The organism is Providencia sp. PROV032 (genome assembly GCF_028484875.1).
GTDB lineage: Bacteria > Pseudomonadota > Gammaproteobacteria > Enterobacterales > Enterobacteriaceae > Providencia > Providencia rettgeri_E.
Genome location: NZ_JAMPSX010000017.1, coordinates 57,672 through 115,342, shown reverse-complemented (window position 1 = coordinate 115,342; position 57,671 = coordinate 57,672). Strand labels below are relative to the sequence as shown.

58 protein-coding genes (2 of these 58 cut by a window edge) are annotated in these 57,671 nt (G+C 38.9%); 29 read left to right on the top strand and 29 right to left on the bottom strand.

Annotated elements, in window-relative coordinates; translation table 11 throughout:
- The 11 genes from PSF42_RS13095 to trmL all read left to right on the top strand — a co-directional run.
- Positions 1–991: the 3' portion of an NAD-dependent epimerase/dehydratase family protein gene (locus PSF42_RS13095; RefSeq protein ID WP_272680166.1), read on the top strand. Its footprint begins 26 nt before the window's first position; the window shows 991 of its 1,017 coding nt (coding positions 27–1,017); its start codon lies beyond the left edge, outside the window; its stop codon occupies positions 989–991.
- 5 nt (positions 992–996) lie between these two features.
- Positions 997–2,280, top strand: a complete 1,284-nt coding sequence (locus PSF42_RS13090) for an oligosaccharide flippase family protein (RefSeq protein ID WP_272680165.1) — start codon at positions 997–999, stop codon at positions 2,278–2,280.
- Positions 2,273–3,550: an O-antigen polymerase gene (locus tag PSF42_RS13085; RefSeq protein WP_272680164.1), complete on the top strand. Its 1,278-nt coding sequence runs from the start codon at positions 2,273–2,275 to the stop codon at positions 3,548–3,550. Before PSF42_RS13090 ends, PSF42_RS13085 begins: the two co-directional genes overlap by 8 nt.
- A 26-nt stretch (positions 3,551–3,576) precedes the next feature.
- Positions 3,577–4,704: a glycosyltransferase gene (locus tag PSF42_RS13080; RefSeq protein WP_272680163.1), complete on the top strand. Its 1,128-nt coding sequence runs from the start codon at positions 3,577–3,579 to the stop codon at positions 4,702–4,704.
- Positions 4,701–5,834, top strand: a complete 1,134-nt coding sequence (locus tag PSF42_RS13075) for a glycosyltransferase family 4 protein (protein ID WP_272680162.1) — start codon at positions 4,701–4,703, stop codon at positions 5,832–5,834. The genes PSF42_RS13080 and PSF42_RS13075 overlap by 4 nt, the downstream gene beginning before the upstream one ends.
- Positions 5,835–5,841: 7 nt before the next feature.
- Positions 5,842–6,924 (top strand): glycosyltransferase, encoded by a 1,083-nt coding sequence (locus PSF42_RS13070; RefSeq protein ID WP_272680161.1) that lies wholly within the window; start codon positions 5,842–5,844, stop codon positions 6,922–6,924.
- A 54-nt stretch (positions 6,925–6,978) separates the two neighbouring features.
- Complete coding sequence (locus PSF42_RS13065) at positions 6,979–8,133, top strand: polysaccharide export protein (protein ID WP_442959227.1); 1,155 nt, start codon at positions 6,979–6,981, stop codon at positions 8,131–8,133.
- A 5-nt stretch (positions 8,134–8,138) separates the two neighbouring features.
- Positions 8,139–8,567, top strand: coding sequence for an arsenate reductase/protein-tyrosine-phosphatase family protein (locus tag PSF42_RS13060; RefSeq protein WP_125895005.1), 429 nt, complete (start codon positions 8,139–8,141; stop codon positions 8,565–8,567).
- A 35-nt stretch (positions 8,568–8,602) separates the two neighbouring features.
- Positions 8,603–10,681 carry a polysaccharide biosynthesis tyrosine autokinase gene (locus PSF42_RS13055; protein ID WP_272680159.1) on the top strand — a complete coding sequence of 693 codons (2,079 nt, stop codon included), beginning with the start codon at positions 8,603–8,605 and terminating at the stop codon, positions 10,679–10,681.
- Between the two features lie 17 nt (positions 10,682–10,698).
- Positions 10,699–11,724, top strand: coding sequence for a UDP-glucose 4-epimerase GalE (gene galE / locus PSF42_RS13050; RefSeq protein ID WP_272680158.1), 1,026 nt, complete (start codon positions 10,699–10,701; stop codon positions 11,722–11,724).
- 159 nt (positions 11,725–11,883) lie between these two features.
- On the top strand, positions 11,884–12,387 hold the full coding sequence (trmL, locus tag PSF42_RS13045) for a tRNA (uridine(34)/cytosine(34)/5-carboxymethylaminomethyluridine(34)-2'-O)-methyltransferase TrmL (RefSeq protein WP_272672659.1): 504 nt from the start codon (positions 11,884–11,886) through the stop codon (positions 12,385–12,387).
- Positions 12,388–12,416: 29 nt separating this feature from the next.
- Here the strand turns inward: trmL and PSF42_RS13040 are convergent, their stop codons facing one another.
- From PSF42_RS13040 to PSF42_RS13015, 6 genes are all read right to left on the bottom strand, one after another.
- Entirely contained in the window at positions 12,417–12,779 is a 363-nt protein-coding gene (locus PSF42_RS13040; RefSeq protein WP_125895020.1) for a type II toxin-antitoxin system PemK/MazF family toxin, read from the bottom strand.
- Entirely contained in the window at positions 12,776–13,075 is a 300-nt protein-coding gene (locus PSF42_RS13035) for an AbrB/MazE/SpoVT family DNA-binding domain-containing protein (protein WP_047756787.1), read from the bottom strand. Before PSF42_RS13035 ends, PSF42_RS13040 begins: the two co-directional genes overlap by 4 nt.
- Before the next feature lie 97 nt (positions 13,076–13,172).
- On the bottom strand, positions 13,173–13,994 hold the full coding sequence (cysE, locus tag PSF42_RS13030) for a serine O-acetyltransferase (RefSeq protein ID WP_096863622.1): 822 nt from the start codon (positions 13,992–13,994) through the stop codon (positions 13,173–13,175).
- A 23-nt stretch (positions 13,995–14,017) separates the two neighbouring features.
- The gene (gene gpsA / locus PSF42_RS13025) at positions 14,018–15,046 is read right to left on the bottom strand and encodes an NAD(P)H-dependent glycerol-3-phosphate dehydrogenase (protein ID WP_004265161.1); all 1,029 of its coding nucleotides are present in this window, start codon (positions 15,044–15,046) and stop codon (positions 14,018–14,020) included.
- The gene (gene secB, locus PSF42_RS13020; protein ID WP_004906947.1) at positions 15,046–15,522 is read right to left on the bottom strand and encodes a protein-export chaperone SecB; all 477 of its coding nucleotides are present in this window, start codon (positions 15,520–15,522) and stop codon (positions 15,046–15,048) included. The genes gpsA and secB overlap by 1 nt, the downstream gene beginning before the upstream one ends.
- 251 nt (positions 15,523–15,773) lie before the next feature.
- On the bottom strand, positions 15,774–16,211 hold the full coding sequence (locus PSF42_RS13015; RefSeq protein ID WP_004265159.1) for a rhodanese-like domain-containing protein: 438 nt from the start codon (positions 16,209–16,211) through the stop codon (positions 15,774–15,776).
- A gap of 433 nt (positions 16,212–16,644) precedes the next feature.
- Here PSF42_RS13015 and envC point away from each other — a divergent pair, with 433 nt between their 5' ends.
- Together envC and PSF42_RS13005 are read left to right on the top strand one after the other, a co-directional pair.
- A complete protein-coding gene (envC, locus tag PSF42_RS13010) occupies positions 16,645–17,934 on the top strand; it encodes a murein hydrolase activator EnvC (protein ID WP_125895022.1) in 1,290 nt (429 codons plus the stop codon).
- A gap of 30 nt (positions 17,935–17,964) precedes the next feature.
- Entirely contained in the window at positions 17,965–19,029 is a 1,065-nt protein-coding gene (locus PSF42_RS13005) for a divergent polysaccharide deacetylase family protein (RefSeq protein ID WP_272680157.1), read from the top strand.
- A 59-nt stretch (positions 19,030–19,088) separates the two neighbouring features.
- Here PSF42_RS13005 and tdh read toward each other — a convergent pair whose 3' ends face one another.
- A complete protein-coding gene (gene tdh, locus PSF42_RS13000) occupies positions 19,089–20,114 on the bottom strand; it encodes an L-threonine 3-dehydrogenase (protein WP_272680156.1) in 1,026 nt (341 codons plus the stop codon).
- 10 nt (positions 20,115–20,124) lie between these two features.
- Positions 20,125–21,321 carry a glycine C-acetyltransferase gene (gene kbl, locus PSF42_RS12995; protein WP_272680155.1) on the bottom strand — a complete coding sequence of 399 codons (1,197 nt, stop codon included), beginning with the start codon at positions 21,319–21,321 and terminating at the stop codon, positions 20,125–20,127.
- Positions 21,322–21,550: 229 nt separating this feature from the next.
- Between kbl and rfaD the strand changes: the two genes are divergently transcribed.
- Genes rfaD through rfaC form a run of 3 tightly spaced genes read left to right on the top strand, consistent with a single transcriptional unit; the run spans position 21,551 to position 24,524 of the window.
- A complete protein-coding gene (rfaD, locus tag PSF42_RS12990; RefSeq protein ID WP_272680154.1) occupies positions 21,551–22,489 on the top strand; it encodes an ADP-glyceromanno-heptose 6-epimerase in 939 nt (312 codons plus the stop codon).
- 23 nt (positions 22,490–22,512) lie between these two features.
- A complete protein-coding gene (gene rfaF / locus PSF42_RS12985) occupies positions 22,513–23,559 on the top strand; it encodes an ADP-heptose--LPS heptosyltransferase RfaF (protein WP_272680153.1) in 1,047 nt (348 codons plus the stop codon).
- Positions 23,559–24,524, top strand: coding sequence for a lipopolysaccharide heptosyltransferase RfaC (rfaC, locus tag PSF42_RS12980; protein ID WP_272680174.1), 966 nt, complete (start codon positions 23,559–23,561; stop codon positions 24,522–24,524). Before rfaF ends, rfaC begins: the two co-directional genes overlap by 1 nt.
- 35 nt (positions 24,525–24,559) lie before the next feature.
- On the opposite strand, the gene PSF42_RS12975 is transcribed toward rfaC, so the two are convergent.
- Both PSF42_RS12975 and waaA read right to left on the bottom strand, forming a co-directional pair.
- Positions 24,560–26,023 carry a glycosyltransferase family 39 protein gene (locus tag PSF42_RS12975; protein ID WP_272680152.1) on the bottom strand — a complete coding sequence of 488 codons (1,464 nt, stop codon included), beginning with the start codon at positions 26,021–26,023 and terminating at the stop codon, positions 24,560–24,562.
- 199 nt (positions 26,024–26,222) lie between these two features.
- A complete protein-coding gene (waaA, locus tag PSF42_RS12970; RefSeq protein WP_125895038.1) occupies positions 26,223–27,503 on the bottom strand; it encodes a lipid IV(A) 3-deoxy-D-manno-octulosonic acid transferase in 1,281 nt (426 codons plus the stop codon).
- Positions 27,504–27,694: 191 nt separating this feature from the next.
- Here waaA and coaD point away from each other — a divergent pair, with 191 nt between their 5' ends.
- Entirely contained in the window at positions 27,695–28,180 is a 486-nt protein-coding gene (coaD, locus tag PSF42_RS12965; RefSeq protein WP_125895040.1) for a pantetheine-phosphate adenylyltransferase, read from the top strand.
- A gap of 10 nt (positions 28,181–28,190) precedes the next feature.
- On the opposite strand, the gene mutM is transcribed toward coaD, so the two are convergent.
- A complete protein-coding gene (gene mutM / locus PSF42_RS12960) occupies positions 28,191–29,000 on the bottom strand; it encodes a bifunctional DNA-formamidopyrimidine glycosylase/DNA-(apurinic or apyrimidinic site) lyase (protein ID WP_272680151.1) in 810 nt (269 codons plus the stop codon).
- A 107-nt stretch (positions 29,001–29,107) separates the two neighbouring features.
- On the opposite strand from mutM, the gene PSF42_RS12955 reads away from it, so the two are divergent.
- The gene (locus PSF42_RS12955) at positions 29,108–30,394 is read left to right on the top strand and encodes an O-antigen ligase family protein (RefSeq protein WP_252728642.1); all 1,287 of its coding nucleotides are present in this window, start codon (positions 29,108–29,110) and stop codon (positions 30,392–30,394) included.
- Here the strand turns inward: PSF42_RS12955 and PSF42_RS12950 are convergent.
- On the bottom strand, positions 30,381–31,400 hold the full coding sequence (locus PSF42_RS12950; protein ID WP_215981704.1) for a glycosyltransferase family 2 protein: 1,020 nt from the start codon (positions 31,398–31,400) through the stop codon (positions 30,381–30,383). The two genes, PSF42_RS12955 and PSF42_RS12950, sit on opposite strands and share 14 nt — an antisense overlap.
- A 161-nt stretch (positions 31,401–31,561) precedes the next feature.
- On the opposite strand from PSF42_RS12950, the gene PSF42_RS12945 reads away from it, so the two are divergent.
- Positions 31,562–33,112 (top strand): phosphoethanolamine transferase, encoded by a 1,551-nt coding sequence (locus tag PSF42_RS12945; protein WP_272680150.1) that lies wholly within the window; start codon positions 31,562–31,564, stop codon positions 33,110–33,112.
- Between the two features lie 45 nt (positions 33,113–33,157).
- Here the strand turns inward: PSF42_RS12945 and PSF42_RS12940 are convergent, their stop codons facing one another.
- From PSF42_RS12940 to radC, 8 genes are all read right to left on the bottom strand, one after another.
- Complete coding sequence (locus tag PSF42_RS12940) at positions 33,158–34,135, bottom strand: glycosyltransferase family 8 protein (RefSeq protein WP_272680149.1); 978 nt, start codon at positions 34,133–34,135, stop codon at positions 33,158–33,160.
- A 14-nt stretch (positions 34,136–34,149) separates the two neighbouring features.
- Complete coding sequence (locus tag PSF42_RS12935; protein ID WP_272680148.1) at positions 34,150–35,154, bottom strand: glycosyltransferase; 1,005 nt, start codon at positions 35,152–35,154, stop codon at positions 34,150–34,152.
- 24 nt (positions 35,155–35,178) lie between these two features.
- Positions 35,179–35,976 carry a lipopolysaccharide core heptose(I) kinase RfaP gene (gene rfaP / locus PSF42_RS12930; RefSeq protein WP_272680147.1) on the bottom strand — a complete coding sequence of 266 codons (798 nt, stop codon included), beginning with the start codon at positions 35,974–35,976 and terminating at the stop codon, positions 35,179–35,181.
- Complete coding sequence (locus PSF42_RS12925; protein ID WP_125895049.1) at positions 35,973–37,094, bottom strand: glycosyltransferase family 4 protein; 1,122 nt, start codon at positions 37,092–37,094, stop codon at positions 35,973–35,975. Before PSF42_RS12925 ends, rfaP begins: the two co-directional genes overlap by 4 nt.
- Before the next feature lies 1 nt (position 37,095).
- Entirely contained in the window at positions 37,096–38,160 is a 1,065-nt protein-coding gene (gene rfaQ, locus PSF42_RS12920) for a lipopolysaccharide core heptosyltransferase RfaQ (protein ID WP_125895051.1), read from the bottom strand.
- Positions 38,161–38,358: 198 nt separating this feature from the next.
- Positions 38,359–38,526 (bottom strand): 50S ribosomal protein L33, encoded by a 168-nt coding sequence (rpmG, locus tag PSF42_RS12915; protein WP_004265124.1) that lies wholly within the window; start codon positions 38,524–38,526, stop codon positions 38,359–38,361.
- Between the two features lie 11 nt (positions 38,527–38,537).
- Positions 38,538–38,774 carry a 50S ribosomal protein L28 gene (gene rpmB / locus PSF42_RS12910; protein WP_004265123.1) on the bottom strand — a complete coding sequence of 79 codons (237 nt, stop codon included), beginning with the start codon at positions 38,772–38,774 and terminating at the stop codon, positions 38,538–38,540.
- A gap of 274 nt (positions 38,775–39,048) precedes the next feature.
- Complete coding sequence (radC, locus tag PSF42_RS12905; RefSeq protein WP_125895077.1) at positions 39,049–39,714, bottom strand: RadC family protein; 666 nt, start codon at positions 39,712–39,714, stop codon at positions 39,049–39,051.
- A gap of 183 nt (positions 39,715–39,897) precedes the next feature.
- Here radC and coaBC point away from each other — a divergent pair, with 183 nt between their 5' ends.
- The 3 genes from coaBC (at position 39,898) to slmA (ending at position 42,368) form a co-directional block, all read left to right on the top strand.
- A complete protein-coding gene (coaBC, locus tag PSF42_RS12900) occupies positions 39,898–41,109 on the top strand; it encodes a bifunctional phosphopantothenoylcysteine decarboxylase/phosphopantothenate--cysteine ligase CoaBC (protein WP_125895053.1) in 1,212 nt (403 codons plus the stop codon).
- Positions 41,096–41,551, top strand: a complete 456-nt coding sequence (dut, locus tag PSF42_RS12895; protein WP_272680146.1) for a dUTP diphosphatase — start codon at positions 41,096–41,098, stop codon at positions 41,549–41,551. The genes coaBC and dut overlap by 14 nt, the downstream gene beginning before the upstream one ends.
- A 217-nt stretch (positions 41,552–41,768) precedes the next feature.
- A complete protein-coding gene (gene slmA, locus PSF42_RS12890; RefSeq protein ID WP_004265112.1) occupies positions 41,769–42,368 on the top strand; it encodes a nucleoid occlusion factor SlmA in 600 nt (199 codons plus the stop codon).
- A gap of 49 nt (positions 42,369–42,417) precedes the next feature.
- Here the strand turns inward: slmA and pyrE are convergent, their stop codons facing one another.
- The gene (gene pyrE, locus PSF42_RS12885) at positions 42,418–43,062 is read right to left on the bottom strand and encodes an orotate phosphoribosyltransferase (RefSeq protein ID WP_125895057.1); all 645 of its coding nucleotides are present in this window, start codon (positions 43,060–43,062) and stop codon (positions 42,418–42,420) included.
- Positions 43,063–43,174: 112 nt separating this feature from the next.
- Positions 43,175–43,888, bottom strand: a complete 714-nt coding sequence (gene rph, locus PSF42_RS12880; protein ID WP_125895059.1) for a ribonuclease PH — start codon at positions 43,886–43,888, stop codon at positions 43,175–43,177.
- Between the two features lie 123 nt (positions 43,889–44,011).
- Between rph and PSF42_RS12875 the strand changes: the two genes are divergently transcribed.
- The 5 genes from PSF42_RS12875 to PSF42_RS12855 all read left to right on the top strand — a co-directional run bounded on the left by PSF42_RS12875 (position 44,012) and on the right by PSF42_RS12855 (position 48,867).
- Complete coding sequence (locus PSF42_RS12875) at positions 44,012–44,875, top strand: YicC/YloC family endoribonuclease (RefSeq protein ID WP_125895061.1); 864 nt, start codon at positions 44,012–44,014, stop codon at positions 44,873–44,875.
- A gap of 403 nt (positions 44,876–45,278) precedes the next feature.
- The gene (locus tag PSF42_RS12870) at positions 45,279–46,589 is read left to right on the top strand and encodes an MFS transporter (protein ID WP_272680145.1); all 1,311 of its coding nucleotides are present in this window, start codon (positions 45,279–45,281) and stop codon (positions 46,587–46,589) included.
- Between the two features lie 44 nt (positions 46,590–46,633).
- Positions 46,634–47,281, top strand: a complete 648-nt coding sequence (locus PSF42_RS12865) for an RraA family protein (protein ID WP_213913789.1) — start codon at positions 46,634–46,636, stop codon at positions 47,279–47,281.
- Between the two features lie 9 nt (positions 47,282–47,290).
- Positions 47,291–48,082 (top strand): carbon-nitrogen hydrolase family protein, encoded by a 792-nt coding sequence (locus tag PSF42_RS12860; protein ID WP_272680144.1) that lies wholly within the window; start codon positions 47,291–47,293, stop codon positions 48,080–48,082.
- Positions 48,083–48,243: 161 nt separating this feature from the next.
- The gene (locus PSF42_RS12855; RefSeq protein ID WP_272680143.1) at positions 48,244–48,867 is read left to right on the top strand and encodes a GntR family transcriptional regulator; all 624 of its coding nucleotides are present in this window, start codon (positions 48,244–48,246) and stop codon (positions 48,865–48,867) included.
- A 75-nt stretch (positions 48,868–48,942) separates the two neighbouring features.
- Here PSF42_RS12855 and PSF42_RS12850 read toward each other — a convergent pair whose 3' ends face one another.
- From PSF42_RS12850 to PSF42_RS12840, 3 genes are all read right to left on the bottom strand, one after another.
- Positions 48,943–50,199 carry a nucleoside permease gene (locus tag PSF42_RS12850; protein WP_125895063.1) on the bottom strand — a complete coding sequence of 419 codons (1,257 nt, stop codon included), beginning with the start codon at positions 50,197–50,199 and terminating at the stop codon, positions 48,943–48,945.
- On the bottom strand, positions 50,196–51,113 hold the full coding sequence (locus PSF42_RS12845; RefSeq protein WP_272680142.1) for a DMT family transporter: 918 nt from the start codon (positions 51,111–51,113) through the stop codon (positions 50,196–50,198). Before PSF42_RS12845 ends, PSF42_RS12850 begins: the two co-directional genes overlap by 4 nt.
- Positions 51,114–51,181: 68 nt before the next feature.
- Positions 51,182–52,000, bottom strand: coding sequence for a purine-nucleoside phosphorylase (locus PSF42_RS12840; RefSeq protein WP_125895067.1), 819 nt, complete (start codon positions 51,998–52,000; stop codon positions 51,182–51,184).
- Between the two features lie 297 nt (positions 52,001–52,297).
- On the opposite strand from PSF42_RS12840, the gene PSF42_RS12835 reads away from it, so the two are divergent.
- Together PSF42_RS12835 and thiM are read left to right on the top strand one after the other, a co-directional pair.
- Positions 52,298–53,392 carry an ROK family protein gene (locus PSF42_RS12835; protein ID WP_272680141.1) on the top strand — a complete coding sequence of 365 codons (1,095 nt, stop codon included), beginning with the start codon at positions 52,298–52,300 and terminating at the stop codon, positions 53,390–53,392.
- Positions 53,393–53,469: 77 nt separating this feature from the next.
- Positions 53,470–54,258, top strand: a complete 789-nt coding sequence (thiM, locus tag PSF42_RS12830; protein ID WP_272680140.1) for a hydroxyethylthiazole kinase — start codon at positions 53,470–53,472, stop codon at positions 54,256–54,258.
- A gap of 49 nt (positions 54,259–54,307) precedes the next feature.
- Here thiM and PSF42_RS12825 read toward each other — a convergent pair whose 3' ends face one another.
- The 4 genes from PSF42_RS12825 to PSF42_RS12810 all read right to left on the bottom strand — a co-directional run.
- Positions 54,308–55,012: a lipopolysaccharide core heptose(II) kinase RfaY gene (locus PSF42_RS12825; RefSeq protein WP_125895071.1), complete on the bottom strand. Its 705-nt coding sequence runs from the start codon at positions 55,010–55,012 to the stop codon at positions 54,308–54,310.
- A 188-nt stretch (positions 55,013–55,200) separates the two neighbouring features.
- On the bottom strand, positions 55,201–56,367 hold the full coding sequence (locus PSF42_RS12820; RefSeq protein WP_217748415.1) for a nucleotide sugar dehydrogenase: 1,167 nt from the start codon (positions 56,365–56,367) through the stop codon (positions 55,201–55,203).
- 44 nt (positions 56,368–56,411) lie between these two features.
- On the bottom strand, positions 56,412–57,413 hold the full coding sequence (locus PSF42_RS12815; RefSeq protein WP_272680138.1) for an NAD-dependent epimerase: 1,002 nt from the start codon (positions 57,411–57,413) through the stop codon (positions 56,412–56,414).
- Between the two features lie 232 nt (positions 57,414–57,645).
- Positions 57,646–57,671: the final stretch of an LTA synthase family protein gene (locus PSF42_RS12810; protein WP_125893740.1), read on the bottom strand. The gene runs 1,639 nt beyond the window's last position; the window shows 26 of its 1,665 coding nt (coding positions 1,640–1,665); its start codon lies beyond the right edge, outside the window — the gene reads right to left on this strand; its stop codon occupies positions 57,646–57,648.

Below are 57,671 nucleotides of genomic sequence, written 5' to 3'. Positions count from 1 at the left end.
TGAGCTAATTCTTGCCCCTAAAAAATGGTTAGTCACTGGTATAGCAGGCTTCATCGGATCAAATTTATTAGAGGAATTATTGAAATTAAACCAAATAGTTGTTGGTCTTGATAATTTTTCTACTGGATTTCAACATAATTTAGATGAAGTCCAATCTTCAGTTACAGAAGAACAATGGAATAATTTCTCTTTTATTGAAGGAGATATTTGTAACTTTGATACATGTGCCCGCGTAGTTAAAGGAATTGATTACGTCCTACATCAAGCAGCTCTTGGTTCAGTTCCTCGGTCAATAGAAAACCCATTAGCAACAAATGCTGCGAATATAACTGGATTTTTAAATATACTTCAAGCTGCAAAAAATGAAAATGTGAAAAGTTTTACTTATGCAGCAAGTAGTTCAACTTATGGGGATCATCCCGCCTTACCTAAAGTTGAAGAAAATATAGGAAACCCCCTGTCCCCATATGCCGTCACCAAATATGTAAATGAACTATATGCTGGCGTGTATGCTAAAGTGTATGATTTTAAAACTATAGGGTTACGCTATTTTAATGTATTTGGTCGTAGGCAGAATCCAAATGGTGCATATGCTGCCGTAATTCCCAAGTGGATTGGCGCGGTACTAAACTCTGAAGAAATTATCATAAATGGAGACGGTGAAACTAGCCGTGATTTTTGTTATATAGATAATGTTGTTCAAATGAATATCCTCGCCGCAACTGCTAAAGATGAACATAAAGATAATATCTATAATGTTGCTGTTGGTAATAGAACTACTTTAAATCAACTATACTCTTATATAACAAAATACTTGGAGGATACTGCAAATATTTCACCAGCCACTCCAATATATAAAAAATTCAGGCCTGGTGATGTAAGGCATTCTCAAGCTGATATTAACAAAGCAACTACATTGCTAGACTATAAACCTAAATACACTATTCAATCTGGTATAACGCTTACAATTGACTGGTATTTAAAACAATAATTGCCATGTCATTAAAGAAAAATTTAAAGTGGAGCTTGATTGGTACATTATTTAGATATATAGCTCAATCTTTGTCTATAATAATACTTGCAAGACTTTTAACTCCTTACGAATTTGGAGTAATAAGTAGTTCTTTATTACTAATAAATTTTCTATCTATCATTGCTCAATTAGGTGGTTGCCAGTTGGTAATCACCGCCTCTGAGAAAAAAATTGATATTATACTTTTTCAATCTATTTTCACCTGCTCGCTAATTTCTATATTTTTCGCATTGTTAATATATATATATTCAGGTGACGTATACACCTTTTTCACATCTGAAAATATTAGCTATTACATCTCAGCTTTAACAATAAGCTTATTATTTAAAGGAGTTGTAGTTTCATTTGAAGGTTATATTCTTCGTCATTCAATGTTTAAATCCATAGCTATTTACGACTCCATTTCATTTACTTTAGGATATTTTATACCTGCGGTTATACTTGCTATATTAAACTATGGCGCATGGTCTCTAGTTATTGCAACTATATTACAACCAATAGTTTATTTCGCTTTAGTTGTAAAAAAATGTTTTGAAATTAATATGAAGCTAAAGATATCTTTTGATAATTATAGTAATACATTAGCTAGAGCGTTTTCTATTTCATACATACAAATAGTAAGTAATATAAGTGGGCAAGTTGATAACTTTATGGTTTCTAAGTACTTAGGGATTGAAAAGTTAGGTTTTTATACAAGAGCATATCAGCTCATGATTGTTCCATGTAATTTAGTTGGGCAGATTATAAATAAGGCCTTCCTTAAAAATTTCAGCATAGAGCAGAATTATTCATCACAAAAAAATATAATCGAAAAAAGTATCTTAATTAACTTCATTGTTTCATTTTTCATTAATATAACATTAATTTTTTTTGGCCACGAAATTATTTCAATTGTTTTAGGAAATGAGTGGTCATCGCTAGTTACTGTATTAACAATTTTAAGCTTTTCTATCTATCCTAGAATGATATATAAAATTTCCGAACCGATATTGATCGCAAAAAATAAATCATTTTTAATGTCAAAAATGGTAACATTACAAATGATATTGATGTCTATAACCATATATTGTTGTTTGAGTTATGGTTTGATTGGCGTATCTCTTGCCGTCTTATTTAGCTCATATATCTATGGCCTATTATGTGCAATATCATTATTTGAAAGAGAAAAAAAATTAATTTTATACCTGACCTTACAAATTACTTTAAATTTTTTATTACTAACATGGTTTTTAATGAATTATGTCTAAAGTTTTATCTCAATTATTCATTTATACTTTATGTATTGCTATAGTCATATTATCCGTAATCTATAATGATTCAGATTTTATTTTATTATCCACCTTTATTTGTGTATTTTTCTGTATATTAATTTCCAAGTTATCACCAGCGAGCCCTTTTGCGTGGTATGTTTTCTTTATAAATATTTACCATCTAAGTATTATATATTTGCATTATGCTAACTTTAGGTTCGTCAATAATGTTAATGATATTATTTTAGCTAATTTTTTGGCTACAATAGGATTCCTTTTTTCTGGCTTCTTTTTTATAAATAAGAAAGAAAAATTCAACATTTCATTTGCGAATAAAATTAAAAAGAAAACGATTATTTTTTATTATACAATATCACTAATTTTAACTTTAATCATCCCCCTAAGTTTCATCAGTTCTAATGCTCAGACAAAAAGTGAATTTGACAATACCCTTGGTTCTTTTTATGGCTTTTTAAATTTAACTATACTGTTATGGTTAATATATAAAAAAAACACGGGGAGTAAATACCCCGTTATATTTATTTCTTTTAATTTCCTTTACTTTATCCTATCAACATTATTGCTTGGAGAACGAAATATAATCATATCCTTTATGGTTATTATTATAATATCAGGATATGCCATTTGGAATTTTTCAAGAAAAAGGATAATAATCCTTTTTATGTCTATTTTATTAGCTATTCCAATTCTTGGTGAATATAAAAATTTATTTACTCGCACATCTTTCGAGTCATCTTCATCTAATATTCCCGTTGTTATTAAGCTAGCTGATGGAGAATTCCGAAGTGCAGGCTATAATCTAGATAAGATTTTTGATAATCCTCCCCCTTTGCAATATGGAGCATCACTCTTAAATGATATTGGTAGAGCATTAATCCCTGGATTTATTTATAAATTTGATAATAGTATTTCATGGTATAATAATGAGTATAACCCTGAGATCGTCGCCCAGGGTCGAGGTTATGGATTTTCTTTTGCTGCTGAAGGCTATATAAACTTTTCTTGGGTTGGTATATTCCTTTGGTTTTTTATAATAGGCATATTTATTAATTATATATACTATTTATCAATGAAGAATATGAACTATCTAATAATCTATATATTAATGATACCTTTTTTAATATATGCACTCAGAGGTGACTTCTCTAGTATCCTCTCCCCTCTAATAAAGCAAGTATTGTTGCCTTTGCTTATTATTTATGTAACAAACAATTATTTTTTTAAAAAAGACACGGAAAAAAAATAGTAAATCGATAGAAATTAGAGGATATAATGAATTTAATAGTTATTGGCGAACCCCATATAACCACTAGTACAGGCTCAAGAAATAATGCTTTGAATAATATTTTAGAGCATTATTCTAATTTTAACTCCACTACAACATATGTATCAAGTACTACAGACGTAATTCCTAATTCATATATTATTAATAATGTACGATATGTACCTTTAACAAATTATACAAAGTCTAATAGACTCATTTTAAAAAATAAAAAGGAAATAATCTCAAAAATCAAAGAATTAATTAACGATAAAGACTACCACATCCAGTTTAGAATTCCTTCTATTTATGTTTTACAAGTGTATTTCTGTATTAAATCTATAATTTCCTCTGATAGATTCAGTTTTTACGTTGCTGGTGATTGGAAAGAAAGTTTAAAATACAACTATCCTTCGAAAAAACATTTAGCTTTCATATTGCCTAAATTAGAAAACTTAACAATCAGAAATAAAAAATGTGTATTTACTGGTGATACCCTACTGAATAAAAACATAAAATACATAAAAAAAGGGATAGCATTTTATTCAACCACTCATTCCTTTAACGATTTATCAAGAGAAATTAAAGACAAATCTGACTGTAATGGAATTTGCTTTATTGGCCGTATTGAAAAACTTAAAAACTATAATTTCATCATTGAACTGGCTAAAAGTCATTTAGGGAAAAAATACTTATTCCATATATTAGGCGATGGACCTGATATGCCAATCCTTAAGAAAACAATCAACGAACTAAAGTTAACTAATATTTTGATTTATGGCCATATTACAGATATGAATTCATTCAACCAGATCATAGATAAATGTAAATATTCTATTTTACCTAGTTACACAGAAGGAACATCAAAAACACTCCCAGAAATGATGTGTAGAAGCACTATACCTATCGCATTTAAAAATGTCGGTTCGAATAATTTTATTCTTGGTGAGAATAGAGGAATATTAACCGATATTAACGATATAAACCAAGTATTAGAGAATATTGATTACATAGATAATAATTATCAAAAATACTGTGAAATACAAAAAAATGAAAGAGAATATATAGTTAACTTTACTATAGAAAAGCAATTAGAAAAAATGTTTAAATTTCTCTACGATACACAAAAAACACTATGACATATAAAAAAACACTTTGTTTCTCTGCAAATACATCATGGTATCTATATAACTTTAGATATTCCGTATTAAAATCATTAAAAAATGATGGCTATAGAATAATATGTATTGCACCGTTTGATGTTTACTCACAAAAATTAATTGATGAGCTTAACGTTGAATGGGAAGATTTAAGTATAAATAGAAAATCATTAAACCCTATACGTGAAATTAAAACCATATTAAAACTTCATTCTATTTACAAAAAAAATTCACCTGATATATGTATTAATTTCACAATAAAAAATAATATATATGGTACCATAGCTGCAAAAATAAACAATTGTTCAGTGATAAACAATATAACTGGGCTAGGTACAGCATTTTACAAACGTAATATTTTGTACTATATAGCATCTTTACTCTACAAAAAAATCCTAAATCATTCTAGTTTTATTTTTTGTCAAAATAAACATGACCAGCTATTTATAAAACAAAAATTTAATATATGCAGTGAAAAAATTATTTTGACTCCTGGTTCTGGCGTTAATTTGAAAAAATTCAAAAAAAATCATAATAAAGAACGCAGTGATTCTTTTAATTTTTTATTCGTAGGTCGACTAATAAGAGATAAAGGTATCAACGAACTCATTAGTGCGTTCGAGTTGATTGATAAAAAAAAATATAACTGTCATTTGTATATTGCTGGTAATATTGATAAAGAAAATAGAACTGCGATTTCAATAGAACAATTAGATAACTGGAAAAAAAAATCTAATATAACTTGGCTTGGTGCAATAAATGACATGCCAGCGCTTTATAATATGTGCGACTGTATTGTTCTCCCCTCATATAGTGAAGGTTTACCCAGAACACTAATTGAAGCTGGTGCTATGGGGTTACCAGCGATAGCTTCTGATATCCCTGGCTGTAAAGATATCATATCCAATGGCATGAATGGTTATTTATGTGATGCTAGAAATACACATGATTTATATTCGAAAATGTTGATAATACTTAATTCTACTACTGAACACTTAAACATTCTATCTCAAAATGCTTTATTAAACGTAATAAATAATTTCAATGAAGATATCGTTGTAGAAAAAACCAAATTCGCCATAAATAAAATTATCACATTTAGAGATTAGACAAAGCATGAAAATATTACTAGTTATCACCGGATTAGGTATGGGTGGGGCAGAGAAAATAGTATCTAGCCTTGCTGATGATTATAAAAAAAAACACAATTCTGTTACTATAGTTTCACTGACATCTCCTATATTAGTGGTTCCGAAATCCCAAGAAATTGATATCATAAATCTAAATATCCGTGGAGTCGTTAGCTTTATAAAAGCTATATTTACTTTGAAAAAAATTATAAAAAAAATCAGGCCTGATGTAGTCCATTCTCATATGTTTCATGCAATAATTATATCACGCATATGCCGATTACTAGTAAAAATCCCTAAGCTAATTTCATCCGCTCATAATACCGTTGATGGTTCATTGATTCGTTCTATGTTGTATAGGGTAACTGATTTTTTATCTGAAGTTACGACAAACGTCAGCCAGGATGCCGTTAATTCTTTTATTAAATCTCATGCGGCTAATAAAAACAAGATTATCTGCATTGATAATGGGATTGATATTACGAAGTTTAAAAAACTAGATAAAAGTGTTTTTCCCAGCGAGTTTTATAACGCTAATAATAAATTAATTATTTTATCTATTGGCAGTCTGACAAAACAAAAGGATTATCCAAATCTTTTTAATGCCCTAGCTTTATTTAAACAAGAGTATGGTTCCAACTTTATACAACTAATTGTCGGAAGTGGGCCTCTAGAACAATCCTTAATTCAACTGTCAACTCAATTAGGCCTTCAAGAAAACATCATTTTTCTTGGCCTTAGACATGATATCCCTGAGCTACTATCTTTATGTGATCTATTTATTCTCCCTTCAGCATGGGAAGGATTTGGTTTAGTGATCGCAGAAGCTATGGCCTGTGAAGCTATCGTAATTGGCACTGATTGTGGAGGTGTTAAAGATGTAGTAGGGCAATATGGTTTTATTGTTCCGCCGCATGATCCTAACTTATTAAAATCTGCAATATTTAGTTCACTTAACTTGAGCCCAGAGGAAAAAAATTCTATGCAAAAAAATGCACGATTACATATCATTCATAAATATTCACTTACTAGAATGGCTAATGAATATTTAGAATTATACCAAAAATGATATTTCTTCTTGTTTCTATAACTACATTAATATCAATAAGATTTCATGGAAATAATGATAATGATTAAGCGTTTATCCATTACCTCCTTCATCCTAGTTACACTTACAGGCTGCACCGTCACCCCCGGTGCCTATATGTCAACCTCTGGCAAAAATGTGGTTGATACGGGTGACCGAGATATTACCAAATTGGTTGATATCTACCCAATCTCCCCAAAATTATTGGATGATATGTATACCGCACCAACCATTGCCAAACCAAACTCTCAGTTAGAAAAGCAACTGACTAACTATGAGTACCGTGTAGGTGCTGGTGATGTATTAACCATCACAGTATGGGACCACCCTGAACTGACCATCCCTGCGGGTTCATACCGTAGTGCGCAAGATTCTGGTAACTGGGTGCATTCAGATGGCACCATCTACTACCCGTATATTGGCAAAGTCAAAGTTATCGGTAAAACGGTCACTGAAATCCGTACATTAATCAGTAACCGCTTAGCCACTTATATTGAATCCCCGCAAGTGGATGTCAGTATTGCAGCCTTCCGTTCGCAAAAAATGTATGTGTCTGGCGAAGTCGCTAAACCAGGTACGTTGCCTATCACTAACGTGCCACTGACTATCTTAGAAGCTTTTAATAATGCCGGTGGCTTAACCGAAAAAGCCGATTGGGATAATGTGGTGCTTACCCGTAATGGCAAAGAAATCAAAGTGTCATTACAAGATTTAGTTCAGTATGGGGATTTAACCCAAAACTACCTGATGCTGCCGGGTGATGTGCTGTATGTACCACGTAATGATAGCCAAAAAGTGTTTGTCATGGGTGAAGTCGGCCAACCAACGACCTTAACTATTGACCGCGCAGGTATGAGTATTACTGAAGCCCTAAGCAAAGCGAGCGGGATAGACCAAAATACAGCCAATGCAACAGGCGTATTTGTTATCCGCCCAATTAAAAACCAGCCAGCGGAAGACAAAGAACTTGAAGCCTTGTTACCGAAAAAAATGGCTGCGGTCTATCAGTTAGACTTATCGGATGCCACCTCACTCGTGATGGGTACTGAATTTAAACTACAGCCTTATGACTTAGTGTATGTTACCGCAGCCCCTGTGGTACGTTGGAACCGTCTAATCACTCAGTTATTACCAACTATCGCTTCATATAATCAATTAACCGAAGGTACCAAGCGTATTCACGACTGGTAATCGATATGTTTAATAATATTCTCGTTGTTTGTATGGGAAATATCTGTCGCTCTCCTACGGGGGAGCGTTTATTGCAGCACTATTTTCCCGAAAAAACGGTTCATTCAGCGGGCATTATCGCCAAAAATGACATGCCAGCTTATGACAGTGCCATTCGGATTGCCGAGCAACATAACCTTTCCCTTGAAAACCATCAATCACGTCGCTTAACCAGCGAATTATGTAATAAAGCAGACTTAATCCTAGTGATGGAAAACGAACATATTGCTAAAATCCACCAACAGTTTCCTGAAACTCGCGGCAAAGTGATGTTATTTGGGCAATGGGTCAATAAAACCGAAATCCCTGATCCGCACAAACGCAGTGATGAGATGTTTGAACATGTTTACCAGTTGATGGAAAAAGCCTCGATGACTTGGCAAGGCAAAATTTAATTTTATTTATTGGATGACTTAACATTTAACCTATTATGAACACAACAAAAAATAGCTCCCCTGCCTCAGATGAAATCGATCTGCTCGCTCTGTTTAAAGTTTTGAAATCCAATACCATTAAAATTGGGTTTTTTACTGTGTTTTTTGCCGCTATTGCAATAGCATATAGCCTATTGGCAACACCAATTTACCAAGCCAATGCGACCTTACAGTATGATAAATTAGGCCAAGTCTCATTACTCGACCAAATGAGTGATGTCATGCCATTTGGTAACAGCAATAACCAAGTCGACTCTGAAATTGAAGTCATCAAGTCCCGCATGGTGTTAGGCAAAACCGTTGCAGACCTGAACCTAGACACTCAAGCAGCCCCTGAAGGCTTTGTCAGTAAATTACTGGGTGAAATCGCTCCCGTTCATATTGCCCTATTTCAATTACCTGAAAACTTAATTGGCCAGCCATTGACCCTGACTTATTTAGGGGATAACAATTATTCCCTAAATGTGAATGGCCAAGTCTTGCAAGGTAAAGTCGGTGAAGTCCTTAAACAAGGTGAAATTAACTTATTAATTTCCAGTTTCACAGCTGAAACTGGCGAAGAGTTTGCATTAATCAAAAATGCCCGTTACTCCACCATTGAAGACTTACGCAATACCCTAACCATCGCGGAAGTTGGCAAAGGTACCGGTATTATCAGCTTAGCCATTAAAGGGGCGGATAAAACTGAGAATGTTAAAATTCTTAACAGTGTTATCCAAAACTATGTTGACCAAAATACCGAACGTAAAAAAGAAGTCACAAACAATACGCTCGTATTCTTAGATGGCTACTTACCGACTATTAAAAAGAAATTAGATAACTACGAAAACCAGCTCAATGCCTTTCGCAAAAAGAATGAATCTATTGACCTCTCTTTAGAAGCTAAAGCCGCTCTAGACAGTGCATTACAAGTCGAAGAAAAACTTAATGAACTGACCTTTAAAGAGGTGGAGATTCAGCAGCTATATACTCGTAACCACCCGGCTTATCAGTCCCTATTAGATAAACGCCAGCAACTGTTACGCGAAAAAGAAAAAATCAGCAAAAACATTCAAAAATTACCAAATACCCAACAAGAAATCGTCCGTTTAACCCGTGATGTTGAAGCTGAACAAGCGATTTACGCTCAATTAGTGGCTAAGCAGCAGGAACTTAGCGTATTGAACTCCGGTATTACGGCGGATGTACGTATTATTGACTCCGCAGAATCACAACCAAACGCGGTGGCGCCAAAAAAATCACTGATTGTTGTTCTTGCCACTATCCTTGGCTTTATTATCGGCTGCGCATATGTGATTGCCCGCGAGTTCTTTAATAATAAAATTAAGAGCACGGAAGATATCGATGCATTGGGTGTCAATGTGTATGCCACTATCCCTTTCTCTTCTTATGAGAAAAAACTCATTGAAGCCGGTAATAAGAACCCATTAGCGATAGAAAATCCAGCAGATACTGCCGTGGAAGCTATCCGCTCACTGCGTACCAGTGTGTACTTCTCGGTGATGAACCAAGGTAACAACCTCGTTATGGTCACCAGTGCGTCACCGGGTGTTGGGAAAAGCTTTGTGACCTCCAATATGGCGGTGGTACTGGCTAACGCAGGTAAAAAAGTATTATTAATCGATACCGACTTACGTAAAGGCCGTTTGCACAAAGCCTTTGGGTTAAACAATAAAGCGGGCTTATCTGACTACTTATCACAGCAAAGCTTAGAATCGCCAACTATTCATGCCAACGTGATTGAAAACCTTGATGTAATTTGTCGTGGTAAAAACGTCACTCACTCTTCTGAGTTATTAATGGGTGAGCGCTTTAAGCAGTTATTAGATAAAGTCAAAAACCAATACGATATTGTGGTGATCGATACCGCGCCAATCTTAGCCATTACGGACTCCGCGATTATTGGTAAATATGTCGGTACTTCATTGTTAATTGCGTTCTACGGTGTCAATACAGTTAAAGACGTTGATTTATCACTGAAACGCTTTAAGCAAAATGATATCGACATTACGGGTGTGATCTTGAATGGTATCGATGCAAGGTCTGACGACTATAACTACCATTACGAATATTAAGACTCAGGAATATTGAGATGAATAATCAACACGTTCTCGTCACTGGTGGCCTTGGCTACATTGGTAGCCACACCTGTGTGCAGATGATCCAGCAAGGGATGCAGCCGGTTATTTTAGATAACTTACATAATGCCAACCTTGAAGTGCTTAACCGTATTGAAGCTATCACAGGTGTTAAGCCAGTTTTTTACCAAGGTGATGTGCGTGATGGCCAAATTTTAGAATCTATTTTCGCTAATCATCAAATTCATTCCGTCATTCACTTTGCTGGGTTAAAAGCTGTTGGTGAGTCAGTACAGAAACCGATTGAATACTATGATGTTAATGTCAATGGCACATTGGTATTAGTAGAAAGCATGAAAAAAGCGGGTGTTAAGAGCCTGATTTTTAGTTCATCAGCGACCGTATATGGTGACCCTGAAGAGGTACCGTTAACAGAAAATTCCAAAGTCGGTGGGACTACCAACCCATACGGAACCAGTAAGTATATGGTTGAACGTATCCTTTCAGATTTATATACTGCGGAAGATGACTGGTCACTGACATTACTACGTTACTTTAACCCTGTTGGTGCACACCCATCGGGAACTATGGGTGAAGACCCGCAAGGGATTCCAAATAACTTGGCACCGTTTGTTTCCCAAGTCGCTGTAGGACGCCGCCCACAAGTCATGGTATTTGGCAATGATTACCCAACACCGGATGGTACTGGTGTGCGTGACTATATTCACGTAATGGATTTAGCAGATGGCCATATTGCTGCACTGAATAAAGTCAGCCAGCAAGCGGGCTTACATGTCTACAATCTTGGAACAGGAACTGGCACAAGTGTGCTAGAAATTATTACTGCGTTTGAAAAAGCGTCAGGTAAACCAATTAAATATGAGATTGTAGCAAGGCGCCCCGGTGATATTGCGGAATGTTGGTCTAGCCCAGAGAAAGCATTGAAAGATTTAAACTGGAAAGCGCAGTATTCTATCCAAGATATGGTCAATGATAGCTGGCGTTGGCAATCCATGAACCCTAATGGTTATAACAGCTAACCTCAACGAGTTATTTCACAAACGAGCCTGTATGGCTCGTTTTTTGTTTTCAGGGGGCAAATAAATTTTATGACACATATAAAAGTTCCACATGAAAACAAAGCCATTTGCGCGTAAACTCTTCCCATCATTTATTATCACAAATATCAGCTTAACGTTATGCCACACATTGTTTTATTCGAACCAGAAATACCGCCAAATACTGGCAATATCATTCGCCTCTGTGCCAATACTGGCTTTGATTTACATCTTATTCACCCGCTTGGGTTTACATGGGATGATAAACGCCTACGCCGTGCAGGGTTGGACTATAGCGAATTTGCCGATATCAAGCACCATCATGATTATTTTGCTTTTTTAAAAAGTGAAGGGCTAAACCCGGATAATAACCAATCTGAAAGTGGGGCTCGCGTGTTTGCTTTAACCACTAAAGGTAAGCCAAGCCACAGCAATGTCAGTTACCAACAAAATGACTATTTGATGTTTGGTCCTGAAACCCGAGGGCTACCGCCTTATGTGCTAGATAACATGCCAATAGAGCAAAAAATTCGTATTCCGATGTTGGCAGATAGCCGCAGTATGAATTTATCCAACTCTGTGGCAGTCGTGGTGTTTGAGGCATGGAGGCAGTTGGGGTATGCAGGGGCGCTGCTAAAGGACTAGACTATAAAAGGAGCTCAGTTTGAGTTCCTTTAGTTTGAATCAATAAAAAAATGCTCTCCACCAATTAATGGGATCAACCTTGCGAGCACACCATCAAGAACCCCCTCATCAGCAACTACCCCAAACTTCATACTTCTATCTTTCCAAGATAGTGTTTGAATAAGGTTTGCCGCAGCAACACACGGAGTATCAAGATTATTTATCCTTACTTCTGTTATGTGCTCTCTAATGCTTGTGCTAATAGGACAACAAATTACCAAGCCTGATTTTTTATTATATTCCACACTGGATAAAACGAGTGCAGGCCGATATTTTCCTATTTCTTTTCCTTTCGTTGGGTCAAAATCTAACCAAATAATATCATTTCGCCTTGGTATGTAACTTTTACTCATTCACCAATTTCCATATCATTAATTTGAGCAAGTTCATCTGAATGACTATTATATTCATTCATATTGTCAAGCAAATAAGCTTCAGAAAACATCCTTATCTTCTTTTTGGGAGAAAGAACCAAATTACCGTTATTAACAGAAATATCAAGACGTTGGCCAACCTCAATACCTAATTGTTTTAAGATAGCTGATGGGATAACAATGCCTTGGCTATTTCCCCATTTTTTTATAGCAACGCTCATTTCTCTTACCCCATACTTATTTTTGAGTATATTAGTTTCTAAATGTATAAACATTGTATAACCTCATTGAGGTTAAAGCAAATTTTCGGTCAATTTATATACAGATAGGGGAAATCAAAAATGAAAACGATCGAACTAGAACCCTCACAACTCAAATCCCATCCCCATCTTCAAAACCCCAAATAGTACCATTAAAGTTTTGATCCATTTCTAAGGACGGTTTATCGCTGGTTGGTTTGCCAACAATGCGTGCTGGAACCCCTGCTACTGTGGTGTGTGGTGGAACGGGGTGAAGTACAACAGAACCTGCGCCAATTTTTGCGCCGCGGCCAATTTCAATATTGCCTAGAATCTTTGCCCCTGCGCCAATCATCACCCCTTCTCTTACTTTAGGATGGCGGTCGCCACAGGTTTTCCCGGTACCACCGAGTGTGACGGATTGCAAAATTGAGACATCATTTTCGACAATTGCCGTTTCCCCAATCACAATACCAGTTGCGTGGTCAAGCATGATGCCACAACCAATACGGGCCGCTGGGTGGATATCGACACCAAAAGAAACGGAGATTTGATTTTGCAAATAAACCGCCAGCGCTTGGCGGCCTTCTTTCCACAACCAATTACCGATGCGATAGGCTTGCAAGGCGTGAAAACCTTTTAAGTACAATAGTGGCGTGGAATATTTATCAACGGCAGGGTCACGTAAGCGAACGGCTGCTAAGTCCATTGCCGCAGAGAAAATCATACTTTCGTCATTGCGATAAGCGGCTTCCACAATTTCGCGCACTTCAAGCGCAGGCATAATCGGTGAGCTCAGTTTATTCGCTAGCATATAGCTGAGCGCACTGCCTAAATTGTCGTGTTTTAATAATGTCGCGTTAAAAAAACTGGCGAGAAGTGGTTCGCAGTCCGCAAGAGACTTCGCTTCATCTTTAATGAAACCCCAAATTCTATCCAGTTCTTCACGCGACATAATCACTCACCTATCTATTTTTATTAATCATGCAGCTTTGGCATATCGGCAATTTCATCTTTCGTCGCACGCCCTAATAGGGCTTGCGCTGCCTCTAACACATTTTTATGGCGATAGAGGATTTGATAAATTTGCTCAGTAATTGGCATTTCAACACCAGCCCGCTCAGCCAGTGCGCGGACTTCTTTGGTATTTCGATAGCCTTCAACCACTTGGCCAATCTCTTTTTCTGCATCTTCAACGCTAACGCCATCGCCTAGCATCATGCCAAATCGCCGGTTACGGGATTGGTTATCGGTACACGTTAACACAAGGTCACCTAAACCCGCCATCCCCATAAAAGTTGCAGGGTCTGCTCCTAAAGCTGCACCTAAACGGCTCATTTCCGCTAAACCACGGGTAATCAATGCGGTACGTGCGTTTGCACCAAACCCCATACCATCGGAGATCCCTGCGCCAATTGCGATGACATTTTTTACTGCTCCGCCTAGTTGCACCCCTACCATATCGGGGTTCTTATAGACACGGAAACTTTTGCCGCAATGGAATAATTTTTGTAAATCATCACCAAATTGGCTATCGCTTGCCGCCACGGAAATTGCCGTTGGTAAACCTGCGGCTAACTCTTTCGCAAATGTCGGACCAGAAAGTACTGCCAGCGGAATTTCATTGCCTAATACCTCACGTGCCACTTCTTGCAACAAACGACCTGTATCCCGTTCTAAGCCTTTAGTCGCCCAAATAATACGGGAGTCTGCGCGTAAGTAAGGTTGGATCTGTTTTAGTACATCACCAAAAACATGGCTAGGTACGACAATCAAGATATTGGGGCTCGCCTCAACGGCACGTTTTAAGTCCGTTTCAAGAGATAAACTATCAGGGAAAGAAACGCCAGGCAAAAACGCCTGATTGCTGCGATCTTGTTCTAATTGATGAATGTGTTTTGGGTCATGGCCCCATAACACAACCTGATGTGCATTACGTGCAAGCGTAATGGCTAAAGCGGTGCCGTACGAGCCGGCACCGATCACTGTCATTGAAGCAGTATTCATTAAGCGTCCTGTTGAGCTTCTGAGTTCTGCGCTTGTTCACCTTGTTGCTGCTGTAAATAGTTCATGAACAGTGCATCAAAGTTAACTGGCGCTAAGTTCAATTGTGGGAATGTACCACGGCCCACTAAGCTTGTGATCGCTTCACGTGCATATGGGAACAGGATGTTCGGGCAGTATGCACCTAAGCAATGTGCCATTTGAGTACCTTCAATGCCTTCGATAGAGAAAACACCCGCCTGCTGCACTTCACACAAGAAAGCCGTTTCTTCACCTAAAGTTGCCGTAGTAGTGACACGTAAAACAACCTCATAAACACCTTCAGACAGCTGAGTTGAAGAAGTGTCTAAATCCAATTTGATTTCTGGTTGCCACTCGTGTTGAAAGATGTGTGGTGCGTTAGGTGCTTCAAATGAAACGTCTTTTGCATAAATGCGTTGAATTTGAAAGACCATTTCTGAGTTGTTTTGTTCTGACATAGTTTATGTACCTTTAACTTCCATATGAATTTTCCCTGTTATTCTTTGAGCTACAGGGGTGTTCGCTGCGTTGCGCTACCCAAGTCACATACTGATGTATGCTCCTTGGATATCTTCACTTGCTGCCTACCTGTAGCCCAAATAATTTAAGGGAAACCCTGTTATTCTGAGCTACTGGGGTGTTCGCTGCGTTGTGCTCCCCAAATTACTTGTTGCATATATAACTTGGGAAGCAACTCGATACCAGATAATTACTTCTTACCACGAGCTAAAGGGAGGTTTTCACCTGCCCAGCCAGAGATCCCTTCCTTCAGGACAAAGACTTTTTCAAAACCGTGTTGTGCCAGCTGTTCAGCTGGTTTACCTGATTCCATACCACTTGCAGAAACGATAATTACTGGTTTCTGTTTGTGTTTTTCTAATTCACCTAAATTATTCTCTTTAATTTCAGACGGTGTTAAGTTTATAGAATCAATAATGTGCCCTTTACGGAAATCGTCACGAGAACGTAAATCGACAACAACCGCCTCTTCCTTATTAATCAGTGTAATCGCTTGTGAACGAGCAATCACTTTCGTTTTAGAGAAAAGGCCTTTAAAGGTCATAACAACGACAGCGACTAATAGCGCTATCCAAACCAGACTCAATAACATGTTCCGGCTTACAAATTGCATGATTTCTTGGATCATGGGGGGCAATCACTCCCGTTAGTTAAAAACGAATATCAAAGGGTTCTGAGTATACCTTTGTGTTGAGCTAATTACAGCCAATTCCCGCAAACTCGCTTGTTTTTTTTGCGGTAAGGCCCGCAAAATTAACACAGTTCACTGAAAAATAACTTTTCTGTTTCGAAGCTGTACGCAAATATTTTAACATAAACGTGCGAAACAGGTCTAAGCTGTGCTTCAAATAGGCAATGAATAAGAAAAAAGTATTGAAAACTGGCTATACAAAATAAATCAGTGATAATAAAACTGTGTTATTTGACTTAATATAGTTCTAATTCAGGGCAAAAATCCGAATTTATAAATGTTTTCAATACTATTTGTTAGACAGTGCTGGAAACCATCACTTGCAGATGAAATAATCAGTTATTGCATTTAATTGAGGTGATTTATCACGATGGGCAATACACATCATCGAATGAAAATTTCATTTATTCGTCAGGCTATTAGCGCTATCTTTGGGTTAGGGCTGCTTGTTCTCGCCCCAACACAAGCTGTGTTTGCCAACCAGATCACCGCAAATAAAGGCCAGTTACATGATTTACTCAAAAGTATCGCTGAGAAAGAGAAAAGTGTAAAAGAACAACAAGCCAAGCGCTCAACACTGCTTGAGCAACTTAAACAACAAGAGCAAAGCATTTCCGCCGCAGGGCGCAGCTTGCATGAAACTCAAAATCAGCTAAAACAATTAGATAAAGAAATTATTTCCTTAAGTAGCAATATCAAGCAGCTACAAGCCAAAAAACAACAACAAGAGAAATTATTAGCTGACCAACTAGACGCGGCTTTCCGGTTAGGTAAACACCAAGGGCTCACTCTGATGTTTAAAGGTGAAGAAGGCCAACGCGAAGAGCGTATTTTGGCCTATTACAGCTATTTAAATCAAGCACGTGAAAAAAACATTGTCGCTCTAGAGGAAACTACTCAAGAGCTGCAAGAACAAAAACAACTCGAACAAAAAAAACAAGCCGAACAAAAAACAACGCTGGCTCGCCAACAACAAGAAAAGCGTAAGTTGGATAACGCACGCGCTTCACGGCAAAAAACCTTGAATGCCCTTGAGAGTACATTAAAAGAAGACCAAAAAAATCTTGCAGTTCTAAAACAAAACGAAGCGAGATTGCGTGATAAGATTGCCCGCGCTGAACGTGAAGCCAAAGCCCGAGCGGAGCGAGAAGCCAAAGAAGCGGCACGCATTCGCGTGCAAGTGGCAGAAAAAGAACGGCAAGCCAAACAGAAAGGCTCAACCTATAAGCCGTCAGAGAGTGAACGCTCACTGATGTCTCGTACTGGTGGTCTAGGACGCCCGGCAGGGCAAGCTATTTGGCCTGTTCGTGGCGCATTACTCCATAACTATGGTGATGTCATTTCCAGCGAACTGCGTTGGAAAGGCATGGTTATCGCCGCTAACGAAGGAACCCAAGTCAAAGCCATCGCTGATGGACGCGTGCTATTGGCCGACTGGTTACAAGGCTATGGGCTCGTCGTTGTCGTCGAACATGGTAAGGGGGATATGAGCCTTTATGGCTATAACCAGAGCGCCTTAGTGAATGTCGGCCAAGAGGTTAGAGCGGGTCAACCTATCGCCTTAGTAGGTAGCAGTGGCGGCCAAGAACGCCCAGCACTCTATTTTGAAATTCGCAGACAAGGTAAAACCGTAAACCCTCGTCCATGGTTAGGGCGATAAATTTTAAATTCAATTAATTAGGATAACGTTATGCTGAAGCACTTACCCGTTCGACCACTCATTGTTTTGTCATTATTAATGATGTGTCTACCGGTGAGTGCGGCAAAATTGGCGATTGTGATTGATGATTTTGGTTATCGCGTTAAAGAAGATAACCAAATTTTAGCGTTATCCCCTGCGGTAACTATTGCAATTTTACCAAGCTCTCCCCATGGCCGTGAAGTCGCAGAAAAAGCCCATCAACAAGGGCGTGATATTCTTATCCACATGCCCATGAAACCATTGAGCAAGCAACCGTTAGAGAAAGACACATTGGCTCCATCAATGAGTGCAGAGGAAATTGACCGCATTATTAAAAATGCAATAAGCCGAGTTCCTCATGCAAAAGGCATGAATAACCACATGGGAAGTGAGATGACCTCTAACTTAGCAGGAATGCGTAATGTGATGCAGAGCCTGTCAAAGTCAAACTTATTTTTCCTTGATAGTGTGACTATTGGCAATACCCAAGCAGGTAATGCCGCCAAAGAATACGGTGTTCCCACGTTACGTCGCCATATTTTTATTGATAACCACCAATCGGAAGAAGAAACCCGCACTCAGTTGAATAAGGCTGTGACTTATGCACGCAAGCACGGTAATGCGGTTGCAATCGGTCATCCGCACCCATCTACCGTTCGTGCATTACAAAAATACCTTGTCCAACTCCCTGCTGATGTCGAGTTAGTGGGTGTTAGTGCTCTACTGAGCCCTCAACCTACAACGAAACAGCCAACATCATTAAGAATGTTATCTGAAGAAGCGAAAAAAACACCGATACAACCTCAAAACAAGCAAGCAGTACAAGATGAAATAAAAACACCACCAACCAAAGATGCTACTGTTGGGCAACCCGAAGCGGCTAGCCAACCAGAAAATATGATTATTCCGCAAGAGCTCGGTCTCTGTGAGTTTACATTACCCTCTTCGAAGCTACAGGGGATTGATTTTATTATGTTTGTTGTCGAGGGGATTTATAACGATAAGGCTTTACAACCTTTGTTGGTGCAGGGCGATAGAACCCAAAAACGTCCGCTTTTCAAGCAACAGCAGTAAACCATTCTGCTCCCCTTCTTAGCGCAAAAGCCAAGAAGGGGAATGGATATGATAAAAATTTAATCCCAGTTTAAAATCACTTTACCCGCTTGGCCTGACCGCATGATATCAAAGCCTTTTTGGAACTCATCAATGGGGAATTGATGGGTAATTATCGGTGATAAATCCAAACCAGATTGAATGAGTGTCGCCATTTTATACCATGTTTCAAACATCTCACGGCCGTAAATTCCCTTAATAAACAGCCCCTTGAATATTACTTGGCTCCAATCTGTTGCCATCGAAGCAGGGGGAATTCCTAATAGGGCAATTCTGCCGCCGTGGTTCATGGTGTCTAACATGGTCTGGAAAGCGGCCGGTGCACCAGAAACTTCTAATGCCACGTCAAAACCTTCTTTCATTCCCAGTTCGTTCATCACATCTTTTAAATTTTCACGACTGACATTCACGGCACGGGAAACACCCATTTTTTTCGCCAATTCAAGCCGATAATCATTCACATCAGTGATAACAACATGGCGTGCACCTACATGTCGGCATACCGCAGCCGCCATGATGCCTATAGGGCCAGCCCCTGAAACCAGCACATCTTCCCCCACTAAATCGAAGGAAAGTGCCGTATGAACTGCGTTACCAAATGGGTCAAAAATCGCCGCTATTTCATCAGGAATGTTATCGGGAATTTTAAAAGCATTAAATGCGGGGATCACCAAATATTCAGCAAAACACCCTTCTCGGTTAACCCCTACTCCAATCGTATTGCGGCAAAGATGGGTACGGCCGCCGCGACAATTTCGACAATGGCCACAAGTAATATGCCCTTCCCCTGACACTCGGTCACCAATTTTAAAGCCTTTGACTTCCTGCCCAATCGCAACAATTTTCCCTATATATTCATGACCGACAACCATTGGGACAGGAATGGTTTTCTGCGACCATTCATCCCAGTTATAGATATGTACATCCGTACCGCAAATCGCAGTTTTACGAATTTTAATCATCACATCATTGTGCCCAAGTTCCGGTTTCGGAACTTCTGTCATCCATATACCCGGTTCAGCTTTCAGTTTGGACAGTGCTTTCATAAAAGACCTTTTATTTGATTATTTTTAGTTTTCTACCAATGCGGGTGAATGCTTCAACAGCGTGTAAAATATCCTCCTCACTATGTGCTGCGGACATCTGAGTACGAATACGTGCCTGGCCTTGCGGCACAACAGGGTAGAAAAAGCCTGTGACATAGATACCTTCATCAAGTAGCTCTTTTGCAAAAATTTGGGCTAGTTTGGCATCACCTAACATGACAGGGATGATGGCGTGGTCAGCGCCTGCGAGGGTGAAACCTGCCGCTGTCATTTTTTCTCTAAATAACACGGTATTACGCAATAATTTTTCACGTAATGAATGGCCTTCTTTCATCATACCAATCACTTTGATAGATGCGGCAACAATCGCAGGCGCGAGTGAGTTCGAAAACAAATAAGGACGAGAACGCTGACGCAGCCATTCAACCACCTCTTTTTTCGCCGCCGTATAACCACCGGATGCACCGCCCAAGGCTTTACCCAATGTCCCCGTGATAATATCGATACGGCCCATCACATCGCAGTACTCATGGCTACCTCGACCATTTTCCCCAACAAAACCAACAGCATGTGAATCATCCACCATCACCAAAGCTTGGTATTCGTCCGCAAGGTCACAAATGGATTTCAAATCCGCGATCACACCATCCATCGAGAACACACCATCTGTTGCGATTAAAATATGGCGAGCCCCTGCGGCTTTAGCTTCTTCTAAGCGCGCTTTTAATTCCACCATATTATTATTGCTGTAACGGTAGCGTTTTGCCTTGCTTAAGCGAACCCCATCAATAATGGATGCATGATTTAATGCATCTGAAATAATGGCATCTTCCGCGCCTAACAAGGTTTCAAACAGCCCACCATTTGCATCAAAACAGGATGAATAGAGAATGGCATCTTCCATGCCCAGAAAATCCGCCAGTTTGCGCTCTAAAACTTTGTGGTTATCTTGCGTTCCACAAATAAAGCGTACCGATGCCATACCAAAACCATGGCTATCCATTCCTTGTTTAGCAGCTTCGATGAGTGCAGGATGGTTAGCAAGACCAAGGTAATTATTTGCACAGAAATTAATAACTCGCTGGCCACCTACAATTTCAATGTCAGCATCTTGCGAAGTCGTAATAATGCGTTCATTTTTAAATAACCCATCGGCTTCAATTTGTAGCAATTGTTCTTGAATCTGCTGATAAAATCTTTCTGACATGATTTTTTCCTGTATAGAGACTATTAATAGAGTTTAATAATAGTCTCTATGTGTGGCGATATTCACAGCATAAATAAGTCAAGTTTGTAGCCAAGATCACGATATTTCCCTTGTTCTCATTTAAGTGTCAGCTCAATTCTCTTCTATCAATGCTACCGTCTGCGCCAAGAGATGTTATTATAGTCACCAATAACGATCCTATTTTCTTAACCCATTTGAGGTATACCCAATGATCATAGTCACTGGTGGAGCTGGTTTTATTGGCAGCAATATTATTAAAGCCCTAAATGCAATCGGCCGCACAGATATCCTAGTGGTTGATAACCTGAAAGATGGCACTAAATTTGCCAACCTTGTTGACCTTGATATTGCGGATTACGCAGATAAAGAAGATTTCATTGTGAGTATCATCGCAGGTGATGATTTCGGTGAAGTTGACGCGGTATTCCACGAAGGCGCTTGTTCATCAACCACAGAGTGGGATGGCAAGTATATGATGGACAATAACTACCAGTTTTCTAAAGAGTTATTACATTACTGCTTAGAGCGCGAAATTCCATTCTTATACGCATCTTCAGCCGCAACTTATGGCGGTCGTAGCGATAACTTTATTGAAGAACGCCAGTTCGAAAAACCATTAAATGTCTATGGTTATTCAAAATTCCAATTTGACCAATATGTACGTGAGATCCTGCCAGAAGCCAATTCACAAGTTTGTGGTTTCCGCTATTTCAATGTTTATGGGCCAAATGAAGACCATAAAGGCAGCATGGCGAGTGTCGCTTACCACTTAAATAAACAAATTAATGAAGGGCAAAACCCAAAACTGTTCGAAGGTAGTGATACTTTCCGCCGTGACTTTATTTATGTGGGCGATGTGGCAGCGGTCAATTTATGGTTCTGGGAAAACAATGTTGCAGGTATTTTTAACTGCGGTACAGGACGTGCGGAATCTTTCCAAGCTGTTGCTGATGCAGTCACTGAATTCCACAAAGACAAAAATGTGGCTATCGAATACATTGAATTCCCTGAGAAATTAAAAGGTCGCTACCAAAGCTTCACACAAGCTGACCTGACTAAATTACGTGCTGCTGGCTACACTGCGCCATTTAAAACAGTTGCTGAAGGTGTCACCGAATATATGCACCTGCTCAATAAAGACGCGTAACATTTATTTCTGAAAAATCATTTATGAAAATATTGGTGATCGGCCCTTCATGGGTAGGAGATATGATGATGTCACAAAGCCTTTATCGCACGATCAAGGCTTTACATCCCCATGCACAGATTGATGTGATGGCGCCACAATGGTGCCGTCCTTTACTCGCCAAAATGCCTGAAGTTAGCGAAGCTATTCCTATGCCTCTCGGGCATGGCGCACTGGAAATTGGTGAACGTCGTCGATTAGGCAAAAGTTTGCAGGTAAATGGCTATGATCAAGCTATTGTATTACCAAATTCATTAAAATCTGCACTTGTGCCCTTCTTTGCAAAGATCCCCAAAAGAACGGGATGGCGTGGCGAAATGCGCTATGGCCTACTCAATGATATTCGCCCATTGAATAAAGAAGCGTTTCCTTTAATGGTGCAACGATACGTTGCGCTTGCTTATGATAAGCAAGCTATTCAATCAGCTTCCGATATTCCGACCCCCATTTTACCGCCTAAACTAGTTACGGTACCGCAAGAAGTCACTGAAACCCTGCAAACCTTTGGGGTTGATGGTTCTCGCCCTATTATTGGTTTTTGCCCAGGGGCAGAGTTCGGCCCCGCCAAGCGCTGGCCTCACTACCACTACGCTTCTCTTGCTCAAACACTGATTAGCCAAAAAGGCTATCAGGTGCTGCTATTTGGTTCGCAAAAAGACCATGAAGCCGGTGAAGCTATTCGTTTAGAGCTGACCGATGATGCTAAATTGAATTGCCATAATTTTTCAGGGAAAACATCGTTAGAACAAGCCGTTAATCTAATCGATGCCTGCCATGCCGTTGTCAGTAATGATTCGGGTTTGATGCATGTCGCAGCAGCACTCGGTAAACCGCTTGTCGCTTTATATGGCCCAAGTAGCCCTGATTTCACCCCACCATTATCAGATAAAGCAGAAGTGATCCGCTTAATTACCGGATATCACAAAGTGCGTAAAGGGGATGGTGAAAGTGGTTATCACCAAAGTTTGATTGATATCCAACCCCAATTAGTTATCGATGCATTAGCTCGGTTAAATATAGGTATTGAATGATGAGAGTATTATTAGTCAAAACATCTTCAATGGGGGATGTTTTACACTCATTACCTGCACTGACCGATGCACAACAAGCTATACCCGATATTCAATTCGATTGGGTCGTTGAGGAAGGCTTCGCGCAAATCCCAACATGGCACAGTGCCGTTAACCAAGTGATCCCTGTGGCCATTCGCCGCTGGCGAAAAAATTGGTTTTCTGCCCCGATTAGAGCCGAACGTGCAGAGTTTCGCAAGAAATTACAAGCAACACATTATGACGCGATTATTGATGCGCAAGGGTTATTAAAGAGCGCTTTTCTTGTCACCCGCTTAGCTCATGGCGATAAACATGGTTATGATCGCCATAGTATTCGCGAGCCATTAGCCAGCTTCTTTTATGACCATTGTTATGCTGTCAGTAAGCAACAACATGCCGTTGAACGTATTCGCCAGTTATTTGCCAAAAGCCTTGGTTACACCTGCCCAACACAGCAAGGCGATTACGCCATTGCTCGCCACTTTTTGCAGTCAAAAGAAGAGCATCAAAGCCCTTATGTCATTTTCCTGCACTCAACTACCCGTGATGATAAACACTGGCCTGAAGAAAATTGGCGAGAGCTCATTGGACTGATGGCTGAAAGTGGCATCAAAATCAAACTACCGTGGGGAGCACCTCATGAGCAACAACGTGCAGAACGATTAGCAAAAGGCTTTGACTTTGTTGAGGTCTTACCTAAACTTACCTTAGCGGAAGTCGCACAGCAAATTGCTAATGCTAAAGCCGTCGTTTCTGTCGATACTGGACTTAGCCATTTAACCGCGGCACTTGATAAACCTAATTTTACCCTGTTTGGCCCCACTGACCCCGGCTTGATTGGGGGATATGGGCAAGGGCAGCATGAAATTAAGTCCGCAATAAATACGATGGAAAGTATCAGTGCTGATGATGTTTATCAACAGTTGACCTGCAAAATTCTATAATGTAAGGAAGCGGCTAATAGCCGGTCCCTTACATTTTACTTCTGCTCTGGCGCAATAAACCCAAAGCACATAGTTTCAGGGGCGGCATCCGGTTCAGAACGATAAATCACATCTTCTTTTTCTATCGTAAACTGTGGCCAGAACTTACGAACCTTAGCGAAGTTTTCATGGGCGCAATCATCATATTTCTTGCCCAGCAATAATGCACCATGTTGGCGAATTTCAGCTTCTGTAATATCACGGTTGTACACATTTGGCGGCATATGTTTTTCCATTGACCATGGCTGGATCACATGTGGCCTGTCCTTACCATAAATAATAAACCATTGATATTGGTTATCTTCTCCGCCAACATATTTTACTGGCGTACCATAACGCTGATACCAACGTTGCTCACCATCTGCTATCAAGGTTTTTACACCAATAAATTTTTGCCCTGCTCCACGGATATTCGCAGCCTGAACCGTGATATAACCAACCACCACTAAAACACTAAAAATGGCAAAACCAACCAATGACTTCTTAAACGGTTTTCTTGGCATTTCTATTATTGAGCCAACAAATAAAGGTGCGCTGATAGCCATAAATGGTTGCAGCCATTCAGTTATTCGACCACCATCGTGGAAAGAGAACCAGCCATAGATCACCACCAGTGGAAAAAGAAGAATAAAGTTAGCCAAGCGATTAGGTAATGCTTTCGGCCATCCTAACTTTCCACCACTGCAATAAACAATAATCGCAGCAATGACTAACGGATAAAACACGCTAAGTGCTGCTTGTGTGGTATGAAGATTAAACCCAGGGTCGATTTGTGAGTCCACCCATTTGAAAGCCGAAAAGTCCGTTGCCATCAACCAAAAGAAATTTGGTAATACCAAAGCAAACCACAAAGCAATCGCAAGGTAAAAAACAGGTTGACGATAGCTTTGACGAACCTGTTTCACAAATAGGGTTAATAAGAAAACAGACCCAACTAATGCTAACGTTGAATATTTCCCCATCGTTGCAAGAGCTGAAAATAAAGCAAACGGCAACCACCATGCAGGATTATCATCAACAGCACGTAAAAAGAAATAAATAACCCAAGGCCATAATGTCACTAAAATATAGTTATCATTATAAGGAATGATATCGAAATTAATAACACCTGATAAATTCAACATTAGCATTGCAAACCAAGCGAGGTCGCGGCGCCCAGTTAAACGAAAAGCCAACTTCCACACACCAAGTAAACCGAATGCGATACCCGCAAAGTGGCTAAAGTACCAATAAAAACTATAGGAGATATCAAGATAAATTGCCGGCCACATCATAACGCCAACAAACCATGGGTTTTTAGGTGATCCCCACTCCCCGTTCATCCCCCAATTTACCGCTTCTACTGTGTCATAAGGTACGGTTGGGTCGAAATAAAAACTCGCTAAGATCCAAGCTATGGCATAGCTTATGACCCATACATAAACATATTTATTTGAAATTGATTGATTAATGGCTGGCATATAGTCTTAAAAAGATAAGCAAAAGTTCCAACATTCCATTTGGATACTACCCTAATAGTAATAAACCAAATCGAATGACTCTATAATAAACGAGGCAGTGTACTATAGTTTAAATGCAATACTAGGATGTGCCAGAAAATATTCACAATCTATTGTTGTAATGTTCAAGTTAATATTCAAAAAAAGACATTACTTGGCATTATTGCTCTCGCGGAGGCAAATAGGGTTGCAATAGTTTTAATAATCTTTGAAGAGCACCTTGATTCTCATGAAGAACCTCGGCGGCGTGACGACCATAATATAAACGGTAATCCTCATCAGAAAGTAAACTCGTCACGGCTTGGACCATCGATTCACTATCTGTCACCGTAATCAATCCATCTGCTTGAGTCAGTTTTCCACAAATATCTTTGAAATTAAATGTGTGCGGCCCCATTAATACAGGTAAAGCGTGGGCTGCCGCTTCGAGCGGGTTATGTCCTCCAGTTTCTACCAAGCTTCCCCCAACAAAGGCAATATCCGCAATTCCATATAACAACATCAATTCCCCCATGGTATCACCAATCACCACTTGGATATCTGCGGAAGGAATCGCATTCGCACTGCGACGAATAAAGGTTAAGCCGGCTTTTTGGGTCAGTTCTTCTGCTTTAGCAAAGCGTTCTGGATGGCGAGGAACTAAAATTAAAAGCAAATCAGGAAAACGGGATAACAACTTTTGATGAGTTTCTAATACAATGGCTTCTTCACCCTCGTGAGTGCTGGTCGCTATCCAGACAGGACGATGTGCTGCCCATTGGCGACGCAACGTTATCGCTCTTACGGCTAATTCAGGCGTCACTGAGATGTCAAACTTCAAGCTCCCCGTGACACTCAATTGCATCCGCCGTAACCCTAATTGAACGAAGCGTTCACCATCTTCTTGATGTTGTGCTGCGACCATCGTGACATTACGTAGCATACGTTTCACAAAGCTACCGAGCTTTTGATACCCAGCAGCAGAGCGCTCAGAAAGTCTCGCATTTGCAATAACCAATGGAATTTTACGTTTATGCAATTGATTAATCATGTTTGGCCATAACTCAGTTTCCATAATGATCACAAGTTTTGGGTCGACTTGTTTCAGGAAACGGCGCATTGAACCAGGAAGGTCATAAGGTAAATAGACGTGGTCGACATCATCACCAAACGCAGAAAGAACACGCTCTGAGCCAGTTGGCGTCATTGTTGTTACTGTAATTGGCAAAGACGGATAGTGATGGCGAAGTGCACGGACTAATGGAACCGCTGCGAGGGTTTCCCCGACAGAAACTGAATGTAATAAAATGCCTTGAGGTTTTACTTTTCCTGCACAAAAGCCATAACGTTCGCCCCAACGTTTACGATACGCAGGCGCTTTACGGCTGCGCAGCAATAGGCGAACCCATATAAATGGTTGGATAAGATAAAGAAGTACCTGATATAAACGCAGCAATAACATTCGATCTGATTCACTTACCAAAATTGGCGCTATCTTACCATAAAGCTCGGATAAAAGTGTGCAGAATATGCACCTAAAAATAGCAGTAAAATCTTATCTACTGTTGCAACCATGCTAGATAGCCGATAATGTTAGCGCTTATTCATGCTATTTTTTCGAATAGATAATGCAAATAACGAGATACTATCGCCATGAAACATAAGGCTATTTACCCTGGTACGTTTGACCCTGTGACATCAGGACATGTTGATATTGTTACCCGAGCAGCAGCAATGTTTGACCATGTTTTGCTGGCTATTGCGAATAGCCAACGAAAAAACCCGATGTTTTCCCTTGATGAGCGCGTTGCCCTTGCTAAAGAAGTCACTTCTCACCTGGATAATGTTGAAGTTGTTGGGTTTTCTGAATTGATGGCTAATTTTGCACAAAAAAATGGCGCTAATATTCTTATTCGTGGCGTTCGTTCTGTGGCTGATTTCGAATATGAGTGGCAATTAGCAAATATGAACCGCCATTTTGTTCCTGACTTGGAAACTGTATTTTTATTGCCATCGCAAAGTTTGTCCTTTGTTTCTTCTTCTTTAATCAAAGATGTTGCCCTTCACGATGGTGATATTTCGTCTTTTCTGCCGCCTATAGTTGCTGAGGCAATGCTAAAGAAACTCAATAAAAAATAGCAAAGACTCGCTATTTTTGGCACTGCGGACAAAAGAAAGTGCTACGTTGCCCCTGTTTAATGCTTTCTATAGGCGTACCACACATTGAACAGGGTTCACCTTTTTTTCCATAGACAAACAATTCTTGGGCAAAATACCCTGGTTTGCCATCCGACTGTAAGAAATCTTTTAGTGTCGTGCCGCCTTGCTCAATGGAGCGTTGTAACACCTTTTTGATCTGTTGCACGAGTTCTGTAATTTCAGCCAATGTTAATGTATTAGTGATTTTTTCAGGTGATATTTTCGTCGCAAATAATGCTTCGTTTGCATAGATATTACCGACACCCACAACCACTTTGTTATCCATTAGCCATGGCTTAACGGCCACTTTTTTCTTTTGCGCTAATTCATAAAGATATTGGGGATTAAAGGCATCTGATAATGGCTCAGGGCCTAAGTGTGCAAGTACCGAACTGTTTTCTAAATCATCACACCAGAGCCATGCGCCAAAACGACGAGGGTCTGTATAGCGTAGTACTTTACCATCTCGCATGACTAAATCTACATGGTCATGTTTTTCCTCAGGCAATTCTTCGGTCAAAATACGCACACTACCAGACATGCCCAGATGAACAATAATCCAACCTGTTTGCAATTCAATCAGCAAATACTTAGCGCGACGTTGCACACTCAGAACTATTTCATCTGATAAGCTTTTAATTTGTTCACTAACAGGCCAACGTAATCGACTGTTGCGTACAATGGCGTAAGAGATTGTATTTCCGACTAAATGTGGCTCTATCCCACGGCGACTGGTTTCAACTTCTGGTAGTTCTGGCATCTGTACCCCTAATTTATCCCAAAAAATCTTACTTCTCTGTTTATATCACATAGGTTATCCTAATACAGTAGCCTTACTTATATGATAAATACAGAGTAGATATTTTGATGACTAAACAATTTTTTAAGAGCAATGGCTTACTACAGACACTAAATTGGTATATTCCAATTACAATACTTTTGCTCTGTATCATATCCCTGATATTAGTCCCATTTAAACCTAATATAACTAGCAAAATATTTAATTTAACAGGTTTCATTGCTATAATAACTGTTTTGGCATCACCAAAACATTACTTTAAAAATAAATCACTAATAATCGCTATCCCTTTGTTTTTCATTGGCCTATCCCATTTAGCTTGGGTTGAGTTATATAAAACCAGCGATTCATTATATAAAAATGTTTATTATGGCTATTTTCAAATGGGTAAAATTGCTATATTTGGCAGTTTTATTTTATTATGTATAGATAAAATAAAAGGAACTTTTAAATTAAACCGCCTTCATTTTTTCACAGCATTATTTATTCAACTGAGTGTTTTTCTATATGCTCTATATCAAGCGATTTATTTTAGCTCCCCACGTGTAGAACTATCATTTGGGAATGCATCAAATGCAACGGGAGCCGCCTATGCCATGATATTTCTATCACTATATTCTCAAACCGTATTCCTACAATCAAAAATAAAATTTAATTATGTTATTTACTTTGCATCATTAGTACTTACTTATATATCGATTATACTAACTGAAACTAGAGCTGCAATATTAGTTTATCCTTTCGTTTCGATATTTATATTCTCTCTGCACTCAAGAGAAATAAATACTAAAGTCAAGAGAAATAAAATATATTTAGCAATCCCTATTTTAGTTTTATTAATTTGCGGGTTATTCTTCTCAGATTCTATCTCTTCTAGAATGAGCCTAGCGGCAAAAGAGGGACTGTTATATATAGAAAATGGTAAATCCTCTTCTGTTGGTGACCGATTATCCATGATAAAAGCTGGAATTCACTCTTCAAATGATAATTTCTTTTGGCAATCAGCCGAAGAGCGAAATAACAAGATAAGCGAACTCGCTAAAATCGATAGAAGCTTACAAGGTGCTACAAAACATTTTCATGCACATTTACATAATGACCTTGTGGAGACTCTCTCGACCAAAGGCTGGATTAGTGGTGTAATGCTAACTCTAATATTTTATCTAGCTATTATCCTATATGGTATAAAAAATGACAAAAACCCTTTTATATTAGGGTTTGCTATTAGTCTTATTATTTTAGGCTTTAGTGATACATTAATTATATCAAAGCAAGTATCTTTAACATGGTGCTTAGTTTTAATATTAATAATAAGTTGTGTCCCCATAAAAAACAACCACATTACATCAACCTAACTTTTTTAAAGTTTAGCAGTCTAATTATCTTCCAAAGAGTGACATTGTTTAACTGAAAAACCCTCACTCTTTTTTTATATTTACCAGATAACTTATTTAACTCAATACAGTCCTCTTTGCTTAAAAAGTTATTTTCATATAACTCTTTAAGCTTATCATATCTTTTATTTAAAAATAGCTTCCAAATATATCTTAATTTTCTATCAAGAACATTATTTTTTAGTAAATTAAAAACTTCTTTTTTATCTTTTCCATCATAGCTTTTTTGTATTATTTCACTAAGCGTTTCCATTGCAAATATATCATGAAGATAATCTTTTTCACTCCACATTGAAGTTGTTAAAGAACCCTGACGATAATTATGGTGATATAAATAATCTAAGCTCATTTTACATTTTGCCAATGTTAATAACTGACATATAAATAATATATCTTCAGCGAAGAATAATTTTTCATTAAAACGAATATTATGATAATCAATGAATTTTTTCTTAATTATCATTGAACCAATATGAAAAGAAATTTCACCAGATAAATACTTAGCTAACAAATGGTCATCATAATATAATGATGGCTGCTTATCTATACTGTTCTTGTAATGTTTATAGTACCCACAAAGTTGTACATCTACATTATTTTTCCTTGCATTACTTATTAGAATAGGAAAAAATTCTGTTTCAAGTTGGTCATCGCTATCTAAAAAACAAATAAACTCACCTTCAGAATATTCAATACCAATGTTTCTTGCTCTTGACACACCTCCGTTTGGCACTGATATGATTTTAATCAATTGATTAAGTTTAAAATATTCATTGAGTAAATCTAGAGTGTTGTCCGTTGAACCATCATCAACAACAATAATCTCAATATGATAGTCGTCAGGAGCGACAATGGAATTTATGGTATCTAAAATAAAACCACTAGAATTATATACAGGTATAATGATAGAAACGAGAGGTTTTTCTCTCGGATGAGACTTATCAATAAGAATATGTTGCTTATTCATTGTATTTACCAGTAAGATGCCCTTATGCTTCCATATAAAATGCTATCTTTATATATATGGCAGCCTTGTTTATAACCGCTAAACTATACTAAATCCTTACAAATAAAACCATAACCTTATATAAAATTAATTGTTATCTTATAGGCCACAGACACATAGCTATGACAAAAAAAATTGATATCAAAAAAATAATATTCAGCATATTAGCATTAACTATATTAATTGTTTTTTCTAAGATGATGCTAAGAGGTTCAGGTATTTCTCACCCTAGTGTTCGAGATATTACACTAGTCTGCCTCTTTTTTATCATATTAAGCTCATCTCAAAAAGCCTATTGGCTAATCGGTTCGATAATAGTGACAATATATGCATTATACACTCCTATCGGGCTTACATTTGGAACTCCTACCTATCAATACCTTGCATCTTTAATTGCTACTGATGCATTAGAAACTGCAGAGTTCTTTACTCAGATCCCATTAAAAAATTACCTCTCTATTCTAGTCATTATTGGTGGTTTTATTTTATTTAAAAAAATAACCAATTCTAAAAAAATACAGTTTTATAAAAACAAATCATTAATTATATGTTTAATAATTATAGCTTTAATAGATCAAGTTCCTTTTAGAATATTTAATGAGGGTTATCAATCAATTAATAGTTTACAAAAAGAACTCGAAACATTAAGCCCTTATACCCAAAAAAGTAGTTGGGGTATATCTACACTTAAAAATGATGAAAAGCATTATGATGATTATATATTAATTGTTGGTGAAAGTGTAAGACGTGATTATATGGGGGTTTATGGGTATCCAATAAATAATACACCATTCTTATCTCATACAAATGGTACTATTGTTGATGGTTTAACAGCTCCAGGTACAAATACGATTTCTTCATTACGACTGATGTTAACACTTCCTAATATAATTGAGTGGGCACCAAACTATGGCCTAAATTTTATTGATTTAGCTGAATCTGCAGGTTTTAAAACATACTGGCTGTCAAATCAAGGTTTTATTGGAGAATATGACACACCTGTTAGTTTTATTGCAGCGAGAAGCTCCCTCAAAAAATTTATGAAAATTGGAGCTTATAATTCAAGTAATTCAAGTGATTTTGAGTTACTCGATATTTTTAAAAAAGAGCTAAATACAACGGTATCGAAAAATCAAAAACGACTTTTCGTCATTCATTTGTATGGTTCTCACCCTGATGCATGTGCTCGTATTGAAGACTTTGAAAATAAATACTTAACAAAAGATGATAAGTATACCAATATTTCTTGCTATGTTGCCAGTATTGAAAAAACTGATCAATTAATTAGCAAAATATATGATGCACTTAAAAGCCAAGAAAATAAAAATAACCGTACTTTCTCTATCCTCTATTTTGCAGACCATGGCTTGTCCCATAACCTTGTTGATAATAAGCTAAAAATGAGCTTGAGTAAGTCATCTACAAAGATATTAAACATCCCTCTAATTAAAATATCTTCAGATGATAAAGATAGAAATTATATTAAATCGAAAAAATCAGGGTTATTTTTCACTGAGGGATTAGCTAACTGGCTAGGTATTAATAATGCTGAATTGAAAGAAAATTATAGCTTATTTTCATCATTAAAAGATGATGAAAAATATGATCCTATAGAGCAATATAAGGGATTAAGTCAAGATCATGATGATGCTATTGATATTCGAGAAAAATGATATCTAGAATTAAAGGCCAGGGAGCATAAAATCCCTGGCCTTTAATTATTTGAATCTTTTATATTCAAATAAGCTTTTTATACCGCTAATAAACTTACGTTGATGAAACTCGTGTTTATACCTTTCTTGATATTCCGGTTTTTTCTTCGCCTGCACTAACTGGCAATCTCGCCATGGAGAAGTATCAAAAGCAATCTTGAATGTTTCACTAGAAGGATATTCTATTCCCCAGTAATGCCAAGGCTTAGTCGCTCCAGTATAGTGAATTAGCTTAGTTGAAGGTTTGATGAAATCTTTATAGTTGATTTTTTCTAATTCATTCTTTAATGTATATATACAGTTGTAATCTCTTGATAAATAAATATTATTACAATCAAATAAAATATTGAGTGCATCTTGATCTAAATATTTTAACGGTTGTCCTGTGTGATTTTCTGTAATTAATTTAAATGCCTTTTTTGTGAACTGATTGGCATTCCACTTTTTTAGGTTTAAAAAAATCACGCCAGCATTGAAATATTTATTTTTTAAGCCTGTGATTTTTAATCTTGACTCACACGACTCTTGCATACTAGGAACATCAGGAATTACTGCCGCATACTCATCTTGAAAAACAATATGAGTATAGTCTACTAAGCTTCCTTTACAAAATACATCTGCGTCTAAATAAAGAATTGATGGAATTACCTTGCACAAATGGTCAAAAATAAAAAATCTAAAATACGTAGCATAAGACCATACATGGGATGTAGGAAGCTTTTTAAGCTCTTCTGAATTCAAAACATATACATCAATACTTACCTTTTCACTTGAAGCTAACTTTGTAAGCTTCATTAAAAATTCATCATCAATAAAATCTGTAAACAAATGAAATTTTAAATTGATATTTCTATTATTTATAATAATAGAGTTCATGGATATACCAGAGCCAAACAAAAACCCTTCATCTACACCATATGCGATATTTAGATCCGCTTCTATTTTGCTTTTCCCTAGCTCTATCTTTTCTTTTATTAAATCCACGTAACCACCTATTATCACTTTATTTTACTAATGAAGTATTGAATATATGAAATAAAACCTTTTATATATTTTCTTTGGTTTATTTGATGCTTAGCACAATAACGTAAATAATTACTATTGCTAGGAACCATTAAAGGAACCTGGTTCCATGGTGATACTCGTCTTGCTCTATGAAATGGTTCTGCAGATGAGTAAGATGCCCACTCATGCCATGGTTTTGTTGGACCGACATAATGAATAAAAACAGTATGTTCATTCACAGGATAAACAGGATTATCCTTTAACTCATAATTCAAGCTAAACTGAGTATTAAAAATACCTTGGAGGTACATCACCTTTCTCATGAGTAAAATATTGAGTACATCCTGGTCAGGATAACTGAGTTTAACAGCTAAATTTTCATCCATTAATAAATCAATTGATTTTTCAGTGATTTGTTGTTTTTGCCAGTTTAATAGGTTTATATACATGACACCACTATTAAAATAACCTTCCGAAATTGCGGGAGTATCTAGAGAATTAGCTCGGTTTATCCACCATTTCTCATCTCGTTCAGCTACAACAGCTGCAACTTCTTCACTTAATGTTAGAGAAACCAGCTCATTAAGTTTGTTATGGCAAATTATATCCGCATCTAAATACAGTAAATAATTAATTTTATTTTTAAAATATTCAGCGATAATAAACCGAAAATAAATTGCATGAGTCCAATTTTTGGTCGTTGGTAATTTATTAAGATTTTTTGCATCAATATAATATAGAGTGATCTTTGTATTATAGGTTAAACAAATCTCTCGAAATCGCTCTATATTCTGATGCTCCATAGAATCATCAATAAACACATGAAAATTAAATTCTTTATCTGGGTTTTGAATTAAAATGGAAACTATTGAAACTCCGCAGCCATATAAAAAATTTGTATCGATACCATATGCAATGTTGATGTCATTAGGTATATACTCTCCCTCATGTCCAAGAAATATTGCTTCTTTTATCATCCCATTAAATTCAATTTTCATAGCCATCACTCGATATTTTGGTTCCTATAATCCACGCTTTTCTGTTCTGATTCTAATTTTTTCAGCTTTACGACCAACTTTTTCGATAAGATCTTGCTCTTGCTTTAAAATTTTCTTCAAGGATAAGCCAAAATAGATCTTCATAAAACGAAAAATATCACGCTGAGTGAGTCCAATATTTAATGATGAATAATATAAACCAATTAAGTCTTTATTTCGCCAGCGAGTTGGAACAGAATTCCTGATTTGTGCGCGGTGTAAGTCAATCACCGATATTTTTAACTCTTCTTCATTTCCCGTAAATGGCAAATGCAGTAAAAAATGGCAAATATAACAATCACGATGGTTAATACCCGCCGCGTGCATTTTACGCACCATCTGCGCGACTCGACGAATAATCATTTGCTTAGTGCTAAACATTGGCGAGTTATCTAGCCAATTTGCACAATAATCTTCCAAACTCACCGTCGGGGTTAAATCTTCAGTAATAATAAAGGAGTGACGACGAAGAGGGTTAATCCCTTTTTGCCCGAAGGCTCGGCCATTCATCGTATCAACTCCCACTTGAGTAAGTCGATGAATAGCATTCCACTCTCTATCCGCCCCTAATACAGGCAACCGGAAAGATAATAAGTTTTTAAGGACTTCTTTCAGTGTAGTCCCATAATGAATTTTTATAAAATAGCTGCGCCCTTCAAGTTCAAAACGTAGCGTTTTACGCGTCTCTAACGCACGAAAAACTTCACCTTGTAACTTATCTGTCTCGATAAAAGGATCTTTGTTTTTCCACAATTCATTAAAAGGGGTTTTTAACTCAATCATTTGTTTCCCCCTAAAATAATATCTGCGGCTTTTTCTGGTAAACTATACAAATCTTCTGTATCCGCAAAATGTCGCGCATTACTTGCCCATTGCGCTAATTTAGCCGGATTTTTTAAGCTATTTTCTAAAGCCAAGTTTAAAGCGGTTTGCTCAAAGGGTTCTCTTATCACAATACCGCATTGAGCTTGGCTGATAAATGCAGCATACCCACACACTTCTGTGACAATAATGGGTAGACCCGCAGTAATCGCCTCTAATAACACAATACCCGCTGCTTCTTGATAAGCCGGATGCATTAATATATCGGCTGCTGCCATTAATTCTGCAATATCATTACGTCCGCTAAAGAAAGAGACTTGTGAGCCAATTCCTAGCGTTTTCGCTAACTGTTGGTATTTCACCGATTTATCTTGGCCAACTACCATCAATAACGTGTTTTTCTTAATGTCTTCGGGCAATGCCGCAATGGCTTTTATGGTCCGGTCAACACCTTTGCGTTTGAAGTCGGAACCCACCTGTAAGACTAAAAATGCTGACTCAGGTATTTGATTTTTTTCACGATAAATTCTTTTGGCGTCGGCAATTTGTTTATCATATTTTCTATCTTGGGCAATACCGGGAGGTAACATATGAAAACGCTCATTTTCAGTTCCATAATGCTTTTTAAAATGACTAATTTGATGTGGCGTTAACATTAATAGCTGTGTCGGTTTCCCCACTGCAAAAACAGCTTTTTCAAATGCAGCATAGTGTTTATAGCGAGGCGTCAGCTTATACAAAAACCCTTTTTCTTCAGCGACTTTTTGTGCATAACAGACATCAGCGGCATAATAAACATCCAGCCCTGGCATTTTATTGAAACCAATTATCCGCTCTGCAGGATGCTGTTTTAAATGAGCCAACACCCAGTCACAATATTGTGCATTTCGCCCATGATTCGTTTTTGATGTCACCGGCACGATAATAATTTCAAAGCCGCTAGGCTTATCACCATCCCATGATTGGGTATAGACACGTACGTGATGCCCACGTGACTGGCATTCGGTTGCAATACGTAGGAAATCCCGCTGTAACCCACCAAACGGAAAGTATTTATATAAGCAAAATGCCAGATTCATGTTAATACCTTGTCATCATAGAGCGAATATTCATCGGCAACATTTTCTCTGTTGCTTTAATTACATCAGAAGCTGGAATAATGGATAAATACTTTTTATCGCGATCTAGCTCTTCTCTCGGTGGCATAGTTTCATAATCACCCGCCCAAAATTGAACTACATTATCACTCCAAGGTCGCCAGAAAACATGATTTGTCGCACCGAAAAGGCATACTATAGGTGTGTTGGCTGCTGCGGCAATGTGCATTGGTGCAGAATCAACGCCAATAAATAAAGCGGCATGAGCAATCAATGCGCCTAATTCAGGAAATGAGGTTTTCCCTGCAAGTTCAGTAACAGGCTTTGTTTGGCAGCCATTTGCAATCTCATTGATACATTCTAAATCCTCTTTGCTCGGCCCCGAAGTTAAAACTACTTGATAGCCACGAGATTGCAATGCATCAATGACGGCTGAAAATTTTTCATTATCCCAACACTTAAAAGCTTGGCGTGCTGTTGGTTGAATAACGACATAACTGCTATGAACACCCAGTCTTAACAGCTTTTCATCAATATTTTTCCAGTCCTGCTCTGAATAAGCCATCGTTAAATGTGTCTTTAGTTCTTTTATTTCTAACGGCTTGAGTACTGATAAGTTATTTAGAACAACATGTTCGCCTTCAGGTTCTGTCAGATGCGTAAAACTTTCACGCCAATATTTAGAGTCACGATGGGCAAACTGATGGGAAATTTTTGTGCTAGCAGGAATAGCCCGAACTAATACGCTCACCATCCATTGGTCTGCTAGATTAACAACTAAATCATATTTATTTTGACGCAGCTTTAGCAGTAACTTAATAAAATTACAGGCTTTACTCAGCCCACTATTTTTTTTCCCTGACATACCGTACAACGTGTTAATTTCAGCATTTTCAGAGAGAATGGGGATTGTATCCTGATAAAGCAAAACATCAATTTCAGCATCAGGATATTGGTGTTTCAATGAGCTGATAACTGGTGTTGTCAGCAACATGTCCCCATGAAACCTCATCTTGATCACAAGAATTTTTTTAAACTGTTTTTTCACCAGGCACTCTTAATCAAGTCTATATGTAAAAGACAATAGTCATTCGACAACAAATATCATTATTAATTCAATGAATACTTACTATGTTACTACTTTCATAATAATGGTCATAGCGTCGAATGCACATATCAGTGACAACCCAAATTTTGAGTAAAAAAAAACCCAGCCGAAGCTGAGTTTTTAACGCAGAAAGCAAAATTATTTGATTTTTGCTTCTTTGTAGATCACATGCTTACGAACAACTGGATCGAATTTTTTCAGTTCCAGTTTTTCTGGCATTGTGCGCTTGTTCTTCGTAGTGGTATAGAAATGACCTGTACCTTCAGAAGAGACTAGCTTGATTTTCTCGCGAATACCTTTAGCCATTTTTTAGCTCCTTAGTACTTCTCACCACGGGTACGCAGTTCAGCAAGAACAGCATCAATACCCTTTTTATCGATAACACGCATACCTTTAGCAGATACACGCAGTGTTACGAAACGTTTCTCAGACTCAACCCAGAAACGGTGAGAGTGCAGGTTTGGCAAAAAACGACGTTTGGTCGCGTTTAATGCGTGTGAACGGTTGTTACCGCTCATTGGACGCTTGCCAGTAACTTGGCAGACTCGTGACATGTCTATTCTCCAAAAATCTAATCAGCTCGAGCTTTTTTGTTCTGGGTATGGCCGCCTCGTCAGGCTTAGGAGCCCATCTCAGCAAACTTTCATTGACTGAAAAAACCGTTGATACCTAAATAAAGATTTACTTTACTAAAACGTAAAAATTTACTGAGATAGGCCCTTCTCGCCAAACCCAAGATCCTTAAAGGTGGCGTAGTATACGCTTTACATCGTTTTCACTCAAGCCCAACGCAAAGAAAGTTGTCATTTTTTAGACAAAAAAATAATTTTATAACCATCCTCGCTCTACAAATGACACACATTGCTTGTGTCCGACGACAAAATGGTCGAGTAGTTTAATCCCCATAATAACGCAAGCACGCTGGATCCGTTCTGTCACCTGCCTATCTGCGGTGCTGGGTTCTGGGTTACCAGATGGATGATTATGGGCAAGTATAATCCCGTTTGCATTCATTTTTATGGCAAAGCGAATGATTTCTCTGGGGTGAACTTCAACTTTGTTCAAAGTACCCTTAAACAATTCCTCGTGACAAATAATCTGATTTTTATTATTTAAAAATATCACGATAAAGACTTCGCGCTCTTGCCCTGCGAATAAATCCAGCAACTTTGCTTTCAATTGCTCAGGCCCAGTCATCACATCTTCATGTAAAAACTGTTCAGAGAAAAAACGGCGAGCCAACTCACTGACAGCCTGCAATTGGGTAAATTTACAGCTCCCCATTCCTTTACATTGTTTTAGTTTTTCGTAATCTGCTTGTAAAAGCAAATAGACTGAACCAAACTCCTGTATTAAACGCTTCGCAAGCTGCAAAACAGGTTCACCTTGGCTCCCTGTACGCAAAAAAATAGCGAGTAGCTCAGCATCAGATAACGCAGCCGCGCCGTATGCAAGTAGCTTTTCTCTTGGTGGTAAGTCTAGATGTTCACTCATCATATTCTGTGTCCCTAAATCCCTTTCACCTTTTTTATCTAGCCTAAAAAACATTCACAACCCCTCACATATGGGTTTGCGTAGCGCTTCGCAAAAATAGTACTGTGACGAAAAATCGAGCGCGCCACCTCTAGCATCTCTGTGGTAATATGCCTCCCATGTTGACCGTATTGGATAAAAATAATGAATCAACTATCACTATTAGGTAAGCAGATAGTTATTGGTATCAGTGGGGGCATTGCCGCTTATAAGATCCCTGAACTCACCCGCCGTTTGCGCGATAAAGGGGCAATTGTGCGTATTGTCATGACTGAAGGTGCAAAAGCCTTTATTACGCCTTTAACCTTACAAGCCGTTTCAGGGCACCCTGTTTCCGATGACCTACTCGACCCAGCCGCAGAGGCTGCAATGGGCCATATTGAACTCGCGAAATGGGCGGATATCATTATTCTTGCGCCAGCGACCGCGGATTTAATTGCTCGCCTCAGTGCAGGAATGGCAAATGATTTACTCACAACGGTTTGCCTTGCATCCGCGGCACCGGTTGCACTTGTGCCAGCAATGAACCAACAAATGTACAAAGCAAAAGCAACACAAGAAAACTTAATCAAATTGCAACAACGCCAATGTATGATTTGGGGGCCAGACGCAGGTAGCCAAGCTTGTGGTGATATTGGTCCTGGTCGCATGATTGACCCACTAGAAATTGTTCGTCTAACCAGTGAGTTTTTTACCCCTAAACTCGACTTACAAGGCATCAAATTAATGATCACTGCAGGCCCAACACGGGAAGCACTCGACCCTGTTCGTTTTATCAGTAACCATAGTTCAGGAAAGATGGGTTTTGCCATTGCTAAGGCTGCTAGCCAACGTGGAGCCGAAGTCACTTTAATTGCGGGACCTGTAAATATTGAAACACCTGAAGGGGTTAACCGGGTTGATGTCATTAGTGGATTAGAAATGTATGAGCAAGTCCATAAAACGATTTCAACGCAAAATATTTTTATTGGTTGCGCTGCAGTTGCAGATTATCGAGCAAAAAACATTGCTGAAAATAAAATAAAAAAACAAGGTGATGAAGTTTCGATTACACTTATCAAAAACCCAGACATCGTCGCAAGTGTTGGAAATCTAAGGCACAATAGGCCATATGTTGTTGGATTTGCAGCTGAAACCCAAAATGTGGAAGAATATGCACGCCAAAAACGACAACAAAAACAACTCGACCTTATTTGTGCCAATGATGTATCACTAGCAGATAACGGATTTAATAGCGATAACAATGCATTACACCTTTTTGATGCCAACGGTGATACCCGTTTGCCTCACTGTAATAAAAATGAATTAAGCCACTATTTACTTGACGAGATACTTCAACGTTATGAAAAAAATTGACCTAAAAATCCTTGATAGCCGCATCGGTAATGAATTTCCTCTACCAGCCTATGCCACCACCGGTTCTGCTGGTTTAGATTTACGTGCATGCATTGATGCACCAATTGATTTGGCGCCAGGTCAAACGGAGCTTATTCCAACAGGTTTAGCTATTCACATTGCTGATGAAAATCTTGCTGCTGTCATCTTACCTCGTTCCGGTTTAGGTCATAAACATGGTGTTGTACTTGGCAATCTAGTTGGTCTCATTGATTCGGATTACCAAGGCCAACTCATGGTGTCAGTCTGGAACCGCAGTGACAAAGCTTTTACCGTTGAGCCTGGTGAGCGTATGGCGCAAATGGTGTTTGTCCCAGTTGTTCAAGCTGAATTTAATATTGTTGATGATTTTGACGCAACAGAGCGTGGGGCTGGTGGTTTCGGTCACTCTGGCCGTCAATAAATAGAATATCCTGATAACGAATATGCTAGATAGAACCTGAATTAGGTTCTATCTTTATGAATAAAAATAATCAGCCGCATATTTTCTTTCAGGAAGCTTGCTCAACATTACTTACATTTTAAATATTTTTTAAATCCATTTTGCTTCGTAAGCCTCTTTACTAAGAGCAAAATTTTGGATAGTTTGTTTTGCTGTTTTAGCAGGGGTCTTATTAGACATGGCAGAAAAAGCGACAACACAAAAACGTAACAGGCGTGATGAGATTTTACAGGCTCTTGCGCTAATGTTAGAAAGTAGTGATGGTAGCCAACGTATCACAACAGCAAAACTTGCTGCTACGGTTGGTGTATCAGAGGCCGCGCTGTATCGTCATTTTCCAAGCAAAATGAAAATGTTCGATAGCCTCATTGGGTTTATTGAAGACTCATTGGTTTCGCGCATTAATCTAATTTTAAGTGATGAAAAAGATACGATAATTAGAATTAAACTAATACTTGCCCTAATACTGGGTTTTTCCGAGAAAAACCCAGGGCTAACGCGAATCATGACTGGCCATGCTCTGATGTTTGAGCAAGATAGGCTGCAAGATCGTATTAATCAATTATTTGAACGTATAGAATCACAATTACGCCAAGTGCTAAAAGAGAAAAAAATACGTGATGGCCATGGGTTTATTCATGATGAGTCACTGCTTGCTTCTCAATTATTAGCCTTTTGTGAAGGGATGCTCTCTCGTTTTGTGCGTTCTGAGTTTCGTTATCGGCCAACCGTCGAGTTTGAATCGCGCTGGCCTTTAATTCTAGCTCAGTTACAATAACCGATTATTTATACTACTCACCCCGCCCATCATTGGGCGAGGGCTTTTTTTACTCAATTCCGTATTGTTCGCGATAAGCCTTCATAGCCGCTAAATGTTCCTGCATACCGTCCTTTTCAGCAAGATAGGTGATTAAATCGCTCATGGTAATAATTGAGTAAACTTTACAGCCATAATCACGCTCAACCTCTTGCACTGCTGAAATTTCACCCTTACCTTTTTCTTGACGGTCGAGGCATAGCAGGACACCATTCAATGTAGCTTGTTGTTGTTTAATAATTTCCATTGATTCACGAATTGCCGTCCCAGCAGTAATCACATCATCCACAACCACAACACGCCCTTGCAAAGGACTCCCAACTAACACACCACCTTCACCATGGTCTTTAGCTTCTTTACGATTGAAGCAATATGGCATATCGATGTCATGATGTTCAGAAAGAGCTACTGCTGTCGTCGTTGCAATTGGGATCCCTTTATACGCAGGGCCGAAAATGACATCACACTCGATTGCGCTGTCTTGTAATGCTTGTGCATAAAAACGACCGACAAGTGCCAGATCACGCCCTGTATTAAATAGCCCTGCATTAAAAAAGTAAGGGCTTTTACGACCTGATTTCAGCGTAAACTCACCAAATTTAAGTACCTGTTTTTTCATGGCAAGTTCGATAAAATCGCGCTGATAGGCTTTCATTGGTCATTCTCCTCGTTGATGATTATTTATCTATATTCAAGGCTGGCTAATTGATTGATGAACCAGCAGGCATAAAAAAGGCGACTTTTCAGCCGCCTAATTAATGATTAACTTACTTCAGCGCTTCTCGCTGAGCTTCAAAAATGGTATTTAAACCGGTTTTAGCTAACGCTAATAGAGCCAATAGCTCTTCATGACTAAACGGTTCGCCTTCTGCTGTGCCCTGCACTTCAATCATTCGGCCATCATCCATCATGACAACATTCATATCCGTTTCAGCTGCAGAATCTTCAACATATTCAAGATCACATAGAGCGTCTTGATTAACAATTCCAACAGAAACGGCAGCGACCATTGATTTTAGTGGACTTTTTGCAATTTTACCTTGCTCAACCATGCTATTCAGTGCATCAACTAATGCCACGCATGCACCAGAAATTGCTGCTGTACGCGTGCCGCCATCCGCTTGGATCACATCACAGTCTAAAGTAATGGTGTACTCACCTAATTTTTTAAGGTCAACCGCAGCACGCAAAGAACGTGCAATTAACCGTTGGATTTCCATCGTGCGACCCGTCTGTTTGCCTCGCGCAGCTTCACGCTGATTACGTGAATTTGTTGCGCGCGGTAACATGCCGTATTCCGCGGTAACCCAACCTTGCCCCTGCCCTTTTAAAAAGCGGGGAACACCTTCTTCAACAGTTGCATTACATAACACCTTCGTGTCGCCAAACTCAATAAGAACAGAGCCTTCTGCATGCTTAGTATAATTGCGCGTGATGGTAATCGGGCGCATTTGGTCTGCTTGTCTATCTGCTGGGCGCATGGTGTTATCTCCGTTATCAACTCAAATTGGGACGCATTATACGTTGTTCAAACGATAATGCCTATCCTGTCATCCTGCATAGCGTTATAATCCCCTAAATCTTTACGATAATGGGAACGAATTATGATCCGTAGTATGACCGCTTTTGCCCGTCGGGACATCAAGGGTGAATGGGGGAATGCGGCCTGGGAGCTGCGTTCCGTGAACCAACGTTATTTAGAAACGTATATTCGCTTACCTGAGCAATTTAGAAGCCTTGAGCCCGTGATCCGTGAGCGCCTGCGTTCTCGCCTGACACGTGGAAAGGTGGAGTGTAATTTGCGCTTTGAGTTAGACGGTGCAAACCGTAGTGAATTAATCCTAAATGAACAATTAGCACGCCAGTTAATCAGTGCAGCGAATTGGGTTAAAAATTACAGCCATGAAGGTGAAATCAACCCATTAGAAATTTTGCGTTGGCCCGGAGTAATGTCAGCTGGCGAACAAGATTTAGATGTCATCAGCGAACAATTAATGGCAGGGTTAGATGAAACAATTGATGCTTTCATTCAAAGCCGTGAAGCTGAAGGGGCATCATTACATGCGCTCATTGAACAGCGTCTTGATGGCGTCTTAGTTGAAGTCGCAAAAGTACGTCAACACATGCCAGAAATTTTACAATGGCAACGTGAACGCTTACAAAATAAGTTAGAAGAAGCTGACATTCAAGTGGATAACAGTCGCTTGGAACAGGAACTTATTCTATTAGCACAACGTATTGATGTTGCAGAAGAATTGGATCGCTTAGAAGCACACGTTAAAGAAACACGTAACATCTTGAAGAAAAAAGAGGCAACTGGCCGCCGTCTTGACTTTATGATGCAAGAATTTAACCGTGAAGCAAATACGTTAGCGTCAAAATCAATTAATAGCGAAGTCACAACTTCAGCCGTTGAGCTCAAAGTATTAATCGAACAAATGAGAGAACAAATTCAGAATATTGAATAATCACTCTGTAACGGTTTTAATCTATAAAGAAGCCAACCGATGAAGTAACCTTATTTATCGTTTGGCTTTTCTCTTTGAAAAGATCCTCAAACTAACTCGAAATAGGTACCAATTTTCATGAATTTTGGGCTTATATTCCATAATAACCCTTCGAAGATATTAAAAATTTTTTACCCAAGCCGTATTTGGGGAAAATAGACAACTACCACGATATTAATTATTTTTTCCAAAAATAAGATCTCGCTCATAAATCAATCGAATGTTTTGAGTTCAATCACAGATAACAAAACAGATCTTTGACACTACAATAACTGCTTATTAACATTTATCTTGTATACAAGTTGAATTCAATATAAATACAATAAGGTTGATTACCTCGACAAACCAATAAAAAGGTAACTCTATGTCACATAATGATTCTGTTGTAACACCAGCAACAAAAGACTCACCAGGGCGTTTACGTTGGGGATTAGCAGCAATATTTTTTATTATCGGTCTGATTGCATATATGGACCGCGCCAATATTTCCATTGTTGCCGAACATATGATGACCGATTTAGGAATGAGCAAAGTTCAATTTGGCTTTTTGGGTGCGTTATTTTCACTTGGCTATGCACTTGCCCAAATTCCAAGCGGAATACTTGCAGAACGGTTTGGTAGCAGGCTTATCGCAACCATTAGCCTTTACGTTTGGTCCGCATTCACAATATTAACGGTCGTTGCCCCTACCTATATTTGGCTATGCATCGTACGCTTCCTATTTGGTGTTGGAGAAGCGCCGCTCTATCCTGCGAATGCCGTCTTTAATACATGGTGGTTTCGCCAAAATGAAAAGGCACGGGCGGCTAGTTTCTTACTTGCCGGTTCCTATTTTGGGCCTGTGATTGCCCCTACCCTTACCGTATTTATTATGATTTCATTCGGGTGGCATGCCGTTTTCTATATCTTCGGTGTGATTGGTATTCTTATCGGTATGGTTTGGTATTTCTTTGCCAGAAATAAACCTGAGCAACACCCTAAAATTTCTCAAAATGAAATAGCGTTTATCCAAGGAGGCCGGACAATTAGTGAGCAAGGCGGTTCTGATGTTAAAGCCCCTTGGCGCAGATTTATGAAAGAGCGTCCGTTCTGGGCGGTTGGTTTCCAATACTTTTTTGTCGCCTATATGACCACCTTATTTATGATTTGGCTCCCCACCTACTTACAAGAGGCTCGTGGTTTCTCATTAACCGGAATGGGCATTGCTGCCAGCTTTCCTTGGTTAGCAATTTGTATCGCAGTACTCACTGCAGGTTCAATTTCTGATTGGTTACTCAACAAAGGATACTCACAGTTAGTCGCGAGGGGATATATCGCCATTACCGGTTTTATTCTATTTATCGTGGGTATTTGCGGTGCGGCTCAAACTGAAAATGCCATTGCAAGTGTTGCATGGCTCACCCTCGCACTCGGTTCTCTAGGATTGCCAGTTGTGACCTCTTGGGCAATCGCTGCAGATAAGGGCCGCCAATATGCAGGCTCTGTCAGTGGGTGGATGAATTTATGGGGTAATCTCGGTGGTGTTATTTCCCCCATTCTATGCGGCTGGCTTGCACAGCATTTTGGTTGGAACGTCGCTTTACTTTTCAATGTGATACCTATCAGTTTAGCGATTATTTGCTGGTTCTTCATTCAGCCAGATAAACCTTTAGCAGCGGCTGTTAATCCTGACTAATTTTCACCCAAAACACATTATATTCAATAAAGAAAGGTGTCCCTATGTTTACATTAAATCCTCGTGTTGCCTGTTTTAGCCCTGAAATTATCGAAAGTTGCCGTGATGTTTGTCCGTCAACTATCGGACATATGACTGACTTCGGTTTTCTCAAAACATTACGCCCACAAATTGAACAATGCCAATTTATTGGTAATGCTGTGACAGTACGTATTCCACATATGGACTCATCTGCTGTACATAAGGTGTTCGACATCGTGCAAGAAGGCGATGTTGTCTGTATCGATATGTCAGGGGATTATGATCGCGCTTGTTGGGGCGAGATGGTTTCTTATATGGCACGGGCAAAGAAAATTGCAGGCGCGGTTATTGATGGTTGTGTCACCGATATCAAAGCATTACGTGAGATTGGCGTTCCTATTTATGCACGTAAAGTGAGTCCGTTAACAACGCGAATTTTAGGTATTGAAGGCGCAATTAATGTGCCGATTAGTATAGACGGCGTAACGATCCATCCTGGTAATTTAATTATTGCAGATGGCGATGGCATTTTAGTCGCTGATGAAGTGGCTCTGCAAGAGTATCGCCAACGAGCCCTTAATGCTCAACATGCTGAAATTGATGTTAAAAAGCGCATTGATGCTGGTGAAACATTAGCGGCAATTTCAGGTGCTGCGAAATTTTTTGAATAAGGAGGCTCTATGAAGATTGCAATTGCTCAGCTAGCCAGTAGCTCAGATAAAGCTCTAAATTTAAAAAAAGCATGCGAAGCTATACAAAAAGCCGCTCAAGGTGGTGCCGACCTCGTCCTATTGCCGGAAATGTTTATGGCTTTTGTTCCCGCAGATAGTGGTATTAGCTATGCCGATGTTGCAGAGCCTGTCGATGGCCCTTTTGTCTCTCAGTTGGCAAAAGCCGCTCAACAATACGGTATTTATGTGGCCTGTGGCATTTATGAAAGAGCCCCGAATGAGCCGAAAAGAGCTTTCAACACGACAATTATGTTGAACCGCCAAGGTGGGCTTATCTATCACTACCAAAAAACACACCTGTACGATGCCTTTTCATATCAAGAATCCCTTAATATCATTCAAAGTAATAATGAATTAAAACCTGTGGAAACTGAATTTGGCAAAATTGGCGTTTTAGTCTGTTATGAACTGCGTTTCCCAGAAGTTGCTCGAAAACTAACCTTAGCTGGCGCTGACCTTATACTCGTTCCCACAGCATGGGTAAGCGGGCCACTAAAAGAAGAGCATTACCAAACATTAGTTAAAGCACGCGCTTTGGAGAACACGATCCCTGTCTGCGCATGTGACCAAACAGGTAATATTTTTATTGGTCGCAGCCTTGTTTGTGATGCACTTGGCGTAACTATCGCATCTGCTGGCTACGATGAGACACTCTTTTTTGCTGAAATATCGACACAACATACCGCAGAGACACGAGAAAAATTACCTTGTATGCAAAACCGACGCCCTGAGTTGTATTAGTCTAGAAACTGGCAAGGATGCCGGTTTATTCAACAAGTTAAGTCCAATTACCCACCAAAATTTAACAGCATCCTAAATAATATAAAACTAGTGTATTACTTGTATACCAATCTATTCCTTTCTATACTCACTAAAATTTCTATTGTTAACACAAGATCCTAATGAAAGATAAACCACTAAGCCAACAAGCCTATACTGCTATTAAACATAAAATTCTCAGTAAGCAATTTGGAGAAGAAAGTTATACCTCTGAAAATAGCTTAGTTGAGGAACTAGGTATGAGTCGTACTCCAATTCGCGAAGCCTTATATCAATTACAAAATGAAGGCTTAGTCAAAATTATCCCTCGTAAAGGTGTTTTTATTCAGAAACTATCGTTAAAAGAGACCAGAGATAATTATGATTTACGCTTAGCAATTGAGGCCCATGCAATTAAATTAGTTCGTGAATATTTAACTGATGAACATTTTTCTATCTTAAAGGCTATTATTGAACGGCAATATGAATTATTGAAGGGAAATGACTATCAAGGTTGGATAAAAGAAGATGAACGATTCCACCGTTTTTTCTTGGAATTACTGGATAACTCAGTTTTCTTAGATTTAGCGGATAATATTCGCCAGCGAGTCTATTTTCAGCCTGACCCTATTTATCGCAATGAATATTATTATGAGTCTACACGCCAACATCAGCAATTAGTTGAACAACTCAAAGCAAAAGAATTTACTCTTGCGGAAGAAACACTGACTGAACATATTTTGCGCGGAAAACGTAATTATGTTTAGCGTTAAAGCCACAAAAAAGAGAAAACCAAATTAATGGTTTTCCCTTAAGTTGAAAGTTATTTCTAACGAATCATCTTAGCTAGATTTGGCTTCTTTCAGTACCGCGTTCTTATCGTGGTGATAATGGAACGTAAATTGGAAAATTATTGCTAATACTACGGTATAAGAAGCAAAAACTAACCAAATCATTTGCCAATCTTTAATACCATCCACCGTATAGTAGTCGACAACTAACCCACTTAGTATCGCACCGAAATAGGCACCAACACCGTTAACCATCGTCATAAATAAGCCCTGAGCACTCGCGCGCATACGCGTATCCACTTCTCTTTCAATAAAGATGGAACCTGAAATATTAAAGAAATCAAATGCGCAGCCATAAACAATCATCGACATGATCAAGAACATCAGCCCGATGGCAGACGGGTCACCAAATGCAAAGAAGCCAAATCGGAGTGTCCATGCGAACATACTTAATAACATGACAGTTTTAATACCATAGCGTTTCAAGAAAAATGGAATTGCTAAGATAAAACACACTTCTGCCATTTGAGAAATCGATAATAATATCGATGGATATTGAACCACCAAACTGTCTTGATATAGCGGGTTCAGACCAAAGTCATGCAAGAATGGGTTACCGAACGTATTGGTAATTTGTAAAACCGCGCCAAGTAACATAGCGAATAAGAAAAATACCGCCATAATGGGCTTTTTGAATAACACTAAAGCGTCTAAACCGAGCTTACTGATCCAACTACTTGAAATCGCTTTTTTATTCACATCAATTTTTGGCAAAGTTAATGAATAAAGCGCTAAAAGTAATGAGCTACCACCAGCAATATAAAGTTGCATACTACTTAGCTCAAATTTCAGTAAGCTAATACTCCACATTGCAACAATAAAGCCAACCGTACCAAATACCCGAATAGGTGGGAAGTTACTCACGGAGTCGAGCTGATATTGGCTTAATGATGAGTAGCTGATGCTATTTGAAAGCGCAATCGTTGGCATAAAGGCCATTGCATTAATTAACATCACCCAGAACATAACGGTTGAACTCGTGACTGTTGCGGCATAAAACAATGCAGCAGCCCCAATTAAATGGCAAATCATATATAAACGATTTGCTGGAATATATTTATCTGCAATGATTCCGATAAGCCCGGGCATTAGAATGGCAGCAATACCCTTTGAGCTATACACCATACCGACTTCTGCACCTGAAAAACTCAATGTTTTCATCATGTAGGAACCGAGTGTGACTAACCAACTTCCCCAAACAAAATATTGCAGGAAAAGCATGATTTTCAAGCGGGATTTAATGTTCATACAAAGCTCCGTTTGGAGTTATATTTATTTGTTTTTATTTTCAACTCAGCAATGGCAACACCCATGAGGATGACAGCAACACCAACAAACTGAATTAATTCAAGGGGTAACTGCAATACTGTCACGGATAATAAAATCGTGACGGGCAGCTGCATTGAGCTAACAATGGTCGCTAAGCTGGTACCGATTAGCGGGGTTCCTTTAGCAAACATCCACATGCCAAAGAAAGAACCAAAGAAAGCCAGAGGTAATCCATATGAGAAAAATAGAGATTGAAACGTTGATGCACTCAGTAAGAATGTTGGCGGAACGACAATTGATGTCAAAATTGCGCCTCCTGTAACCATGATTGCAGAACGCATCATAGGATCTGTTTTAACCGCTAATGCACCGCTGACATAAACACGAATAGCATTTGATAATGCTGCACATAATCCTAATAGCACACCAAGCCAGTGAAATACGATCCCAGAACTATTTAACAAACCTGTCGCTAATACTGTTCCGATTAATATCACCACAACAGATACCATGGTCATCACGGGGGGCATTTGGCGACTAATAAATGCGTTAATTGCAACCCCCATCCATGTAAATTGCAAAAATAAGACAACACCAAGTGCCGGAGACAAATACTGCAATGATGCATAATACAAAAGCCCGGTTAACCCTGTTGTCGTCCCAGTGAGTAACATTAATAGGCCTTGCCTGCGTGTTGGCCATACTAGACGCGCTTTTTTAACCAATGCCCCCGTAACAACAAAGAACCACAGTAAAATCGCACCTAATACTGTCTGGCTACCGATGACATCATTCAAAGAATATCCTGCACGATAAGCCAACACCACAAGCGTTGAAAGAATGCCATAACTACAAGCGCCTAAAGAAACTAAAATCAGACCTTTAAATTTCATCTCAATATTCACCTTACTTTAGCGTTATGGACATCTTTATATTATTTTGAGAAAAAGAATCTATAAAACTAGAAGCGAGCAATCACGCCAGTCACGAGTTTCAAGAAAGTCGCTTTAACTTTTTCTGCTGTTTCAATAACTTCGTCATGGCTAAGTGGCTGCTCTAAAATACCGCAAGCCATATTGGTTAAACAGGAAATACCGACGGTTTTAATTTGTGAATGATGGGCAACTAGCGCTTCTGGCACAGTAGACATACCAACAGCATCTGCGCCTAAGGTTCTGATCATACGAATTTCAGCAGGAGTTTCATACGTTGGGCCAGTCCACCATGCATAAACACCTTCACGAACAGAGACACCTTGTTCAGCCGCTACATCTTTGATTGTTTGGCGTAATTCTTTGTTATACACCTCACTAACATCTAAGAAACGAACACCTAATTCAGGGTTGTTTGGCCCCATCAATGGATTATTTGCCGTTAAATTAATATGGTCGGTAATAATCATCAGGTCACCTGGGTTGAAATCAGTATTTACTGCACCGCAGGCGTTGGTGATAATCAATTTTTCGACACCCAATGCTTTCATCAAACGCACAGGGAAAGTGACTTGGTCAAGGGAAAAGCCTTCGTAGTAGTGAAAACGGCCTTTCATGGCAACCACATTTTTACCTGCGATAGTGCCGATCACCAATTCATTGGCATGTCCTACAGCTTCAGATTTAGCAAAATGAGGAATTTCACTATAAGGAATATGGACGGCATTTTCTAATGTATCTGCGAATGGGCCTAGTCCTGAGCCTAAAATAATCCCCACTGTTGGTTTAATATCTGTGCGAGACTGAATAAAACTCAAGCTTTCTAGAATATCTTTTGTGTGATGCATGGCTGTCTCCAAATTGACATCGACTAAAAATTGTTAAAATCGATCATAAAGCAATTTAAAAACAGAACAGCGATCTTAATCTCATTTTAAGAAAAAGATTTTAGCTATGATGTGTCACAAGAAGCAGAATCTTATGCGTATATTTGCTAGTCTTTAGCGCAAGAATCGGAATGAAAAGGAGTGGGGCGCTTGTTACATACACTATTAAATGAATTTCGCACCTCAAAAAATTCAAAAACACAAAAACTAAAAACTCTTTACCGGTTAATTTTAAACCACGGCCCCATTAGGGCAGAAATGCTAACATCACTTGCTAACATGAAACCTGCAACTTGCGCTCGGTTACTTGATGAATTGGGAAAAAACCACTTAATTTCGACCTCTGAACTCGGGGAGTCGACTGGTGGCCGTAAACCTATCCTCTACAATATTAATGCTGCAGATGGTTACCTGATCGGCATTGAAATGAGTGACATATATTCAACGATTGTTTTACAAAACCTAAAGTTAGATATTTTAGGGATAGTAAAAGTGAAATATGAGCACCTAGAAACCGCAGAAAATATGGTGGACCATCTGCTTAATAAATTAGATGTTTTATTAGCTGAACATGGACTTAACGTAAAAAGCTTGCTGGGTATAGGTATCGCTATCGACCATATTTTAGAGCGCGATAAACTGCCATATCATCAATATCACTCACGTATAAAAGAACTTCACGACTATATTTCCAGTAAAGTACCTTGCTTTGTATTACTCGGGAGCGGGATTAGTTTTGCCGCTTTTGCTGAGTATCGTTTACGTTATACTTCTGATAGCCAGCGGTTTTTATTCACAACCTGTGATACTGATATTCGCAGTTGCACCATCATCAACAATCAATACGCTCCGGCTCCCATTAGTACTGCTCAAGCCTTTGGTCATACAACAATTGATATTAATGGCCAACGCTGCGAATGTGGGTCATTTGGCTGTTTAAAGCAATATAGTTCACTGTCTGCAATTAAATCACGCGTGATCCAACAACTTAGGTTGGGAAAAAGTTCAATAATCAATGAATTAGTTAATGATGAGTCTGAAATTAGTTACCATACTATTTTCCACGCACTGACATTGAACGATGACTTATGTCTCGAAGCGCTTGGCGAAGCGGCCTATTATTATGGTATCGCTATCGCTAATGCCATTTTAACGACCCAAGCAGATGTAGTGGTATGTGGTGGAACTCTAACCCCTAAAAATCATTTTTTCGAGATAACCAAAAAGTCTATTGAGGAGAAACTCTCTATTTTTCCTCATATTAAGACACGTATTTATCCCGCCAATGATTCATACGAAATTGTTGCTCAAGGAGCGGGTGGAATGGTCATGGAGAAATACCTCGCTGATTAAGCCGTTCTTCCATTAAAACGGATAGAGTGTAGAATAAATCAACGAATCTATACTCTATCACTAGCAATGAGGGGATCATGTTAGAATTTGAACACATCAGCAACACGACGAAATCACTGGTACTACAGCAACTTGCATCTCAATCCCCTCTGGTTCATTGCATGACAAACGACGTTGTTCAGACCTTCACTGCCAATGTCCTGTTAGCACTCGGCTGCTCACCTGCCATGGTCATTGAGCCTGAAGAAGCGGAGCAGTTTGCCGCTATCGCTCACGGCTTGCTAGTTAATGTCGGCACATTAACCGCAGAGCGACGATATGCGATGAGATGTGCAGTTAACAGTGCGGAGCAGGCGAAAAAACCTTGGGTACTTGACCCAGTTGCCGCAGGTGCACTCAGATTTCGCACCCATTTTTGCCATGAATTGCTGGCTCTCAAGCCTGCCGCTATTCGCGGTAATGCCTCTGAAATTATGGCATTGGCAGGAAGCAGTGCTGGCGGCAGAGGCGTTGATTCCCTTAACACCACTGATGACGCCCTTCCCGCAGCACAATTATTAGCGAGACAAGCTAAGACTATTGTCGCGATAAGTGGTGAAGTGGATTACATCACCGATGGAACACGCACCTTTGCGGTGTCTGGTGGCCATATTTTAATGACTCGAGTGGTCGGTACGGGGTGTGCTCTTTCTGCGGTGGTTGCTGCATGTTGCGCCCTACCGGGTGATAGGCTGCAAAATGTTGCCGCGGCTTGCGCTATCATGAAACAAGCCGGAGAAGCCGCAACCCAGCGTTGCCATGGGACGGGTAGTTTTATCCCTGAGTTTTTAGATGCGCTTTATCAATCGCTTTGTTGTGATCAATAGCTTTTGCTATTTCGATAACTTTGTTGTAATGAAAACTTGGTATCATTTATTAGAGCCGAGTTTTCTTCCCTCTTACTTTTCTTGACCAATGACGAAAGTTATCTCTGAAACGAATAAATCGATAAACAAAATTTTTGCTATCAGGTTCGATATTGTAAAAACGCTGTAATGCAATTAAATCATTCGCTTTGCAAATAGCAAAATTACCATAGTCTGATAAATCAATAACCTTAAGCCCTTCATTGGTTATAACAAAGTTCCCTGCGTGGATATCATTAGAAGATAAACCATATCTATGTAATTGGTTTATAATGGTTTTCATCTCTGTATAGTAAGGCTTGATATCATCAATTTCAGATAAAACAGTTCCTTCTACATACTCAGCAATAATCCATGTTTCTACTGACTCGCGACCGACCATTTTTTCTGCAACAAAGTAAATATCATTCGTTACAGTGCATCCCTTATTTTGTGCGGTCACCAGACGTTTCAATAAACGTGAATAAAAAGGGCCTGAGATAATACGCATTAACCGTTTTTCAAAACGCTTATCACGTTCTTTCTCACATTTAATAATAAAATTTTGCCCATTGACTTGAATACGGGCAACGCTTCTATCGATATTTCCGCTACTTAAATTCTTACCCGCGATCTTCCCATCAATATAATCATTAACAACTTGCCAAAAATCTATCTCACCTTCTTTTTGAAAGGTGATAAAACCGTCTCTCTGTTTTTTTATTATTTTCTGCATAACAAAATAGCCAATTTTTAATCAATTGGCGGATGCTAACAAATGGAAAACGACATTTCTTAGCGATTATTGCAAAACAGCTCTAAAAGTAGGTAACTTGTGCGCTATGGCACAAAATAGGTGGGGTTATTAGGTTTTAATATACAGAGGTAGGTTAGCACGATGCCAACCTACCCCATAAACGCGTTTTAATCGTTACCAAATAAATCGCGGGTATAGACTTTATCGGCGACATCTTCGATCTCAGGTACCATTCTATTTGCTAAGATGATATCGCATTGAGCTTTAAATTCCGCTAAGTCATTGACGACTTTAGAACGGAAAAATTCTGTTTCTTTCATTACGGGTTCATAAACGACAACTTCAATTCCCTTAGCTTTAATACGTTTCATGATGCCTTGCACTGCTGAAGCGCGGAAGTTGTCTGACCCTGCTTTCATCACTAGGCGATAAACACCGACTTTACGCGGTGCTTTAGCAATAATTGCATCGGAGATAAAGTCTTTGCGGGTACGGTTCGATTCCACAATAGCGTTAATCAAGTTATTCGGCACGTCATCGTAGTTGGCTAACAACTGTTTGGTATCTTTCGGTAAACAATAACCACCATAACCAAATGAGGGGTTGTTATAATGGCTGCCAATACGTGGGTCTAAAGAGACCCCTTCAATAATTTGGCGGGCATTTAAACCACGGCTTTCTGCATAGGTATCAAGCTCATTAAAGTACGCCACACGCATCGCTAAATAAGTGTTGGCAAACAGTTTAATGGCTTCGGCTTCGGTGCCATCAGTAAATAACACAGGAACGTCTTTTTTAATCGCACCTTCTAGCAATAAGTCCGCAAAAATTTTCGCACGCTCTGAACGCTCGCCCACTACAATACGAGAAGGATGTAAGTTATCCCACAAGGCACGGCCTTCACGTAAAAACTCAGGAGAAAAAATCACGTTGGTATAGCCAAACTCTTCACGTAACCGTGAAGTAAAGCCCACAGGGATCGTGGATTTCACGATAATCGTCGCTTCTGGATTGATTTTATTCACATCATGAATAACAGACTCAACCGATTGAGTATTAAAGTAATTGGTTTTTGGGTCATAGTCGGTTGGTGTCGCCACAATCACATATTGAGCCCCTGTATAGGCCTCAGTTTTATCTTCTGTGGCACGGAAATTGAGGGTCTTTTCCGTTAAAAACTGCTCAATTTCTGCATCAACAATCGGTGATTGATGGTTATTTAACATCGCCACTTTTTCAGGGATGATGTCCACCGCAACCACTTCGTGGTGTTGTGACAGCAACATGGCGTTAGATAGGCCGACGTAGCCGGTTCCTGCAATTGCTATTTTCAAACTTGCCTCTCAAATCCTGCTAAAGATGTTACAGCTTATTGATATTATTGATGATAGTAAGAACGGTACCAATCAACAAATGCCTGAACACCCTGTTCGATAGAAACTTGTGGGCGATAACCTGTCACACTAAACAAGTCTTCCGTATCCGCCCAAGTCGTGTACACATCACCCGCTTGCATAGGCAAAAAGTTTTTAATCGCTTCTTTACCCAGCGCCTTTTCCAGTGCAGAAATAAATTCAATCAACTTAACGGGCTGCCCATTACCGATATTATAGATGCGATATGGCGCGCTACTTTCTGCAGGTGATACCGAATGATTATTCGGGTTCGCTTGTGGAATTATATCTGAAATACGGATCACACCTTCGACAATATCATCAACAAAAGTGAAATCACGACTGAGATTGCCGTTATTATAGACATCAATAGGCTCGCCCGCCAAAATAGCTTTGGTGAATTTAAATAGAGCCATATCTGGGCGCCCCCAAGGGCCATACACCGTAAAGAAGCGCAGCCCTGTGGTTGGTAGCTGATATAAGTGTGAATAGGAGTGCGCCATTAACTCATTGGCTTTTTTTGTTGCCGCATAGAGGGAAATCGGGTGATCGGTTGCCATGTCAGTGGTAAATGGTGTTTTATCAGTTACGCCGTACACCGAACTTGAAGAGGCGTAGACCAAATGTTTTACTTTTGCTTGGCGACAGCCTTCTAGAATAGCGAGGTGGCCGGTCAGATTACTATCTGCATAAGCAAATGGGTTTTCCAACGAGTAACGGACACCCGCTTGTGCCGCTAGGTGAATAACTCGGTCAAATTGCTCTTGGGTACATAATACCCGAACAGTTTCACGATCAGTAAGGTCAAGATGAATAAAACGAAATAAAGGAAACTGCTCCAGTAAATGTAAACGGGATTGCTTAAGCCCCTGATCATAATACGCATTTAAGTTATCAATCCCGATAACTTCATGGCCATTCTCTAATAAACGTTGGCAAAGCTTAAAACCAATAAAACCTGCACTTCCCGTGACCAAATATTTCATATTCATTGTCTTCTAGCATTAAACTATTCTAAAGCTCGAAATGAGCACCTAATTTCACAGAAAAATTAACTAAAATTAAGACAAAAAAAATAACGAATGGTTTTGTTATTAAGGCAAGAAAGCGTAAAAAATAATAATTTTTAAGAAAATATTAATATTTAAGGTCGGGGAATAGCAAAAAAGAGGGTATCAGCCGTAAATATCATAAATATTTACGGCTGATAATAACAACCTATTGAACATCGCCTTTATTCGCAT

What these genes read in the sequence shown, in the direction of transcription:
- PSF42_RS13090 (WP_272680165.1), top strand. Translation starts at nt 997, where the DNA reads ATGTCATTAAAGAAAAATTTAAAGTGGAGCTTGATTGGTACATTATTT.
- PSF42_RS13085 (WP_272680164.1), top strand. Translation starts at nt 2,273, where the DNA reads ATGTCTAAAGTTTTATCTCAATTATTCATTTATACTTTATGTATTGCT.
- PSF42_RS13080 (WP_272680163.1), top strand. Translation starts at nt 3,577, where the DNA reads ATGAATTTAATAGTTATTGGCGAACCCCATATAACCACTAGTACAGGC.
- PSF42_RS13075 (WP_272680162.1), top strand. Translation starts at nt 4,701, where the DNA reads ATGACATATAAAAAAACACTTTGTTTCTCTGCAAATACATCATGGTAT.
- PSF42_RS13070 (WP_272680161.1), top strand. Translation starts at nt 5,842, where the DNA reads ATGAAAATATTACTAGTTATCACCGGATTAGGTATGGGTGGGGCAGAG.
- PSF42_RS13065 (WP_442959227.1), top strand. Translation starts at nt 6,979, where the DNA reads ATGATAATGATTAAGCGTTTATCCATTACCTCCTTCATCCTAGTTACA.
- PSF42_RS13060 (WP_125895005.1), top strand. Translation starts at nt 8,139, where the DNA reads ATGTTTAATAATATTCTCGTTGTTTGTATGGGAAATATCTGTCGCTCT.
- PSF42_RS13055 (WP_272680159.1), top strand. Translation starts at nt 8,603, where the DNA reads ATGAACACAACAAAAAATAGCTCCCCTGCCTCAGATGAAATCGATCTG.
- galE (WP_272680158.1), top strand. Translation starts at nt 10,699, where the DNA reads ATGAATAATCAACACGTTCTCGTCACTGGTGGCCTTGGCTACATTGGT.
- trmL (WP_272672659.1), top strand. Translation starts at nt 11,884, where the DNA reads ATGCCACACATTGTTTTATTCGAACCAGAAATACCGCCAAATACTGGC.
- PSF42_RS13040 (WP_125895020.1), bottom strand. Translation starts at nt 12,779, where the DNA reads ATGAGTAAAAGTTACATACCAAGGCGAAATGATATTATTTGGTTAGAT.
- PSF42_RS13035 (WP_047756787.1), bottom strand. Translation starts at nt 13,075, where the DNA reads ATGTTTATACATTTAGAAACTAATATACTCAAAAATAAGTATGGGGTA.
- cysE (WP_096863622.1), bottom strand. Translation starts at nt 13,994, where the DNA reads ATGTCGCGTGAAGAACTGGATAGAATTTGGGGTTTCATTAAAGATGAA.
- gpsA (WP_004265161.1), bottom strand. Translation starts at nt 15,046, where the DNA reads ATGAATACTGCTTCAATGACAGTGATCGGTGCCGGCTCGTACGGCACC.
- secB (WP_004906947.1), bottom strand. Translation starts at nt 15,522, where the DNA reads ATGTCAGAACAAAACAACTCAGAAATGGTCTTTCAAATTCAACGCATT.
- PSF42_RS13015 (WP_004265159.1), bottom strand. Translation starts at nt 16,211, where the DNA reads ATGATCCAAGAAATCATGCAATTTGTAAGCCGGAACATGTTATTGAGT.
- envC (WP_125895022.1), top strand. Translation starts at nt 16,645, where the DNA reads ATGGGCAATACACATCATCGAATGAAAATTTCATTTATTCGTCAGGCT.
- PSF42_RS13005 (WP_272680157.1), top strand. Translation starts at nt 17,965, where the DNA reads ATGCTGAAGCACTTACCCGTTCGACCACTCATTGTTTTGTCATTATTA.
- tdh (WP_272680156.1), bottom strand. Translation starts at nt 20,114, where the DNA reads ATGAAAGCACTGTCCAAACTGAAAGCTGAACCGGGTATATGGATGACA.
- kbl (WP_272680155.1), bottom strand. Translation starts at nt 21,321, where the DNA reads ATGTCAGAAAGATTTTATCAGCAGATTCAAGAACAATTGCTACAAATT.
- rfaD (WP_272680154.1), top strand. Translation starts at nt 21,551, where the DNA reads ATGATCATAGTCACTGGTGGAGCTGGTTTTATTGGCAGCAATATTATT.
- rfaF (WP_272680153.1), top strand. Translation starts at nt 22,513, where the DNA reads ATGAAAATATTGGTGATCGGCCCTTCATGGGTAGGAGATATGATGATG.
- rfaC (WP_272680174.1), top strand. Translation starts at nt 23,559, where the DNA reads ATGAGAGTATTATTAGTCAAAACATCTTCAATGGGGGATGTTTTACAC.
- PSF42_RS12975 (WP_272680152.1), bottom strand. Translation starts at nt 26,023, where the DNA reads ATGCCAGCCATTAATCAATCAATTTCAAATAAATATGTTTATGTATGG.
- waaA (WP_125895038.1), bottom strand. Translation starts at nt 27,503, where the DNA reads ATGTTATTGCTGCGTTTATATCAGGTACTTCTTTATCTTATCCAACCA.
- coaD (WP_125895040.1), top strand. Translation starts at nt 27,695, where the DNA reads ATGAAACATAAGGCTATTTACCCTGGTACGTTTGACCCTGTGACATCA.
- mutM (WP_272680151.1), bottom strand. Translation starts at nt 29,000, where the DNA reads ATGCCAGAACTACCAGAAGTTGAAACCAGTCGCCGTGGGATAGAGCCA.
- PSF42_RS12955 (WP_252728642.1), top strand. Translation starts at nt 29,108, where the DNA reads ATGACTAAACAATTTTTTAAGAGCAATGGCTTACTACAGACACTAAAT.
- PSF42_RS12950 (WP_215981704.1), bottom strand. Translation starts at nt 31,400, where the DNA reads ATGAATAAGCAACATATTCTTATTGATAAGTCTCATCCGAGAGAAAAA.
- PSF42_RS12945 (WP_272680150.1), top strand. Translation starts at nt 31,562, where the DNA reads ATGACAAAAAAAATTGATATCAAAAAAATAATATTCAGCATATTAGCA.
- PSF42_RS12935 (WP_272680148.1), bottom strand. Translation starts at nt 35,154, where the DNA reads ATGAAAATTGAATTTAATGGGATGATAAAAGAAGCAATATTTCTTGGA.
- rfaP (WP_272680147.1), bottom strand. Translation starts at nt 35,976, where the DNA reads ATGATTGAGTTAAAAACCCCTTTTAATGAATTGTGGAAAAACAAAGAT.
- PSF42_RS12925 (WP_125895049.1), bottom strand. Translation starts at nt 37,094, where the DNA reads ATGAATCTGGCATTTTGCTTATATAAATACTTTCCGTTTGGTGGGTTA.
- rpmG (WP_004265124.1), bottom strand. Translation starts at nt 38,526, where the DNA reads ATGGCTAAAGGTATTCGCGAGAAAATCAAGCTAGTCTCTTCTGAAGGT.
- rpmB (WP_004265123.1), bottom strand. Translation starts at nt 38,774, where the DNA reads ATGTCACGAGTCTGCCAAGTTACTGGCAAGCGTCCAATGAGCGGTAAC.
- radC (WP_125895077.1), bottom strand. Translation starts at nt 39,714, where the DNA reads ATGAGTGAACATCTAGACTTACCACCAAGAGAAAAGCTACTTGCATAC.
- coaBC (WP_125895053.1), top strand. Translation starts at nt 39,898, where the DNA reads ATGAATCAACTATCACTATTAGGTAAGCAGATAGTTATTGGTATCAGT.
- dut (WP_272680146.1), top strand. Translation starts at nt 41,096, where the DNA reads ATGAAAAAAATTGACCTAAAAATCCTTGATAGCCGCATCGGTAATGAA.
- slmA (WP_004265112.1), top strand. Translation starts at nt 41,769, where the DNA reads ATGGCAGAAAAAGCGACAACACAAAAACGTAACAGGCGTGATGAGATT.
- pyrE (WP_125895057.1), bottom strand. Translation starts at nt 43,062, where the DNA reads ATGAAAGCCTATCAGCGCGATTTTATCGAACTTGCCATGAAAAAACAG.
- rph (WP_125895059.1), bottom strand. Translation starts at nt 43,888, where the DNA reads ATGCGCCCAGCAGATAGACAAGCAGACCAAATGCGCCCGATTACCATC.
- PSF42_RS12875 (WP_125895061.1), top strand. Translation starts at nt 44,012, where the DNA reads ATGATCCGTAGTATGACCGCTTTTGCCCGTCGGGACATCAAGGGTGAA.
- PSF42_RS12870 (WP_272680145.1), top strand. Translation starts at nt 45,279, where the DNA reads ATGTCACATAATGATTCTGTTGTAACACCAGCAACAAAAGACTCACCA.
- PSF42_RS12865 (WP_213913789.1), top strand. Translation starts at nt 46,634, where the DNA reads ATGTTTACATTAAATCCTCGTGTTGCCTGTTTTAGCCCTGAAATTATC.
- PSF42_RS12860 (WP_272680144.1), top strand. Translation starts at nt 47,291, where the DNA reads ATGAAGATTGCAATTGCTCAGCTAGCCAGTAGCTCAGATAAAGCTCTA.
- PSF42_RS12855 (WP_272680143.1), top strand. Translation starts at nt 48,244, where the DNA reads ATGAAAGATAAACCACTAAGCCAACAAGCCTATACTGCTATTAAACAT.
- PSF42_RS12850 (WP_125895063.1), bottom strand. Translation starts at nt 50,199, where the DNA reads ATGAACATTAAATCCCGCTTGAAAATCATGCTTTTCCTGCAATATTTT.
- PSF42_RS12845 (WP_272680142.1), bottom strand. Translation starts at nt 51,113, where the DNA reads ATGAAATTTAAAGGTCTGATTTTAGTTTCTTTAGGCGCTTGTAGTTAT.
- PSF42_RS12840 (WP_125895067.1), bottom strand. Translation starts at nt 52,000, where the DNA reads ATGCATCACACAAAAGATATTCTAGAAAGCTTGAGTTTTATTCAGTCT.
- PSF42_RS12835 (WP_272680141.1), top strand. Translation starts at nt 52,298, where the DNA reads ATGCTAACATCACTTGCTAACATGAAACCTGCAACTTGCGCTCGGTTA.
- thiM (WP_272680140.1), top strand. Translation starts at nt 53,470, where the DNA reads ATGTTAGAATTTGAACACATCAGCAACACGACGAAATCACTGGTACTA.
- PSF42_RS12825 (WP_125895071.1), bottom strand. Translation starts at nt 55,012, where the DNA reads ATGCAGAAAATAATAAAAAAACAGAGAGACGGTTTTATCACCTTTCAA.
- PSF42_RS12815 (WP_272680138.1), bottom strand. Translation starts at nt 57,413, where the DNA reads ATGAAATATTTGGTCACGGGAAGTGCAGGTTTTATTGGTTTTAAGCTT.